65 protein-coding genes, 1 rRNA gene, 1 pseudogene and 1 other annotated feature (1 of these 68 running past the window's edge) are annotated in these 57,671 nt (G+C 46.3%); of the genes and pseudogenes, 1 reads left to right on the top strand and 66 read right to left on the bottom strand.

Translation table 11 applies throughout. From position 1 onward, the window contains the following. From KJS52_RS26060 to KJS52_RS25775, 58 genes and pseudogenes are all read right to left on the bottom strand, one after another. Positions 1-537, bottom strand: partial view of an adenylate kinase gene (locus tag KJS52_RS26060; protein WP_213520403.1) — the 5' portion only. Its footprint begins 114 nt before the window's first position; the window shows 537 of its 651 coding nt (coding positions 1-537); the start codon lies at positions 535-537; the stop codon falls past the left edge of the window. An 89-nt stretch (positions 538-626) separates the two neighbouring features. Beyond that, positions 627-1,928 (bottom strand): preprotein translocase subunit SecY, encoded by a 1,302-nt coding sequence (gene secY / locus KJS52_RS26055; protein ID WP_213520401.1) that lies wholly within the window; start codon positions 1,926-1,928, stop codon positions 627-629. Further along, positions 1,929-2,369: a 50S ribosomal protein L15 gene (rplO, locus tag KJS52_RS26050; protein ID WP_213520399.1), complete on the bottom strand. Its 441-nt coding sequence runs from the start codon at positions 2,367-2,369 to the stop codon at positions 1,929-1,931. It abuts the gene before it with no gap. A 52-nt stretch (positions 2,370-2,421) separates the two neighbouring features. Further along, positions 2,422-2,601 carry a 50S ribosomal protein L30 gene (gene rpmD, locus KJS52_RS26045; protein WP_213520397.1) on the bottom strand — a complete coding sequence of 60 codons (180 nt, stop codon included), beginning with the start codon at positions 2,599-2,601 and terminating at the stop codon, positions 2,422-2,424. A gap of 13 nt (positions 2,602-2,614) precedes the next feature. Beyond that, positions 2,615-3,112: a 30S ribosomal protein S5 gene (rpsE, locus tag KJS52_RS26040; protein WP_213520395.1), complete on the bottom strand. Its 498-nt coding sequence runs from the start codon at positions 3,110-3,112 to the stop codon at positions 2,615-2,617. Between the two features lie 24 nt (positions 3,113-3,136). Beyond that, complete coding sequence (rplR, locus tag KJS52_RS26035; RefSeq protein ID WP_213520393.1) at positions 3,137-3,505, bottom strand: 50S ribosomal protein L18; 369 nt, start codon at positions 3,503-3,505, stop codon at positions 3,137-3,139. A gap of 61 nt (positions 3,506-3,566) precedes the next feature. Beyond that, complete coding sequence (rplF, locus tag KJS52_RS26030; RefSeq protein ID WP_213520391.1) at positions 3,567-4,109, bottom strand: 50S ribosomal protein L6; 543 nt, start codon at positions 4,107-4,109, stop codon at positions 3,567-3,569. Between the two features lie 31 nt (positions 4,110-4,140). After that, positions 4,141-4,539 (bottom strand): 30S ribosomal protein S8, encoded by a 399-nt coding sequence (gene rpsH / locus KJS52_RS26025; RefSeq protein WP_213520389.1) that lies wholly within the window; start codon positions 4,537-4,539, stop codon positions 4,141-4,143. A 31-nt stretch (positions 4,540-4,570) separates the two neighbouring features. Then, positions 4,571-4,756: a type Z 30S ribosomal protein S14 gene (locus KJS52_RS26020; protein WP_062490520.1), complete on the bottom strand. Its 186-nt coding sequence runs from the start codon at positions 4,754-4,756 to the stop codon at positions 4,571-4,573. Between the two features lie 26 nt (positions 4,757-4,782). Continuing rightward, positions 4,783-5,325 carry a 50S ribosomal protein L5 gene (rplE, locus tag KJS52_RS26015; protein ID WP_213520387.1) on the bottom strand — a complete coding sequence of 181 codons (543 nt, stop codon included), beginning with the start codon at positions 5,323-5,325 and terminating at the stop codon, positions 4,783-4,785. A 30-nt stretch (positions 5,326-5,355) separates the two neighbouring features. Further along, entirely contained in the window at positions 5,356-5,709 is a 354-nt protein-coding gene (gene rplX / locus KJS52_RS26010; RefSeq protein WP_213520385.1) for a 50S ribosomal protein L24, read from the bottom strand. A gap of 52 nt (positions 5,710-5,761) precedes the next feature. After that, on the bottom strand, positions 5,762-6,130 hold the full coding sequence (rplN, locus tag KJS52_RS26005) for a 50S ribosomal protein L14 (protein WP_213520384.1): 369 nt from the start codon (positions 6,128-6,130) through the stop codon (positions 5,762-5,764). A 45-nt stretch (positions 6,131-6,175) separates the two neighbouring features. Continuing rightward, a complete protein-coding gene (rpsQ, locus tag KJS52_RS26000) occupies positions 6,176-6,439 on the bottom strand; it encodes a 30S ribosomal protein S17 (RefSeq protein ID WP_213520382.1) in 264 nt (87 codons plus the stop codon). Between the two features lie 49 nt (positions 6,440-6,488). After that, the gene (gene rpmC / locus KJS52_RS25995) at positions 6,489-6,689 is read right to left on the bottom strand and encodes a 50S ribosomal protein L29 (protein ID WP_213520380.1); all 201 of its coding nucleotides are present in this window, start codon (positions 6,687-6,689) and stop codon (positions 6,489-6,491) included. Beyond that, positions 6,679-7,113 carry a 50S ribosomal protein L16 gene (gene rplP / locus KJS52_RS25990; RefSeq protein WP_213520378.1) on the bottom strand — a complete coding sequence of 145 codons (435 nt, stop codon included), beginning with the start codon at positions 7,111-7,113 and terminating at the stop codon, positions 6,679-6,681. The genes rpmC and rplP overlap by 11 nt, the downstream gene beginning before the upstream one ends. A 2-nt stretch (positions 7,114-7,115) precedes the next feature. Beyond that, positions 7,116-7,778 carry a 30S ribosomal protein S3 gene (rpsC, locus tag KJS52_RS25985; protein WP_213520376.1) on the bottom strand — a complete coding sequence of 221 codons (663 nt, stop codon included), beginning with the start codon at positions 7,776-7,778 and terminating at the stop codon, positions 7,116-7,118. Between the two features lie 13 nt (positions 7,779-7,791). Beyond that, entirely contained in the window at positions 7,792-8,127 is a 336-nt protein-coding gene (gene rplV / locus KJS52_RS25980) for a 50S ribosomal protein L22 (RefSeq protein ID WP_213520374.1), read from the bottom strand. 43 nt (positions 8,128-8,170) lie between these two features. Next, a complete protein-coding gene (gene rpsS / locus KJS52_RS25975) occupies positions 8,171-8,452 on the bottom strand; it encodes a 30S ribosomal protein S19 (protein ID WP_213520372.1) in 282 nt (93 codons plus the stop codon). Between the two features lie 67 nt (positions 8,453-8,519). Then, positions 8,520-9,350 carry a 50S ribosomal protein L2 gene (gene rplB, locus KJS52_RS25970; protein WP_213520370.1) on the bottom strand — a complete coding sequence of 277 codons (831 nt, stop codon included), beginning with the start codon at positions 9,348-9,350 and terminating at the stop codon, positions 8,520-8,522. 17 nt (positions 9,351-9,367) lie between these two features. Beyond that, positions 9,368-9,661, bottom strand: a complete 294-nt coding sequence (gene rplW / locus KJS52_RS25965; RefSeq protein WP_213520368.1) for a 50S ribosomal protein L23 — start codon at positions 9,659-9,661, stop codon at positions 9,368-9,370. Further along, on the bottom strand, positions 9,661-10,284 hold the full coding sequence (gene rplD, locus KJS52_RS25960; RefSeq protein ID WP_213520366.1) for a 50S ribosomal protein L4: 624 nt from the start codon (positions 10,282-10,284) through the stop codon (positions 9,661-9,663). The genes rplW and rplD overlap by 1 nt, the downstream gene beginning before the upstream one ends. Positions 10,285-10,312: 28 nt before the next feature. Further along, complete coding sequence (gene rplC / locus KJS52_RS25955; RefSeq protein ID WP_213520364.1) at positions 10,313-10,936, bottom strand: 50S ribosomal protein L3; 624 nt, start codon at positions 10,934-10,936, stop codon at positions 10,313-10,315. A 37-nt stretch (positions 10,937-10,973) separates the two neighbouring features. Beyond that, entirely contained in the window at positions 10,974-11,282 is a 309-nt protein-coding gene (gene rpsJ, locus KJS52_RS25950; protein ID WP_005544556.1) for a 30S ribosomal protein S10, read from the bottom strand. 332 nt (positions 11,283-11,614) lie between these two features. Further along, on the bottom strand, positions 11,615-12,373 hold the full coding sequence (locus tag KJS52_RS25945; protein WP_213520362.1) for a hypothetical protein: 759 nt from the start codon (positions 12,371-12,373) through the stop codon (positions 11,615-11,617). Beyond that, positions 12,367-13,068: an ABC transporter ATP-binding protein gene (locus tag KJS52_RS25940; protein WP_213520360.1), complete on the bottom strand. Its 702-nt coding sequence runs from the start codon at positions 13,066-13,068 to the stop codon at positions 12,367-12,369. The genes KJS52_RS25945 and KJS52_RS25940 overlap by 7 nt, the downstream gene beginning before the upstream one ends. Further along, complete coding sequence (locus KJS52_RS25935) at positions 13,065-13,451, bottom strand: GntR family transcriptional regulator (RefSeq protein ID WP_213520358.1); 387 nt, start codon at positions 13,449-13,451, stop codon at positions 13,065-13,067. The genes KJS52_RS25940 and KJS52_RS25935 overlap by 4 nt, the downstream gene beginning before the upstream one ends. A 36-nt stretch (positions 13,452-13,487) precedes the next feature. Further along, complete coding sequence (locus KJS52_RS25930; protein WP_213520356.1) at positions 13,488-14,246, bottom strand: ABC transporter permease; 759 nt, start codon at positions 14,244-14,246, stop codon at positions 13,488-13,490. Further along, positions 14,239-15,189: an ABC transporter ATP-binding protein gene (locus tag KJS52_RS25925; RefSeq protein WP_213520354.1), complete on the bottom strand. Its 951-nt coding sequence runs from the start codon at positions 15,187-15,189 to the stop codon at positions 14,239-14,241. The genes KJS52_RS25930 and KJS52_RS25925 overlap by 8 nt, the downstream gene beginning before the upstream one ends. 293 nt (positions 15,190-15,482) lie before the next feature. Further along, entirely contained in the window at positions 15,483-16,028 is a 546-nt protein-coding gene (locus tag KJS52_RS25920) for a 50S ribosomal protein L25 (protein WP_213520352.1), read from the bottom strand. A gap of 202 nt (positions 16,029-16,230) precedes the next feature. Beyond that, positions 16,231-16,743, bottom strand: a complete 513-nt coding sequence (nrdG, locus tag KJS52_RS25915) for an anaerobic ribonucleoside-triphosphate reductase activating protein (protein ID WP_213520350.1) — start codon at positions 16,741-16,743, stop codon at positions 16,231-16,233. 17 nt (positions 16,744-16,760) lie between these two features. Continuing rightward, positions 16,761-18,794 (bottom strand): annotated as a pseudogene (locus KJS52_RS25910) (anaerobic ribonucleoside triphosphate reductase); the annotation flags it as partial. A gap of 381 nt (positions 18,795-19,175) precedes the next feature. Continuing rightward, positions 19,176-19,970, bottom strand: a complete 795-nt coding sequence (locus KJS52_RS25905) for an ABC transporter ATP-binding protein (protein ID WP_213520346.1) — start codon at positions 19,968-19,970, stop codon at positions 19,176-19,178. Position 19,971: 1 nt separating this feature from the next. Beyond that, complete coding sequence (locus KJS52_RS25900) at positions 19,972-20,880, bottom strand: ABC transporter permease (protein ID WP_213520344.1); 909 nt, start codon at positions 20,878-20,880, stop codon at positions 19,972-19,974. A gap of 116 nt (positions 20,881-20,996) precedes the next feature. Continuing rightward, positions 20,997-22,049 carry an ABC transporter substrate-binding protein gene (locus tag KJS52_RS25895; protein WP_213520342.1) on the bottom strand — a complete coding sequence of 351 codons (1,053 nt, stop codon included), beginning with the start codon at positions 22,047-22,049 and terminating at the stop codon, positions 20,997-20,999. 167 nt (positions 22,050-22,216) lie between these two features. Next, entirely contained in the window at positions 22,217-23,407 is a 1,191-nt protein-coding gene (gene tuf / locus KJS52_RS25890; protein ID WP_213520340.1) for an elongation factor Tu, read from the bottom strand. A 96-nt stretch (positions 23,408-23,503) separates the two neighbouring features. Beyond that, positions 23,504-25,582, bottom strand: coding sequence for an elongation factor G (gene fusA, locus KJS52_RS25885; RefSeq protein WP_213520337.1), 2,079 nt, complete (start codon positions 25,580-25,582; stop codon positions 23,504-23,506). Positions 25,583-25,613: 31 nt separating this feature from the next. Beyond that, entirely contained in the window at positions 25,614-26,084 is a 471-nt protein-coding gene (gene rpsG, locus KJS52_RS25880; RefSeq protein ID WP_213520335.1) for a 30S ribosomal protein S7, read from the bottom strand. A 75-nt stretch (positions 26,085-26,159) separates the two neighbouring features. Beyond that, positions 26,160-26,579 (bottom strand): 30S ribosomal protein S12, encoded by a 420-nt coding sequence (gene rpsL / locus KJS52_RS25875; protein WP_213520333.1) that lies wholly within the window; start codon positions 26,577-26,579, stop codon positions 26,160-26,162. 360 nt (positions 26,580-26,939) lie between these two features. Further along, a complete protein-coding gene (gene rpoC / locus KJS52_RS25870; protein ID WP_213520331.1) occupies positions 26,940-30,566 on the bottom strand; it encodes a DNA-directed RNA polymerase subunit beta' in 3,627 nt (1,208 codons plus the stop codon). 108 nt (positions 30,567-30,674) lie between these two features. Continuing rightward, positions 30,675-34,286 carry a DNA-directed RNA polymerase subunit beta gene (gene rpoB, locus KJS52_RS25865; RefSeq protein WP_246563948.1) on the bottom strand — a complete coding sequence of 1,204 codons (3,612 nt, stop codon included), beginning with the start codon at positions 34,284-34,286 and terminating at the stop codon, positions 30,675-30,677. A gap of 393 nt (positions 34,287-34,679) precedes the next feature. After that, the gene (locus KJS52_RS25860) at positions 34,680-35,297 is read right to left on the bottom strand and encodes a class I SAM-dependent methyltransferase (protein ID WP_213520329.1); all 618 of its coding nucleotides are present in this window, start codon (positions 35,295-35,297) and stop codon (positions 34,680-34,682) included. A gap of 90 nt (positions 35,298-35,387) precedes the next feature. Next, entirely contained in the window at positions 35,388-35,753 is a 366-nt protein-coding gene (gene rplL / locus KJS52_RS25855; RefSeq protein WP_213520327.1) for a 50S ribosomal protein L7/L12, read from the bottom strand. An 82-nt stretch (positions 35,754-35,835) separates the two neighbouring features. Further along, entirely contained in the window at positions 35,836-36,339 is a 504-nt protein-coding gene (gene rplJ / locus KJS52_RS25850) for a 50S ribosomal protein L10 (RefSeq protein WP_246563952.1), read from the bottom strand. Between the two features lie 51 nt (positions 36,340-36,390). Beyond that, positions 36,391-36,546: a sequence feature (ribosomal protein L10 leader region), on the bottom strand. A 21-nt stretch (positions 36,547-36,567) separates the two neighbouring features. After that, positions 36,568-37,260 carry a 50S ribosomal protein L1 gene (gene rplA / locus KJS52_RS25845; RefSeq protein ID WP_213520324.1) on the bottom strand — a complete coding sequence of 231 codons (693 nt, stop codon included), beginning with the start codon at positions 37,258-37,260 and terminating at the stop codon, positions 36,568-36,570. A gap of 115 nt (positions 37,261-37,375) precedes the next feature. Beyond that, complete coding sequence (gene rplK, locus KJS52_RS25840) at positions 37,376-37,801, bottom strand: 50S ribosomal protein L11 (protein WP_213520322.1); 426 nt, start codon at positions 37,799-37,801, stop codon at positions 37,376-37,378. Positions 37,802-37,869: 68 nt separating this feature from the next. Then, on the bottom strand, positions 37,870-38,403 hold the full coding sequence (nusG, locus tag KJS52_RS25835; protein WP_213520320.1) for a transcription termination/antitermination protein NusG: 534 nt from the start codon (positions 38,401-38,403) through the stop codon (positions 37,870-37,872). Between the two features lie 24 nt (positions 38,404-38,427). Continuing rightward, the gene (gene secE / locus KJS52_RS25830) at positions 38,428-38,637 is read right to left on the bottom strand and encodes a preprotein translocase subunit SecE (RefSeq protein WP_213520318.1); all 210 of its coding nucleotides are present in this window, start codon (positions 38,635-38,637) and stop codon (positions 38,428-38,430) included. A gap of 18 nt (positions 38,638-38,655) precedes the next feature. Next, positions 38,656-38,805 (bottom strand): 50S ribosomal protein L33, encoded by a 150-nt coding sequence (gene rpmG / locus KJS52_RS25825; RefSeq protein ID WP_082967189.1) that lies wholly within the window; start codon positions 38,803-38,805, stop codon positions 38,656-38,658. Positions 38,806-39,134: 329 nt separating this feature from the next. Next, positions 39,135-39,791 (bottom strand): RNA polymerase sporulation sigma factor SigH, encoded by a 657-nt coding sequence (sigH, locus tag KJS52_RS25820; RefSeq protein WP_213520316.1) that lies wholly within the window; start codon positions 39,789-39,791, stop codon positions 39,135-39,137. A 161-nt stretch (positions 39,792-39,952) separates the two neighbouring features. After that, a complete protein-coding gene (locus tag KJS52_RS25815) occupies positions 39,953-40,510 on the bottom strand; it encodes an NYN domain-containing protein (RefSeq protein WP_213520314.1) in 558 nt (185 codons plus the stop codon). 3 nt (positions 40,511-40,513) lie between these two features. Continuing rightward, positions 40,514-41,269, bottom strand: coding sequence for a 23S rRNA (guanosine(2251)-2'-O)-methyltransferase RlmB (rlmB, locus tag KJS52_RS25810; protein WP_213520312.1), 756 nt, complete (start codon positions 41,267-41,269; stop codon positions 40,514-40,516). Beyond that, the gene (locus tag KJS52_RS25805) at positions 41,253-41,699 is read right to left on the bottom strand and encodes a Mini-ribonuclease 3 (protein ID WP_213520310.1); all 447 of its coding nucleotides are present in this window, start codon (positions 41,697-41,699) and stop codon (positions 41,253-41,255) included. The genes rlmB and KJS52_RS25805 overlap by 17 nt, the downstream gene beginning before the upstream one ends. Positions 41,700-41,708: 9 nt before the next feature. Then, complete coding sequence (gene cysS / locus KJS52_RS25800; protein WP_213520308.1) at positions 41,709-43,118, bottom strand: cysteine--tRNA ligase; 1,410 nt, start codon at positions 43,116-43,118, stop codon at positions 41,709-41,711. An 18-nt stretch (positions 43,119-43,136) separates the two neighbouring features. After that, on the bottom strand, positions 43,137-43,829 hold the full coding sequence (gene cysE / locus KJS52_RS25795; protein WP_213520306.1) for a serine O-acetyltransferase: 693 nt from the start codon (positions 43,827-43,829) through the stop codon (positions 43,137-43,139). A 499-nt stretch (positions 43,830-44,328) separates the two neighbouring features. Beyond that, positions 44,329-45,792, bottom strand: coding sequence for a glutamate--tRNA ligase (gene gltX / locus KJS52_RS25790; protein WP_213520304.1), 1,464 nt, complete (start codon positions 45,790-45,792; stop codon positions 44,329-44,331). A 385-nt stretch (positions 45,793-46,177) separates the two neighbouring features. After that, complete coding sequence (gene ispF / locus KJS52_RS25785; protein ID WP_213520302.1) at positions 46,178-46,666, bottom strand: 2-C-methyl-D-erythritol 2,4-cyclodiphosphate synthase; 489 nt, start codon at positions 46,664-46,666, stop codon at positions 46,178-46,180. Further along, positions 46,659-47,378 carry a 2-C-methyl-D-erythritol 4-phosphate cytidylyltransferase gene (gene ispD / locus KJS52_RS25780; RefSeq protein ID WP_213520300.1) on the bottom strand — a complete coding sequence of 240 codons (720 nt, stop codon included), beginning with the start codon at positions 47,376-47,378 and terminating at the stop codon, positions 46,659-46,661. Before ispD ends, ispF begins: the two co-directional genes overlap by 8 nt. A gap of 64 nt (positions 47,379-47,442) precedes the next feature. Then, positions 47,443-48,537, bottom strand: coding sequence for a PIN/TRAM domain-containing protein (locus KJS52_RS25775; RefSeq protein ID WP_213520298.1), 1,095 nt, complete (start codon positions 48,535-48,537; stop codon positions 47,443-47,445). A gap of 140 nt (positions 48,538-48,677) precedes the next feature. Between KJS52_RS25775 and KJS52_RS25770 the strand changes: the two genes are divergently transcribed. Next, positions 48,678-49,073 (top strand): DUF1573 domain-containing protein, encoded by a 396-nt coding sequence (locus KJS52_RS25770; RefSeq protein ID WP_213520296.1) that lies wholly within the window; start codon positions 48,678-48,680, stop codon positions 49,071-49,073. Between the two features lie 127 nt (positions 49,074-49,200). Here KJS52_RS25770 and pssA read toward each other — a convergent pair whose 3' ends face one another. The 8 genes from pssA to rrf form a co-directional block, all read right to left on the bottom strand. Further along, positions 49,201-49,923, bottom strand: coding sequence for a CDP-diacylglycerol--serine O-phosphatidyltransferase (gene pssA, locus KJS52_RS25765; RefSeq protein WP_213520294.1), 723 nt, complete (start codon positions 49,921-49,923; stop codon positions 49,201-49,203). A gap of 78 nt (positions 49,924-50,001) precedes the next feature. Beyond that, positions 50,002-51,078: a DNA integrity scanning diadenylate cyclase DisA gene (gene disA / locus KJS52_RS25760; protein WP_213520292.1), complete on the bottom strand. Its 1,077-nt coding sequence runs from the start codon at positions 51,076-51,078 to the stop codon at positions 50,002-50,004. 11 nt (positions 51,079-51,089) lie between these two features. Next, positions 51,090-52,457 (bottom strand): DNA repair protein RadA, encoded by a 1,368-nt coding sequence (gene radA / locus KJS52_RS25755; RefSeq protein ID WP_213520290.1) that lies wholly within the window; start codon positions 52,455-52,457, stop codon positions 51,090-51,092. Between the two features lie 166 nt (positions 52,458-52,623). Next, positions 52,624-55,065, bottom strand: a complete 2,442-nt coding sequence (gene clpC / locus KJS52_RS25750) for an ATP-dependent protease ATP-binding subunit ClpC (RefSeq protein ID WP_213520288.1) — start codon at positions 55,063-55,065, stop codon at positions 52,624-52,626. Continuing rightward, the gene (gene mcsB / locus KJS52_RS25745; RefSeq protein WP_213520287.1) at positions 55,062-56,147 is read right to left on the bottom strand and encodes a protein-arginine kinase McsB; all 1,086 of its coding nucleotides are present in this window, start codon (positions 56,145-56,147) and stop codon (positions 55,062-55,064) included. Before mcsB ends, clpC begins: the two co-directional genes overlap by 4 nt. 26 nt (positions 56,148-56,173) lie before the next feature. Beyond that, the gene (gene mcsA, locus KJS52_RS25740) at positions 56,174-56,701 is read right to left on the bottom strand and encodes a protein-arginine kinase activator protein McsA (RefSeq protein ID WP_213520285.1); all 528 of its coding nucleotides are present in this window, start codon (positions 56,699-56,701) and stop codon (positions 56,174-56,176) included. 19 nt (positions 56,702-56,720) lie between these two features. Further along, positions 56,721-57,182 (bottom strand): CtsR family transcriptional regulator, encoded by a 462-nt coding sequence (locus KJS52_RS25735; RefSeq protein WP_213520283.1) that lies wholly within the window; start codon positions 57,180-57,182, stop codon positions 56,721-56,723. Positions 57,183-57,590: 408 nt separating this feature from the next. Next, positions 57,591-57,671 (bottom strand): 5S ribosomal RNA (gene rrf / locus KJS52_RS27995); the annotation flags it as partial.

The raw sequence follows: 57,671 nt of genomic DNA, 5'->3' as shown, positions 1-57,671 counted from the left end.
CGTTTTCGATGTATATTCATCAAGACGCGTACCAACCTTCTCCTCTGAATCATCAGAGCGCTGGTACAGCTCTCCGCCATCCTTATCGCAGATTCCTTCTGTTTTCGGAGGGTTGAACAATACATGATACGTTGCGCCGCAAGTTTTACAGATGCGACGTCCTGTTAGGCGAGCTAGCAGTAAATCGCGATCTACACTCAGGTTCACAACATGATCGATGCTGCGGCCTAGCTCTTGCAGCATTGCATCAAGCGCTTCGGCTTGCTGAATCGTGCGCGGGAAACCGTCAAGCAAAAAGCCGTTTGCGCAATCGTCCTGCGCCAGTCTTTCCTTTACGATCCCGTTAGTGATCTCATCAGGAACGAGCAGACCTTGATCGATATACTCCTTCGCTTTAAGACCAATTGGCGTGCCCTGCTTCATCGCCAGGCGAAAAGCATCGCCAGTAGAAATGTGAGGAATGCTGAACTCCTCAACGATTCTCTCCGCTTGCGTTCCTTTACCTGCTCCCGGAGGACCCATAAATAGAATATTCATTAGTGTGTTCCTCGCTTTAAGCACAATAGGTCCGTTAGGGCGCGCCGCAATGTTCGTCTAGTCACGGCAGCCCCTGTGCGAACCTGTTGTTATTTATTGATAAACCCTTTGTAATGGCGTTTGATCAATTGGCCTTCAATTTGTTTCATCGTATCAAGTGCAACACCGACAACGATAATCAACGAAGTACCACCTAGCTGAATGGAGCGGTCTAATCCTGCAAGTGATCCGAAGAGCACAGGGAAGATTGAAATAACCGCCAAGAAAATCGCACCTGTCAATGTCAATCTTGTCAATACTTTAGTCAAATAAGAGGAAGTCGGCTTGCCCGGACGAATGCCTGGAATGTAGCCTCCGTTCTTTTTCATTTGATCCGCCATTTGAACAGGATTGATTTGTACAAAGGTATAGAAGAACGTAAAGCCGACAATTAACAGTACATAGAGCACCATGCCAAGCGGCTTGTCATAGCTCAAATTGTCGATCGTCCATCTTGCCCATAGTTTATCTGCAAAGAAGTTCGCAATCGTAACTGGGAACATCAATAGAGAGATCGCGAAGATAACCGGGATTACCCCTGCGCCGTTAACCTTCATCGGAATATGAGTAGATTGACCACCGTACATTTTGCGTCCAACTACGCGCTTCGCATATTGAACAGGGATTTTACGAATACCTTGCTGAATGAAAATTACGCCAACGATCATTGCCAGTACGACAAGAACAATCAGAATGATTTTCGCGATGTTCAAGAACAGATTGATATCATCGCCAGCAAGCTGAGTTTCATACAATGTGCGAATATGACCAGGCATACCTGCTATAATCGCAGCAAAGATTAGAATAGAGATACCATTACCGATGCCTTTTTCTGTGATTTGCTCGCCAAGCCACATCAAGAATGCAGTACCTGCAGTCAAGATGATCGCAATAACAAGATAATCTACGAAGGTAGCATTGTGGATAATCTCTACGCCATAGATACGATTGAAGCCAATCGAAGTAGCGAAACCTTGTACCAGACCTAATATTACAGTACCGTAGCGTGTAATTTGAGCAAGCTTGCGCTTACCCTCCTCACCTTGCTTCGCCCACTCAGCAAAACGCGGAATAACGTCCATTGACAATAGCTGCACGATAATCGATGCAGTAATGTAAGGCGTAATCCCGATCGCTAGAATGGAGAAGTTGAAAAGTGCTCCACCTGAGAACGTATTAAGCAAGCCAAACAGGTCTTCCCCATTTGAACCCGCCTGTTTTAGTAGCTCAGTGTCTACACCTGGTACCGGAATAAAGGCACCAATACGATAAATCAATAACACAAAGAGAGTGAACAGAATTCTAGTGCGAAGTTCTGTTACTTTCCAAATATTGGACACGGTCGTAAACAATTAGATCACCTCGGTTTTACCGCCGGCAGCCTGGATTTTCTCTACCGCAGATTGAGAGAACTTATTCGCTTTTACAGTAAGTCCTACGTTCAATTCACCATTACCCAAGATTTTAATTCCTGCTAGCGCATTTTTTACAATGCCTTGTTCAAGAAGAACTTCTGGAGTGATTTCTGTACCTGCAGCAAAGCTGTTCAAATCTTGAATGTTTACAATCGCATATTCTTTGCGGAACGGGTTGTTGAAACCACGTTTTGGCAAGCGACGATACAACGGGTTTTGTCCACCCTCGAATCCAGGACGAACACCGCCGCCAGAACGAGCGTTTTGACCTTTATGACCTTTGCCTGCTGTTTTACCATTACCTGAACCAATACCACGACCTTTGCGCTTATTCACAAATGTGGATCCAGGAGCTGGAGCTAATTCATGCAATTTCATCGTTCGTGCACCTCCTTATTGTTTTCGTAATAATCTTATCCCGAGCTGTCGATTAAACTTCTTCAACTTTAACCAAGTGCTTAACATGGTGTACCATGCCGCGAATAGCTGGGCTGTCGTTAAGAACGACCGATTGACGAATTTTGCGAAGGCCGAGCGACTGAACAGTTGCACGTTGTTTCTCGTTGCGGCCAATCAAACTGCGAACGAGGGTGATTTGCAATTTTGCCATCGATTTTCCCTCCTTAACCTAGTAGCTCTTCAACAGTTTTTCCACGAAGCTTAGCAACATCTTCAGCGCGTTTTAGGCGAGAAAGTCCTTCAAGCGTCGCGTTTACCATGTTTAGAGAGTTGGAAGAACCAAGTGATTTCGTTAAAATATCGCCAACGCCAGCTAGCTCTAGTACTGCACGTACTGGACCGCCAGCGATAACTCCTGTACCTTCAGATGCTGGCTTCAAAAGAACTTTACCAGCTCCGAAACGACCTTCAATTAGGTGAGGAATAGTAGTTCCTACAAGTGGTACATGGATCAGGTTTTTCTTAGCATCTTCGATACCTTTGCGAATCGCATCAGGTACCTCGCCAGCTTTACCGATCCCTGCGCCAACGTAGCCTTTTCCGTCACCGACAACTACTAGTGCGCTAAAGCTGAAACGGCGTCCGCCTTTAACAACTTTTGCAACGCGGTTAATATGAACTACTTTTTCAGTAAGTTCCAACGTATTAGGATCTACACGCAAGTCGTTTACCTCCTTATTAAATGATTAGAATTTCAAGCCAGCTTCGCGAGCTGCATCCGCTAGTGCTTGAATTCTTCCGTGGTATAGATATCCGCCACGGTCAAATACTACATCTGAAACTCCTTTAGCTACAGCACGTTTTGCAATCAATTCGCCAACTTTAGAAGCAGATTCAACGTTGCCGCCATTGCCGATAGAAGCTGCAAGCTCTTTATCTTTAGTAGAAGCGGACACGATTGTCACACCAGCTACGTCATCGATTAGTTGAGCATAGATGTGCTTGGAAGAACGGAACACAGACAAGCGTGGACGAGCTGCTGTGCCGTTGATTTTTTTACGAACGCGGAAACGTCTTTTCAGACGAGCTTTGTTCTTATCAGCTTTTGTAATCATCCAGGTACACTCCTTTCCTTTGCCTTAAGACGCAACATTAAGCGAGCTTGAGAGCCGCTGCTTATTTCTTCTTACCGGCTTTACCTTCTTTACGGATGATGCGCTCATTCTCGTATTTAATACCTTTACCTTTATACGGCTCAGGAAGACGAACGGAACGGATTTCAGCAGCGATCTGCCCTACGCGTTCTTTATCAATACCGTGAACAGTAATTTTAGTTGTACCAACTACCTCAAATTCAATTCCCTTTTCTGGAGAGAACTCAACCGGGTGGGAGTAACCAACGTTCAATGTAATTTTCTCGCCTGATTTGTTAACGCGGTAACCTACACCTACTAGCTCAAGATTTTTCTTAAAGCCTTCAGTAACACCTGTAACCATGTTAGCAATGATCGAACGAGTCGTTCCATGTAGAGAACGATGCAATTTATTATCAGAAGGACGCTCAACTGAAATTTCATTTTCAGCAACTTTTACGATCATATCGCTATGAAGCGTACGAGTTAGCGTACCTTTAGGTCCTTTAACAGAAATAACCGAGTTTTCCACAGTAACAGCAACACCTGCTGGAACTGGAATCACTTTACGACCGATACGTGACATTGTTACACCTCCTGTCTTCGTTACTTGTATCTTACCATACGTAGCAGACTACTTCGCCGCCAGCTTTAGCTTGACGCGCTTCTTTGTCTGTCATTACACCTTTCGATGTAGAGATAATCGCAATTCCAAGTCCACCAAGGACACGAGGAACTTCGTTAGCTTTTGTATACACGCGTAGGCCTGGCTTAGAAATACGTTTCAATCCAGTAATTACACGCTCTTGGTTAGCTCCGTATTTCAAGAAAATACGAATCATACCTTGCTTGTTATCCTCGATGTATTCAGCATCACGGATAAATCCTTCACGCTTCAAGATTTCAGCGATTTCCTTTTTCACTTTTGAAGCGGGCATTTCTACAGTTTCGTGACGTACAACATTCGCGTTGCGAATGCGTGTCAACATATCTGCAATCGGATCAGACATAACCATTAGTGTGAACCTCCTTCCCGAACTAGGCTGATTACCAGCTTGCTTTTTTAACGCCAGGAATCTGGCCCTTGTATGCTAACTCGCGGAAACAAATCCGACAAATTTTGAACTTTTGCAAAACAGAATGCGGACGACCACAACGCTCACAGCGTGTATACGCACGAACTTTGAATTTCGGTTTGCGTTGTTGCTTCACTTTCATCGAAGTTTTTGCCACTCGGTATTACACCTCCTAGTAGTGGATTACTTCGCAAACGGCATACCCAATTGGGTTAGCAATTCACGAGATTCTTCGTCTGTTTTTGCCGTCGTGACGATGACGATATCCATACCACGTGTTTTGTCAACTTTATCATACTCAATCTCTGGGAAGATAAGTTGCTCTTTCAAACCAAGTGTGTAGTTACCGCGACCATCGAATGCTTTAGTAGACACACCTTGGAAGTCACGTACGCGAGGCAACGAAATATTGAACAATTTGTCCAGGAAATGATACATACGCTCACCGCGTAGTGTAACTTTAACCCCGATCGGCATGTTCTCACGCAGCTTGAAACCAGCGATAGATTTTTTAGCGCGTGTTACAACTGGCTTTTGACCAGCGATAAGTTGAAGCTCTTCAAGTGCAGTATCAAGAACTTTGGAGTTGGAAACTGCTTCACCAATACCCATGTTGATAACAACTTTCTCTACTTTAGGCACTTGCATTACTGAACTATAGTTAAACTTCTGCATTAGAGCAGGAGTAATTTCATTAAGAAAGCGACTTTTCAGTCTTGCTGTCATTGCTTATAGACCTCCTTCCTACTATGGCAATTAGTCAATCTGTGCGCCAGAACGCTTAGCGATCCGAACTTTTTTACCATTGTCTAGCACTTTGTATCCAATGCGTGTTACTTTTCCGCTCTTCGGATCCACGTGCATAACGTTGGATGCGTGAATTGGAGCTTCCTGCTCAATGATGCCACCTTGCGGATTCGCTTGAGATGGACGAGCATGCTTCTTCACAATATTTACACCTTCAACAAGTACACGGTTTTCACGCGGGTAAGCAGCGATTACACGGCCCTTCTTACCTTTGTCTTTACCAGAAATAACGATAACCGTATCGTCTTTCTTAACGTGCAGCTTGTTGTTATGGGATTCCAATAACTTTTTCACTTTTGGCATTTATTACACCTCCTGCTCGCTTGTGCTTTCAGGGTTATCTCCATATTGGAGCTTAGATTACTTCTGGAGCCAAAGATACGATCTTCATGAAGTCTTTTTCACGAAGCTCACGAGCAACTGGTCCAAAAATACGAGTACCACGTGGGCTCTTATCTTCTTTCACTACAACTGCTGCATTTTCATCAAAAGAGATGTAAGAACCATCTTTACGACGTACAGAACGCTTTGTACGTACGATAACAGCTTTAACTACATCACCTTTTTTGACAACGCCCCCTGGTGTTGCTTGTTTAACAGAACAAACGATAAGATCTCCGATCGCTCCAACACGGCGGCCAGTACCACCAAGCACACGGATACACATCAATTCTTTTGCACCAGAGTTGTCAGCAACTTTAAGTCGCGTAAACGGTTGAATCATTTCAACGTCCTCCTTTCAAGAAAGCTTGTAAAGCGCAAACGTTCATTAAAGAATGACAGCTTCTTCAACAACTTCGACCAGTCTGAAGCGCTTGTCTTTAGATAGCGGACGAGTTTCCATGATTTTTACAATATCGCCGATTTTAGCTGTATTGTTCTCATCATGTGCTTTATATTTTTTCGTATATTTAATACGTTTATGGTACAAATCGTGTTTTTTGTAAGTTTCAACAGCAACTACGATTGTTTTGTCCATTTTGTCACTTACCACTTTGCCGATTTCTACTTTACGGGCATTGCGTTCGCTCATGTTTGGCCTCCTTCCTGACCGTGATCAAAGATTCATCAGCTAACTATAATTAGCTGCTGATTCCAAGCTCTCTTTCACGAAGAACTGTTTTTGCGCGAGCAATTTCTTTGCGCACGTCACGAATACGAGTCGGATTGTCCAGTTGACCTGTTGCCAATTGGAAACGAAGGTTGAACAGCTCTTCCTTGAAATCAGCGATTTGCTTTTCGATTTCAGCAGAGGTTAGGTTGCGAAATTCACTAGCCTTCATTTGCTTCACCACCCACTTCTTCTCGTTTCACAAACTTACATTTAACAGGCAACTTGTGAGCAGCAAGACGCATCGCTTCGCGAGCAACTTCCTCAGGAACGCCAGCAAGCTCAAACATAATTTTGCCTGGCTTAACGACAGCAACCCATTTCTCAACGTTACCTTTACCACTACCCATACGTACCTCAAGAGGCTTTTGAGTAATTGGCTTGTCTGGGAAAATTTTGATCCATACTTTACCGCCACGTTTGATGTAACGTGTCATCGCAATACGAGCTGCCTCGATTTGGCGGTTTGTAATCCATGATGGCTCAAGTGCTTGCAGACCGTATTCACCGAATGCTACAGTAGTACCGCCTTTAGCACGACCTTTCATATGACCGCGTTGTTGTTTGCGGTGCTTTACGCGTTTAGGTACCAACATGATTAGTTGCCTCCTTCCTGTGGAGCTTTCTTCTTAGTAGGAAGGACTTCACCACGATAAATCCATACTTTGACACCTAGACGACCATAAGTCGTATGTGCTTCTGCTGTACCATAATCGATGTCAGCACGAAGTGTATGAAGTGGAACAGTACCTTCGCTATATCCTTCAGTACGAGCAATCTCAGCGCCGCCTAGACGACCGGAAACTGCTGTTTTAATTCCTTTTGCACCAGCGCGCATAGAGCGTTGAATCGCTTGTTTAAGTGCACGACGGAATGAAACACGACGCTCAAGTTGTTGAGCAATGCTTTCTGCAACAAGTATAGCATCAAGATCTGCTTGCTTGATTTCTGCAATGTTGATATGAACTTTTTTGTCCTTAGCGATTTTACCTAGTTGAACACGAAGGTTTTCAACTTCAGCTCCACCTTTACCGATAACCATACCTGGCTTAGCAGTATGAATCGTAACGTTAACGCGGTTAGCCGCACGCTCGATTTCGATATGGGAAACTGCTGCATCTTTCAGCTTGTTCTTAAGGTATTCGCGAATTTTTACGTCTTCTAGTAGAAGATCGCCGAAGTCTTTGTCTGCATACCATTTGGATTCCCAATCACGGATAATCCCGACACGCAATCCGACTGGATTTACCTTTTGACCCACTCGTTATCCCTCCTTATTTTTCTGATACGACCAAAGTGATGTGGCTGGTTCTCTTATTAATTCTGCTTGCGCGCCCCATTGCACGTGGGCGGAAACGTTTCATTGTTGGTCCTTGGTTTGCGTATACTTGCGATACGACCAGGTTATTAACGTCGAGCTGATAGTTGTGCTCAGCGTTAGCAATTGCAGAGTTCAACAGCTTCTCCAAAATCGGGGAAGCAGCTTTTGGCGTATGACGCAGAATCGCGATTGCTTCACCAACTTGCTTGCCACGGATAAGGTCAGCCACCAGTTGAGCTTTACGAGGAGCAATACGTACGAAACGTGCGTGTGCTTTAGCTTCTGCCATGTTGGAACCTCCTCTCATTCATTAGAAAGTGATCATAGGCAAATTAACGTCTGCCTGTCTTTTTATCATCAGCAGCATGGCCTTTGTATGTGCGTGTTGGCGCGAATTCGCCTAGTTTGTGACCAACCATATCTTCTGTCACATATACTGGTACATGTTTACGACCATCATACACTGCAAAAGTGTGACCGATGAATTGCGGGAAAATCGTAGAGCGACGAGACCATGTTTTAATTACAGCCTTTTTGTTCGACTCATTCATTTCCTCAACTTTTTTCAAAAGGTAGCCATCGATAAATGGACCCTTCTTCAAACTGCGACCCATGTGAGATCCTCCCTTCACGTAAGAGCTCTTGCACAGCTTATGCTATGCGGCTTGTATCAAGCTGTTATTACTTCGTACGACCACGAACGATATATTGGCTTGATGCTTTTTTCTTCTTGCGTGTTTTGTATCCAAGTGTCGGTTTGCCCCAAGGAGACAATGGAGATTTACGACCGATCGGAGCGCGACCTTCACCACCACCGTGAGGGTGATCGTTAGGGTTCATTACTACCCCGCGAACTTCAGGACGTTTACCCAACCAGCGAGAACGACCAGCTTTACCGATTTTAACAAGCTCATGATCTTCGTTACCTACAGATCCGATTGTTGCACGGCAAGTGCTAAGAATGTGACGAACTTCGCCAGAGTTCAAACGAACGGTTACATAGTTTCCTTCTTTACCAAGCAATTGAGCTTCAGTACCAGCAGCACGAACCAATTGTCCGCCTTTGCCTGGCTTCAACTCAATGTTGTGGATAACTGTACCAACTGGAATGTTTGCAAGCGGCAAAGCATTACCAATTTTAATATCCGCATCTGGACCAGATTGGATTTGATCGCCTACTTTAAGACCTTTTGGTGCAATAATGTAAGCTTTAGCTCCGTCCACATAATGAATCAAAGCGATGTTGGAAGTACGGTTAGGATCGTACTCGATTGTAGCAACTTTACCGATGATACCGTCTTTGTTGCGTTTGAAGTCGATAATACGGTATTTGCGTTTATGTCCACCACCTTGGTGGCGAATTGTAATTTTACCTTGGTTGTTGCGACCAGCTTTTTTAGGAAGAGGTGCAAGCAACGATTTCTCCGGAGTGCTTGTCGTAATCTCTTCAAATGTAGATACGCTCATATTACGACGTGCAGGAGAGGTCGGTTTATACTTTTTAATTGGCACGAATGTTCCCTCCTTTTCTATACTGACGTTTCAAAGAACTCAAGCTCTTTGCTATCTTCGCTCAATTGAACGATTGCTTTTTTCCAGTTAGGTCTGTAGCCGCTGTAACGACCATAACGTTTTAGTTTGCCTTGAACGCGCATTGTGTTCACGCTTGTAACTTTAACGTTAAAGATTTCCTCGATAGCGGACTTGATTTCGGTTTTGTTCGCGCGTAGGTCTACTTCAAAAACATAACGTTTAGCAGCCATAAAATCGCTTGTACGTTCCGTAATAACCGGGCGCTTGATGATATCGCGAGGATTTTTCATTACGCAAGCACCTCCTGTACTTTCTCTACCGCTTCTTTAGTGATAATCAACTTATCATGAACAAGTACATCACGAACATTGATGCCATCAGCAGCGACGAATTTAATTCCCGGGATATTGCGTGCAGACAATGCAACGTTATCCTCATAGTTTGCTGTTACAACCAAAGCTTTGTGATCTACTTTAAGGTTGCTAAGCACCTTTGCGAATTCCTTCGTTTTTGGAGCTGCAAAAGCCAGCTGATCCAATACGATGATGTTTTCTGCAACTACTTTAGAAGAAAGCGCAGATTTGATCGCAAGGCGACGAACTTTCTTAGGAAGCTTGAAACCGTATGAGCGAGGTGTTGGGCCAAATACTGTACCACCACCAACCCATTGTGGAGAGCGGATGCTACCTTGACGAGCGCGACCTGTACCTTTTTGTTTCCAAGGCTTACGTCCACCGCCGCGTACTTCGGAGCGTCCTTTCGTTTTGTGTGTCCCTTGACGCTCAGCAGCGTTTTGCAAAAGGACAGCACTGTGCATAACATGAACGTTAGGCTCGATGCCGAACACGCTATCAGCAAGTTCTAGCTCACCAACCTGCGCACCGCTCACGTTGTATACTGTTACTTTAGGCATTTCTTGTTCCTCCTTTCTTCAAAGACAATTAGCTTTTAACTGATTGTTTAATTTTTACAAATCCGTTTTTCGGACCTGGGATTGAACCTTTAACAAGAATCACGTTGCGCTCAGCGTCTACGCGAATAACTTCAAGCTTTTGAATTGTAACGGTTTCTGTACCCATATGTCCTGGTAGATGTTTACCTTTTGGTACACGGTTCGCCTGGATAGAACCCATGGAACCCGGACCGCGGTGGTAACGAGAACCGTGAGTGTTAGGACCAGTGCTTTGTCCCCAACGCTTGATTACACCTGCGAAACCTTTACCTTTTGAAATACCTGTTACGTCAACAAATTCACCTTGTGCGAACAGATCAGCATTAACTGTTTGGCCAACCTCATACTCGCCAAGATTGATTCCGCGAATTTCGCGAACGTAGCGCTTAGGAGTTGTGTTAGCTTTCTTAGCATGGCCTGCAGCAGGTTGGTTAGATCTGCTTTTTTTCTTATCAGCAAATCCTAGTTGAACCGCTTCATAGCCGTCGTTTTCCAAGTCTTTCTTCTGAAGCACTACGCATGGTCCAGCTTCGATTACGGTTACTGGAATAACATTGCCCTCAGGAGTAAATACTTGAGTCATACCAAGTTTTTTACCTAAGATACCTTTCATGTTGACACCTCGTTTCCTCTCTATACTGACATTCATCTTACAGTTTGATTTCGATATCTACACCGGATGGTAGATCCAGACGCATCAAAGCATCAACTGTCTGCGGCGTTGGATTCACAATATCGATCAAGCGCTTATGTGTGCGCATTTCGAATTGCTCACGAGAATCCTTGTACTTATGCACAGCACGTAGAATAGTGATGATTTGCTTTTCCGTTGGCAACGGAATCGGCCCGGATACTCCTGCACCGGAACGTTTTGCAGTTTCCACAATTTTTTCTGCGGACTGGTCAAGAATTCTATGATCGTATGCTTTCAAGCGGATACGAATCTTTTGCTTTGCCATTTTAAGTCCCTCCTTCTATCGCCCAATTTTTTAATCGGACATACTCCGTAAGAAAACCCGTCACACGCCCCATGGCAAAGGGGCCGGGTGTGTCGGCAACCTCTTACATCAACGCAACGTCAGACCAACAGTCAATATTATACACGAGTGGGCATACGATTGCAACTGAATTTATACATGCATGACCATATTTTTTCGCTGCCTTTTTCTTGCTATTTTTCCCCACAATAAAAGCAGCCAAACCTGGCGTGCAGCAAGCATTAAAGCTCTTTGCACATCGAAGTTGGCTGCGTTAGGGCGTGTCATCGGAGCTCTCAGACACGCCCTATCATTTATGGCTCAACGTGTTTCTTCATTATATATGTGGTTGCTGCGAACAGCAGCGCCAGCTTGGTGAGGCTTACGAGAAGCATCTTTAGCCACTCTCCGTTCCATCGTATCGTAATCCAATCGATTCGGGACATTTCACCCTCAGTGATCTCAATGCCAACAAACGGCGGCGCTCCTTGACGATTGACACCAAACAGCCAATTCGACACATACTCCCAGACGATGGACAATACAATGAAAAGCAAGACGCCAATCCACGCGCGATACTTGCCCTTAAAAGCGTACGTTGCAGACATCGCAAGCATAATAAGCATGAATATGGCGAGTGAATCCAGCAGCATATAACCGACCAGGACAGCCAGTACATCAACCCGCAGCAACTGCTCCAGCAAGGAATCAAACATCGAGTAGTTGAAGGTTACATCAGCCAGATAGAGAAACACTAGCTTAAGCAGCAGTGGAATAAGCGAGTAGATGGCCGCCAGCAAAAGCATCGAAGCAATTTCAACCTCTGTTTTGATTGGCAGCAAGCGCCGATGGTAGCTCTTTAGCTGATGGTTAAACGTAACACAGGCGATAATGAGAAACAACAGTCCTGTGACGACTGCAACCAGCAAGCCGAACATAAATACGATCTCGTCGCTCCAGCCCCATTGATATTTGCAAGCGAGCAGCAGGCCATATACGATAACAGATGCCGCGATTACGATATAGCTGGTTAAGCTGTTCATCCTCCAATTGTACTTCAGCAGCTTCAGCATTCGGCGTACACCTCCTTGAAAAGCTCATCAATGCTTTTCCCACGCTTCATACGGACTTCCTCTACTTCCTCATGCAGCAGCAGGCTGCCTTGCTTCAGCATAATGACTTCATCAAATATTCGCTCAATATCCGTTAGCAAATGTGTTGCCAGCAAAATGCTGCTCTCGGGGTTGTAATACTCCACAATCGCATCGAGAATGTTGCCGCGCGCAACCGGGTCCACACCGCCAATTGGCTCATCAAGCAAGTATAGGCTGGCGTTTCTCGATAGTGCCAGTGTTAACTGCAGCCGCTCCTGCATTCCCTTCGACAGGCTGGTAACGCGATCCTGTGCGTTCAGTCTCATAAACTGCATCATATCTTTCGCTTTGCCATCATCAAAGTCTGGATAAAAGTCGCGATGAAAGGCAAACGCATCTTTTACCCGCATCCACGACTCTGTCAACGGCGCATCCGGCATATAAGACACCACTTGCTTCGTAGCAGGTCCTACTGAAGCACCCGCAATGCTGATCGTCCCGCTATTCGGACGCGCCAAACCAGCAAGCAGCTTCATTAATGTTGTTTTCCCGCTGCCATTGCTGCCCAGCAAGCCGATGATTTTGCCGCGATCAATCGAGAAGCTGACGCCTTGCAGCGCTTTCTTGCGCCAATAGCTTTTATAGACATCCTTTACTTCCAGCAAATGACTCACTCTAGCTCACCTCGCTGCTGTTCCTGCTCCATCGCATCACTAACTATAGAGATAATTTCACTGCTGGCAAAACCGAGCTCGCGCATGCCTTGAATAAAATGATCGATTAACTCTCCCGCCATTTCTTTTTTTATCTCCATAATCTTCGACTCCTCACTTGTTACATATCGGCCGAGCCCACGCTTCGTTTCGACTATTCCTTCCCGCTCCAGCTCGGAAAAGGTTCGCTGCACTGTATTGGGGTTAATTTGCAGCTCTTGCGCCAGCTCGCGCACAGATGGAATTTTGTCGCCAGATCGCAGCTTCCCTGCTACGATCTGCTTTTTCAAATAACTCATAATCTGCACATATATCGGGAGATTATTGTCAAATTCAATCGCCATGCTTTCACTCTCCTTTCTGCAGCAGGCTGATGGGCATTAGGCTACATCCCGTTTTTTGAACACATAGAACGCAATGCCAACAATCGCAATGAGATAGATGGCGATTACCGCAACAGAAAAGCCAAGACTCATGCCTTCCATTGGCGGCGTACCGTTTTCATATACTTGCAAATTCGTATTAAAAAACAGCACATACTTGGCAAAATCATAGCGGGACAGCAGCATCGTCATAACGCCTTCCAAAAAAATAATACAGAACGTTATCCCAATCGTCGCGCCGGTTGATTTCGTTAAGATGCTAAGCATAAATATAATGGAGAGATAAACAATTGTATAGACTAACGTATAAGCCGAAGCTTTCACAACCTCAAACCAACTGCCGTCCAAGTTGCCAAAACCGAAGAAAATAAAGTAAACGAGCAGACCAACCAGCAAGCTGTACAGCAGCAGCACAAGCATAAAGAGCAGCAGCGCGACGAGCTTCGACGCCAAAATCTTGCTGCGCGAATGGGCTCTTATAAGCAGCAGCTTAATGGTGCCGAGCTGATGTTCGCCAGATACAATGCTGGCCGCATAGATCATACATAGAAAAACAAATACAGAGCCGCCGCCGCTAAAATCAATAATCGATTGCAGAAAGCCAATTTGCGTAAGCTCCATGTCTGTCATGAAATTTTTCATAACAAATGCGATGCCCAGCGGCATGAGCAGCATAATAAAAAAGGCTACAAAAAAGCTTCTTTTCTTGGTGAGCTTGAACCATTCATTTACGACTAAATTTGCAAAGCTAGACAATGCGACTACCTCCCGTCCATGCTAAAAATTCATCCTCTAACGAGCGCTTAACCTCAACTATGCGATAAACACCAATTTGCTGCCTGCAAAGCTCCTCTACGCATAGAGCGAGTGCTTCATCATTACAGCTTACTTCCAGCTCAGAAGCAGCTGTGTCCAGCTGTACGAGCTGAACTCCATCCAGCCCTCGTACGACTTGCTCTGCTTTTTCAAGCTCACGCACTCTAATGCGAATATCGTTAGCAGCCGTCTGCTCCTGTCCTTGCTGCTGCGCGCCAATAAGCTGCTGGTGGACAAATTTCCCCTGCTGAATGACCACAACCCGGCTGCACATCATTTCCATTTCCGAAAGCAGATGGCTCGACACCAAAATCGCGATCTCTTCCTTCTGGGCTATTTGCTTCAAATAATCCCGCATTTCACGAATGCCTGAAGGATCAAGGCCATTAGTCGGCTCATCAAGAATCAAAATGCTGGGGGAATGCAGCAACGCCTGGGCAATACCTAGACGCTGACGCATGCCTAGCGAATATGACCTCACCTTTTTCCCCATCGCCTCCGATAGCCCGACTATTTCGACAACCTGCTTGATACGCTCTTCTGTAATGCCTATCGTCATCCGCTGATATTGCTTCAAATTGTCCCAGCCTGTCATATACGGATAAAATTCCGGGTTCTCGACAATAGCTCCTACATGCGAAATTGCTTTCGCAAAGCTTGAGCGAATGCTGTGGCCTTTAATTAAGACATCACCGCCGGTCATGCCGATTAAGCCAACAATCATACGAATCGTAGTGGTCTTTCCTGCTCCATTCGGCCCTAACAGCCCTACGATTTCTCCTTTTCTAACGTCAAAGCTCAATTGATCGACGATGACTTGCTTGCCTGCTTTTTTCGTAACCTGCTGCAAGCGCAAGACAACATCCTCTTCATGCACCTTCATCCGTTTCACTCCTAGCCATTTTATTGTGTACCTGTGTATTAGTTAAATAGTACACTATAACATCGCTTTTGTAAATATGAATGATTGCAGCTTGTTCGGACAGCACGTAATGCTGCTGCCAGTCTCATTTAAAACAGAAAGCGGCCAATGCCTGTATCAGCATTGACCGCCATGCGTTGCACTCTGTGAGCAACAAGCTTGCTATTCAAGTTAATTATAAGTCCGTTATATCTATCGAATAAGAACAGCAAGCCGGTGCCTGCTTTCTTCTATGCTCCGTGTTATATCGCAATCTATTTCGCAAGCACTGAGATTAGAATTTCCTTTTCGGATGATACCAAGCTCACCCCATCAGGCAAGTTCAATTCGCTTGCTTGCAGCGACTCTCCAACATCTAGCCCGCTAATATCAACGGTGAGTGAATCTGGAATATAAGCTGGCAGTGCCTGTACTTCAATCATCGTACTGTTCGTTTGAACGATTGCCCCTTGCTTCGTTCCGATTGGTGTGCCCGCATAAACAATGGGCAGCTTGGTGCGCACTTGCTTCTTGTCATCCACCTGCAGGAAATCAATATGAATAATGTCTTGCGTCAAAGGATCACGCTGCATATCCTCCAATAGAACTGCAAGCTCCTCCTCATTATTCAGCTGCAAATAAACAACGCTGCCGCCTCCTGTTTTCATCCACTGCATAAATTCCTTCTTCGGTACATCAATAGAAACATTATGCTTATCTGCTCCGAATACGACTGCAGGAATTCGCCCTGAACGGCGCAACTGCTTCAATTCTCCTCGCTTCTGCTTGTCCCTTACATGAACACCAATTCGATTACTCATCGCAACATTCTCCTTTACAATAAATTACCCTGTGCTTTTCAAAATCAATTGCCGTTGTGACTATGGATTCTGCCCCCATAAGCGAGAGACACTAGAGCATTGCAGCATCACCCCTGTTCCTGTGTATGGAAATAGGCACCTCACTCTTGCGAATGAAATGCCTTTGTCTAATACCATAGCATATCGCTACTTGAAAGTCTAATTACGCGCCTTGCAGCAGAACCGCCTCGCCTGCTTGCAGCGACTGCTGAACATCGATCAGGCGCTGATTGGCAGAACCGCGAAACAAAAGCTTAACTGAAGCTTTATGCTGCATATAGCGTCCATCTACCAGCACATCAATAAGACGCAGCAGCTTTAACCGCTCATAATAGTCCACTGCCGCCGAGTTATGCAGCTGCTCCCAGGTAAAGCCGGTATACGCCCATACATCAAGGCCTAGCTTCCTCGCAGCCTCTGCGATCGTAATTAACGCTGCTGCCTGCAAAAAAGGCTCGCCTCCAGAAATCGTAAGTCCTCTTTGCAGCTTGGCTTGCTGCAGCTGTTCGATAACTTCCTGCTGTTCCACCTCAATGCCGCCGTCTAAAGGATGGGTTTGCGGATTATGGCAGCCTTTGCAGTGATGCAAGCAGCCTTGCGTCCAAAGCACCGTGCGCAAGCCTGGCCCATCCACAATGCTGTCAAATGTCATAGGTGCAGCCAACCTGATTTTCATTGCGCCCACTCTCCCATCTAAGTATGCTTGATACGATCGTTCACCTCGGCTCGCTTCGCATTATTGAACCGCTCCAGCGTCCCGACCAAATAGCCTGTGATGCGTCTAATCCGTTCAAACTTCACTGAACCCGTCTGCTCACTGCGGCCACAGCCAGGACAAATATGGCCTTCGATTACGCCTGAATAACCACAGACCGGATCGCGGTCAATCGGATGATTGATACTGCCATAGCCAATGCCCGCCTGCTGCATCGCTCGTACAATCGCCTCGAACGCTTCCAGATTGCGGGAAGGATCTCCATCGAGCTCAACATATGAAATATGACCGCCATTGCATAGCTCATGATAGGGAGCTTCCTTCTGCAATTTTTCATAGGCCGACAGCTTATAGTAAACCGGTATATGAAAGGAGTTCGTATAATACTCGCGATCGGTCACCCCTTCAATTACGCCATAAGCTTCACGATCCATCGCTGTAAAGCGGCCGGACAAGCCTTCCGCTGGAGTCGCGATCAAAGAAAAGTTCAAATGATAGTAGCTGGCTGCCAAATCCATTCGCTTGCGCATATGTGTCACAATTTCGAGGCCGAGCTGCTGTGCGGCATCGCTTTCGCCATGATGCTCGCCGGTCAGTGCTTTCAAGCATTCCGCAAGTCCAATAAAGCCTAGCGTCAGCGTGCCTTGCGCGATAACCTCTGCAATGCTGTCTTCCGCGTCCAGCCGTTCCGAGCCTCGCCATATATGCTGTCCCATTAAAAACGGGAAGTTTTTCACCTTCTTGCTCGCCTGCAGCTTCATCCGCTCAAGCAATTGGGCAATGACCAGGTCGATGCTCTGATCCAGCTCTCTATAGAACGGACGCAGGTCACCGCCATGCTCGGAGAGAAGACCATGCTTAATACCAAGGCGCGGCAAATTAATCGTCGTAAACGACAGGTTGCCGCGACCGATGACAACTGGATCGCCAGCAATATTGTCCAGCACCCGTGTGCGGCAGCCCATGTACGCTGCTTCTGTTTCCGGGCGCCCCTGTACATAGTGCTTTTTGTTGAAGGGCGCGTCCAAAAAGCTGAAATTAGGAAACAAGCGCTTGGCCGACACCTTGCAGCTTAATTGAAACAAATCATAGTTAGCGTCCTGCGGCTGAAAGTTTACGCCATCCTTCACCTTAAAGATAACAATCGGAAAAATCGCTGTTTCGCCATTGCCTAGTCCACGCTCCAATGCCAGCAGCAAATTTCTGCTGACCATTCTGCCTTCCACCGATGTGTCGGTACCAAAATTTATGCTGGAGAAAGGCACCTGAGCACCTGCACGCGAATGCATCGTGTTCAAATTATGAATAAATGCCTCCATCGCTTGAAACGCTTTGCCATCCGTTTCCTGATACGCTTCTTTATAAGCAAACTGCTGAGCCTTCCTTGCAGCTGCTTCTTCCAGCCCTAGCTGATCTCGCAACGCAGCACGCTCATACTGCGTATATGGTTCGCTTAGCTCAAGCTGCAGCTTGTGTCCGCTCTCTGCTTCCATCACAGCCAGCCAGCCTGACAGCTGTTCAGCAAGCTGCTGATCGTCAGCATCACTCAGTATGCTGAGCGCCCGCCGCAAATGCGTCATATAGCTTTTTCTAAAGGTTTTGCGAATCCCGTCAGCAAGCGCATAATCGAAATAAGGAATGCTTTGGCCACCATGCTGATCATTTTGATTGCTTTGAATCGCGATTGCCGCCAGCGCAGCATAGCTCAATATGTCATTAGGCTCGCGCAAAAAGCCATGTCCCGTAGAAAAGCCACCGTCAAACAGCTTGGGCAAATCAATTTGACAGCAGGTCAGCGTTCCCATGTTCATAAAATCCAAATCATGAATATGAATATCCCCATTATGATGCGCCTGAGAAAACGGCTCGCTTAACAAATGCGTCTGGCAAAAGTATTTCGAAACAGCACTGCCGTACTGCAGCATCATGCCCATCGCCGTATTGCTGTTTATATTGGCATTCTCACGCTTCAAGTTATTCGTCTCGGCATCTGCAAACGTAATATCAGCAATCGTCCGCAGCAATTTAGATTGAACTACGCTCATCAACATCTCTCCAATCTCGATATACAATATGTAGTATCACAATCCACAATTAAACACTACATGTATTATACATCGTAAAAATCGCTGTGCGCCTACGTCATAGAAATTTCAAAACGACCGCCAAAAAATGCTGAAATCGGACGAATTTGTGAACATGTGAAGCAAAGCCGCTTCGAGCTCATTCAAAATAAAGAAGGAGATGCCGGGAAAGTCAGTCAATACTGACTTTCTCGGCATCTCCTCTTGTTGGTTCATCTACACTACGCTTCGGACCAAAGATTCCCTCTAGTTGCTTTCATTTTCCGGGATGGCTTTGATCCTGTGCTGTTATTGCTCAAGTTACTAAGGCTAGCCAAGCACTACGCGGTCATCAGCCATTTTCTTACCGCTAATTTGTTCGAATTCGCCCAGCAAGCGCTCTACCGTCAGCTCGCTTTTGCGATCCTCGTTCACCTGCAAAATAATGCGACCTTTATCCATCATAATGAGTCGGTTGCCAAGACGAATCGCTTGCTCCATATTATGAGTAACCATGAGCGTAGTCAAGTTCAGTTCCTTGACAATTTTTTCTGTCAAATCCGTGACAAGCTCAGCACGAGCCGGGTCGAGTGCAGCAGTGTGCTCATCAAGCAGCAAAATTTGCGGGCGAGTAAATGTCGCCATCAGCAAGCTTAACGCTTGACGCTCGCCGCCTGACAGCAGGCCAACCTTTGCCCCCATACGATTTTCAAGACCGATGCCAAGCCGCGACAGCTCCTCACGGAAAATCGCTTTTGTTTTTTTCGTTACGCCAAAGTTAAAGCCTCTTGCTTGTCCACGCTTATAGGCGACGGCAAGATTTTCTTCAATCGTCATTCGCGGCGCAGTTCCAGCCATCGGGTCCTGGAACACTCGCCCGATCCATTTGCTGCGCTTATGCTCAGGCAGCGAGCTTACATCATGTCCAGCAATTTCAACTACACCAACATCAGGCTTCAGCACACCAGAAATGATATTCATTAGCGTCGACTTACCCGCGCCATTACTGCCGATAATCGTAACAAAATCACCCTGCTTCAAATGCAGCTCCGCTTTCAGCAAAGCGAGCTTCTCATCAATCGTACCGGGGTTGAACAGTTTAGATACACCTTTAATATGAAGCATACTAGCTGACCCCTCCCTTCGACTCCAACTGACTGATGACCTCAGCGGCTCGCTTGCGCGATACTTGCTTTTCGTGAATCGCTCTGCGAATCGTTGGAATAACGAGCGCACCTACAATAATGATAGCTGTAATCAGTTTCATATCTTGCGCGTCCATTCCAGGAACACGAAGCGCAAGCGCATAAATTAAGCGATAAATAATAGCGCCCAAAACAACGGCTAAAGTCGTACGGAAAATAGATTTTTTGCCAAAAATCGCTTCACCAATAATGACAGATGCCAGACCAATTACGATCATTCCGACGCCCATATTATTATTAGTCTGATTCGTTGAGAATGCGATTAAACCGCCAGACGTTGCCACAAGAGCATTTGATAATGAAACTCCAATAATCGTCGTTACGTCCGTATTAGCACCAAAGCTTTTAATCATACGCTGATTGTCGCCCGTTGCACGCAAGCTTAAGCCGACGTTTGTCTTGAAAAACAGATCAAGCAGCAGCTTTACGCCGATTGCGATAATTAAACCAATAAGCAATACACTTGCACCATCAAATAAGTTCGCTTCTCCGCGCAGCGACAGATTTGGCTTGCCCATAATACGCAAGTTAATCGAGTATAACGCAATCATCATAATAATACCGGAAAGCAATCCATTGATTTTGCCTTTTGTGTGCAGCAACCCTGTCATTAAGCCTGCCAGCGCTCCGCCTATAAATGCACAAATTAAAGATAGAATTGGCGCAGTCCCGTTAATCGTCATCACTGTCGCAATTGCGGCGCCAGTTGTAAAGCTGCCGTCTACTGTTAAATCAGGAAAATCAAGCACACGATACGTAATGTATACGCCAAGTGCCATTAATGCATAAAGCAAGCCACTTTCGAGCGCGCCAGTTAAAGCAATTAGCACAAACAATCTCCTCCACAAAAAAATTTAGTTAAGAGCTGCCGCTTTCGCCACAACAATAAAAAATAGGGATCAGCATCCTGACCCCTATGAACTACCTGCAAACATTTGTTAAGACACTATTCAATAATATTTGTTTCAGGATCTTTCACATAGGCCTTCATTTCATCTGTAACGGTGATTCCCATTTCCTCAGCAGCACCAATATTCAAGATGAAATCAAGGTTTTCTGGCTTACGAATATTCATGTCACCAGGATTTTTGCCGTCTTTTAAGATTTCAAGAAGCATTTCGCCAACTTCATAGCCGTGGTCATAATATTTAAACCCAACTGTTGCAAATGCGCCCGCCTCTACTGTATCTCGATCAGAAGAAAAGAACGGTAAATCATGCTCATGAGCAATATCAAGCAGAATGTCGATTGCTTCAACTACTGTATTATCAAGTGTAACATACAATGCATCAACCTGTCCTACCAAAGATTGAGCAGCGATTGGAATATCCGAGCTAGTTGCAATCGGAGCTTCTACAAGCTCAATACCATGCTCAGCCAGACGAGCTTTCGCAGTATCAGCCATCACGACAGCATTGGGCTCACCCTTGTTAATGACGATTCCAACTTTTTTGACATCCTTGAACTCAGAAGCAATAAAATCCATCAATTGATTGATTGCATCCGGGTTAGAGTCAGACGCGCCTGTAACATTGCCGCCTGGCGCTTCCAGCGTCGAAACGAGCTTCGCATCAATCGGATCGGTTACAGCTGCAAACACGACCGGTGAATCAGTAATTTCATCAACAAGCGCAGCCGCACTTGGCGTGGCAATGCCAACAGCTACATCAGGCTTGCCATCTTTAATCTTTTGAGAAATTGGCTGCAGATTGTTGAAGTCCGCTTGTGCATTTTGATAGTCAATTTCAAGATTATCGCCTTCCACCAAGCCTCCATCTGCCAGTGCTGCAATAATTCCATCTTTAACAGCATTCAAGGATGGATGCTCAACAAATTGAGAAATGGCAACCTTATACTTCTTGCCGTCATTGCCGCTGCCGCCAGTATTGCTATTCGTATTGGTATTGCTTGTGCCGTTTGTTGTCTCGCCTTCACCACATGCCGCCATTACAATCATCAGCATCACTAATAGTGTTGCAAACAATCCTTTTCTTTTCATCAAATGACCCCTCTCAGCTTCATACATAATATACGCTTTTAAAACATATTAATATTAACGCACATCTGCGTCAACACATTAAAACGATAAGGTAAAATTTTATACATGAAACACAAAAAAGCTCCCAATAACTGGGAGCTTTTTAAGCAGCTTATGCTGCAGAACGATTAAGCTTCGATTGTAGCAACCGCACCAGCACCAACTGTACGACCACCTTCACGGATAGAGAAGCGAGTTCCTTCTTCAACCGCGATTGGAGCGATCAATTCAACAGATACAGTGATGTTGTCGCCAGGCATAACCATTTCAGTACCTTCTGGAAGGTTGATGATACCAGTTACGTCAGTTGTACGGAAGTAGAACTGAGGACGGTAACCAGTGAAGAATGGCTTATGACGGCCACCCTCTTCTTTAGTTAGAACGTAAACTTGAGCTGTGAATTTAGTATGCGGCTTAACAGAACCTGGTTTAGCCAATACTTGACCACGCTCGATGTCTTTACGGTCAACACCACGAAGAAGAGCACCGATGTTGTCACCAGCTTGAGCAAAGTCAAGCAATTTGCGGAACATCTCAACGCCTGTTACGACAGACTTGCGAGTTTCTTCTTGAAGACCGATGATTTCGATCTCGTCACCAACTTTGATTTCGCCACGCTCAACACGGCCAGTAGCAACTGTACCACGACCAGTGATTGTGAACACGTCCTCAACAGGCATTAGGAAAGGCTTGTCAGTGTCGCGCTCTGGAGTTGGGATGTAAGTGTCGATTTGCTCGAACAATTCAACAACTTTGTTAGCCCACTCGCCATCTGGGTTTTGTAGTGCTTCACGAGCAGAACCACGGATGATTGGAGTGTCATCGCCAGGGAACTCATACTCAGAAAGAAGGTCGCGAACTTCCATTTCAACAAGCTCAAGAAGCTCTTCGTCTTCAACCATATCGCATTTGTTCAAGAATACTACGATGTAAGGGACGCCTACTTGGCGAGAAAGAAGGATGTGCTCACGAGTTTGTGGCATTGGACCGTCAGTTGCAGATACAACTAGGATCGCGCCGTCCATTTGAGCAGCACCAGTGATCATGTTTTTAACGTAGTCGGCGTGACCTGGGCAGTCAACGTGTGCGTAGTGACGGTTTGGAGTCTCATACTCAACGTGAGAAGTAGAGATTGTAATACCGCGCTCGCGCTCTTCTGGAGCTTTGTCGATTTGGTCGAAAGCGATAGCAGCACCGCCGTACTTGTGAGAAAGTACAGTAGTGATCGCAGCAGTTAGAGTAGTTTTACCATGGTCAACGTGACCGATTGTACCGATATTAACGTGCGGTTTAGAACGTTCAAATTTAGCTTTTGCCATTGAACTTAATCCTCCTCAATAGTTCTAATTTTAATTTATGTGTAGGCCGATTTTAGACTATTTTATATCTAAATCCGGCCAAAATCAAATGTTGGCTTATTCGCCTTTGTTTTTCGCAATAATGCTTTCTGCGATAGACTTAGGAACCTCTTCATAGTGAGATAGCTCCATAGAGAATACACCGCGTCCTTGTGTACCGGAACGAAGCGTTGTAGAATATCCAAACATCTCGGATAGAGGCACCTTAGCACGGATAACTTGCGCACCAGCACGAGCATCCATACCTTCGATACGTCCACGACGAGAGTTAAGCATACCCATAACGTCACCCATGTACTCTTCAGGAACTGTAACCTCAACCTTCATGATTGGCTCAAGAAGAACTGGATTACATTTGTCCTTCGCAGCTTTAAGCGCAAGAGAACCTGCAATTTTAAACGCCATCTCGGAGGAGTCGACATCATGGTAAGAACCGTCAACGACAGTTGCTTTAATGTCAACTAGCGGATAGCCTGCAAGTACACCATTTTGCATAGACTCTTCAATACCAGCCTGGATCGGAGCGATGTATTCACGCGGAATCGCACCACCGACGATTTTGCTCTCGAATTGGAAGCCTGTGCCTGGCTCAAGTGGTTCAAACTCAACCCAACAATGACCGAATTGACCTTTACCACCAGACTGACGAACGAACTTACCTTCAACCTTAGCAGGTGAACGGAATGTTTCACGGTAAGCAACCTGAGGCGCACCAACATTGGTTTCCACTTTAAACTCACGAAGCATACGGTCTACAAGAATCTCAAGGTGAAGCTCACCCATACCAGCGATAATCGTTTGACCAGTTTCTTCATCAGTATAAGCGCGGAAAGTTGGATCTTCCTCAGCAAGCTTGGAAATCGCAACGCCAAGTTTGTCTTGGTCAGCTTTTGTTTTAGGCTCGATTGCGATTTGGATAACCGGCTCAGGGAAGTTCATGGATTCAAGAACGATTGGGTTCTTTTCATCGCAAAGCGTATCCCCTGTAGTTGTATCTTTCAAACCTACAGCAGCTGCGATATCACCAGAGAATACTTCTTGAATCTCTTGACGGTGGTTCGCATGCATTTGCAGAATACGACCGATACGCTCACGTTTGCCTTTAGTAGAGTTCAATACGTATGATCCGGAGTTAAGAACACCAGAATATACGCGGAAGAACGTCAAGCGGCCAACGTAAGGGTCTGTCATAATTTTGAATGCTAGTGCAGAGAATGGCTCGCTGTCAGAAGACGGACGAGTTGTTTCAGTACCATCCTCAAGCGTACCTTTGATCGCAGGGATATCGACTGGAGCAGGCAGATAATCTACAACTGCATCTAGTACCAATTGAACCCCTTTGTTGCGATAAGAGGAACCAGCAACAACCGGGAAGATTTTAGTTTCACACACACCTTTGCGAAGGCCAGCTTTCAGCTCGGCTACAGTGATTTCTTCCCCTTCAAGATATTTCATCATCAAGTCTTCGTCAAGCTCAGCTACTTTTTCAACCAGCTCGCTGCGCAGCTCCTCAACTTGATCAGCGTACTCGGCAGGCACTTCACCAGCAATTGGATCTTTACCCAGATCATCTTTGTACGTGTAAGCTACACGCTCAATGATGTCGATTACGCCTACGAAATCAGATTCAGCTCCCATTGGAACTTGAATCGCTACTGCATTAGCTTGTAGACGCTCACGCATGTCCTTGATTACGTTCAAGTAATCAGCACCGATGATGTCCATTTTGTTTACGTAAGCAATACGAGGAACACCGTATTTGTCAGCTTGACGCCAAACAGTTTCGGATTGCGGCTCTACGCCTTCTTTCGCACTAAATACGCCTACAGCCCCGTCCAATACGCGTAGGGAACGCTCAACTTCAACCGTGAAGTCTACGTGACCTGGAGTATCAATGATATTGATGCGGTGACCTTTCCATTGAGCTGTTGTTGCAGCAGAAGTGATCGTGATACCACGCTCTTGCTCTTGCTCCATCCAGTCCATCGTCGCTGCACCTTCGTGTACCTCACCAATTTTGTGAGTACGTCCAGTGAAGAAAAGGATACGCTCAGTCGTTGTCGTTTTACCCGCATCGATATGCGCCATGATACCGATGTTACGTGTATTTTCCAAGGAGAATTCTCTTTTAGCCACAGTGGTTTTCTCCTTTCAATTATCTTAGATTCTACCAGCGGTAATGAGCAAACGCACGGTTTGCTTCCGCCATTTTGTGAGTATCCTCACGTTTTTTAACAGAAGCGCCAGTGTTGTTGGATGCATCGATAATTTCAGCAGCCAAACGCTCTTCCATTGTTTTCTCACCGCGATTGCGGGAGTAGTTTACAAGCCAACGAAGTGCTAGAGCAGTACGGCGCTCTGGCTTAACCTCGATTGGTACTTGATAGTTTGCACCACCGACACGGCGAGCTTTAACCTCAAGTACAGGCATGATGTTTTTCATAGCTGCTTCAAAAACTTCCATTGGATCGTTGCCAGTACGCTCTTGAATCAGTTTGAATGCATCATACAAAATTGTTTGTGCAACGCCTCTTTTACCGTCGATCATAATACGGTTGATTAGACGTGTTACCAGCTTGGAGTTATACAACGGGTCTGGTAGCACATCGCGTTTTGTTACAGGACCTTTGCGTGGCATTTACAAGTCCCCCTTTCTTGAATAGTTGTCAATTTGTTGGTTGTTGGTCTAACGCTGCTCTGTTAGAGCATGCGATTATTTTTTAGCTTTAGGACGTTTTGTACCGTATTTGGAACGAGCTTGCATACGGTTGTTTACACCTGCAGTATCAAGCGCACCACGAACGATGTGGTAACGTACCCCCGGTAAGTCTTTAACACGACCACCGCGGATAAGCACTACGCTGTGCTCTTGAAGGTTATGTCCGATACCTGGAATGTACGCAGTAACCTCTACACGGTTTGTTAGACGTACACGGGCATATTTACGAAGCGCGGAGTTCGGCTTCTTCGGAGTCATCGTACCTACACGAGTACATACACCACGTTTTTGCGGAGAGCTAATATCAGTAGCTTCACGTTTCAACGCGTTGTAACCTCTTTGCAAAGCTGGAGATTTTGATTTAACAACTTTAGCTTGACGTCCTTTACGAACTAACTGGTTAATTGTTGGCAATTGTGCCACCCCCTTCCCATAATTATGTCATTTATATTGGTAGACATTTCACCCTGATTTCAAGCCCACAGATCCAGGCGAGTCATAAATTTTCGTAGAAAAATCTATGCCTGATTCCTAGGCGCACTCCGATATATTATCATTTTCTAGTAGGGGATGTCAAGTGATCTTTCTATTGTGAGTGGCACATTTTTTTGATTTTGCCAACTTTCATCGACTTAATATAGTAGGTTCTAATTTCAACGGCTTACGCAAAGCTCAAAAAGCGACAAATCTCGTAACCTTTAGTCAGGCTTGAAATTTGTCGCTTTTTGTTTATGCTACAGCACAGCTGCTAGCTGTTCGTAATGCATTATGCGATTATTCAACAGCTACAGCCTCTTGCTGTTCATCCGTGTTATGATCGGCATTGCCCGTTTCATCCATGCCCTGGAAGCGAATGTTGCGGTAGCGCTGCATGCCCGTACCTGCCGGAATCAGCTTACCGATAATAACATTCTCCTTCAGACCTAGAAGCTGGTCAACCTTGCCTTTAATTGCCGCATCGGTTAGAACGCGCGTTGTTTCCTGGAACGACGCTGCGGACAAGAAGGAATCTGTCTCAAGCGATGCTTTCGTAATACCTAGCAGCACCGGCTTGGCAATTGCTGGCTCTTTACCGGCAAGAATTGCTTCCAGGTTAGCTGCTTCATATTCATGCATATCTACGAAAGAGCCTGGCAATAGATTCGTGTCGCCAGAAAGCACGATACGAATTTTGCGAAGCATTTGCTTGATCATGACCTCAACGTGCTTATCGTTGATTTCTACCCCTTGGTTACGGTATACGCGTTGAACCTCTTGCAAAATGTAGTTCTGTACGCCTCGAACCCCTTTAATGCGAAGCATATCTTTAGGGTCGATCGAACCGTCTGTAAGCTCATCTCCGGCTTCAATATGCTGACCTTCTGTTACGCGAATGCGCGAACCGTATGTTACAGCGTATTCCTTGGATTCAGCCTCACCCTGAATCTCGATGACGCGGCGATCCTTCGCCTCATGAATTTTCTTCACGACGCCATCAAGCTCGGAAATAAGTGCTTGACCTTTCGGATTACGAGCTTCAAACAGCTCCTGAATACGCGGAAGACCTTGGGTAATATCGTCTCCTGCAACGCCCCCTGTATGGAACGTACGCATTGTAAGCTGTGTTCCCGGCTCACCGATCGATTGTGCAGCGATAATTCCGACCGCTTCACCGATTTCAACATGCTTGCCTGTCGCAAGATTGCGTCCGTAGCATACTTTACATACGCCATGACGAGCGCGGCAGCTAAGCACAGAGCGAATTTGCAGCTTTTCAACACCTGCAGCGACGATCGCTTCCGCTTTATCAGCATCGATCAGCTCGTTGCGGTTAACGAGAATTTCGCCTGTCGCTGGATGACGAACCGTTTCAAAGGAGTAGCGTCCTTCAATACGGTCAAACAGATCCTCGATAACCTCTTTACCATCTTGAATTTTGCTAACAGTGAAGCCTTTATCCGTTCCACAGTCATCCTCACGCACAATAACATCCTGCGCAACGTCAACCAGACGACGAGTCAAATAACCTGAGTCGGCTGTACGAAGCGCCGTATCCGCAAGACCTTTACGCGCACCGTGCGTAGAAATAAAGTACTCCAGGACGGTCAGACCTTCGCGGAAGTTTGATTTGATTGGCAACTCGATGATACGACCAGACGGGTTGGCCATCAAACCACGCATACCGCCAAGCTGTGTAATCTGCGATTTGTTACCGCGCGCTTTGGAGTCTACCATCAACATGATGTTGTTGTAGCGATCCATCGATTTCATCAAAATATCTGTAACATCGTCCTTACACTTGCTCCAGATACTAATAATGCGATCGTAGCGCTCTTCGTTCGTAATCAAACCACGACGGTATTGATTCATGACGACTTGGACTTTTTCCTCAGAAGCACGCATGATTTCTTTCTTCTCTTCTGGAACGATAACGTCGGCAACGCCGATTGTAATACCAGCTTTTGTCGAGTAAGTGAAACCAAGCTGCTTGATCAGGTCAAGAATAACCGAAGTTTTCGTTGTATGGTATTTACGGAAGCACTCGGCAATAATTGAGCCCAGATAGTCCTTGCCGACAGCAGGAGCAATTGGAAGCTCATTAAGCACTTTAAGCAGGTCTGCACCTTTTTCAAAGATGAAATATTTATCCTGAATTCCATTGATCAAGTTCGCTTTGGAAGCTTCGTTGATATAAGGGAATTCTGAAGGGAAAATTTCATTGAAAATTACTTTACCTACTGTTGTGCAAAGCAGCGCCTTGCTTTGTTTTTCCGTAAAGCTTGTTTTATTCAATGCCTTCGCAGGAATAATAATGCGCGCATGAAGCGACACTATTCCGCGTTGGTAAGCTGAAACCGCCTCGTTGACCGTTCCAAAAATTGAACCAGAGCCTTTGGCTTCCTTGTTGTCCATCGTCAAGTAATAAGAGCCTAGCACCATATCCTGAGATGGTGTAACAACCGGTTTGCCGTCTTTCGGGTTCAAGATGTTGCCAGACGCAAGCATAAGCATGCGCGCTTCAGCTTGAGCTTCAGCAGACAATGGAACGTGAACCGCCATCTGGTCACCGTCAAAGTCCGCGTTATAAGCTGTACATACAAGCGGGTGAAGCTTGATCGCACGGCCTTCAACAAGAATTGGTTCAAATGCTTGAATACCAAGTCTGTGCAGCGTAGGGGCACGGTTAAGCAGTACTGGATGCTCTTTAATAACTTCCTCCAGTACATCCCATACCTCAGGGCTTACGCGCTCAACCTTACGCTTCGCGCTTTTAATATTGTGCGCCAAGCCCTTGTTGACAAGCTCCTTCATGACGAACGGCTTGAACAGCTCAAGCGCCATTTCTTTCGGCAAGCCGCATTGGTACATTTTCAGGTTAGGACCTACGACGATAACGGAACGACCGGAATAGTCAACACGTTTACCCAGCAGGTTTTGACGGAAACGACCTTGCTTACCTTTCAGCATATGAGACAACGATTTCAATGGACGATTGCCTGGTCCAGTAACCGGACGACCACGACGGCCATTATCAATCAGCGCATCAACAGCTTCCTGCAGCATACGCTTCTCATTTTGTACGATAATATCAGGCGCACCCAAATCCAACAGGCGCTTCAAGCGGTTATTGCGGTTAATAACACGGCGATACAAATCATTCAAGTCAGACGTCGCAAAACGACCGCCATCCAACTGAACCATAGGACGAAGCTCAGGCGGGATTACAGGCAAAACGTCCATAATCATCCACTCCGGGCTGTTGCCGGAATTACGGAATGCTTCAATGACCTCAAGACGCTTGATCGCACGGTTGCGACGTTGGCCTTGCGCTGTGCGAAGCTCTTCCTTCAAGATGTCCAGCTCACGATCCAAATCGATGTCCTGCAGCAGCTTTTTAACTGCTTCAGCACCCATTCCTGCCTGGAAGCCGTAGCCGTATTTTTCACGGTAGCTGCGGTATTCCTTCTCGGACAATAGCTGTTTTTTCTCCAGAGGAGTTTCACCTGGATCAGTTACAACATAAGATGCAAAGTAAATAATCTCTTCAAGAGAACGAGGAGACATATCAAGCGCAAGCCCCATACGGCTTGGAATTCCTTTGAAGTACCAAATATGGGATACAGGCGCAGCAAGCTCGATGTGGCCCATGCGCTCACGGCGCACTTTTGCACGAGTTACTTCAACGCCACAACGGTCACAGACTACACCTTTATAGCGTACACGCTTGTATTTACCACAATGACACTCCCAGTCCTTAGTTGGTCCGAAGATCTTTTCACAGAAAAGACCTTCCTTTTCCGGTTTTAACGTTCTGTAGTTAATAGTTTCCGGTTTCTTAACCTCTCCGCGGGACCATGAGCGAATTTTGTCTGGCGATGCCAAACCAATTTTCATATACTCAAAGTTGTTCACGTCCAACAAGGAGCAACCCTCCTTCGTCATGTATGACTATGTCAAAATGAAGCACTGAACTTCAATCAGCCTAGACATTGCCGGCTGATTGAAGCTCAAACTGTGCTTGTTTTTACGTTATGCTAAATCATCGACATCTTCGTCTTCGTCAAATGCTGCTCCATCATCAGGAGCACCGACGCCAACAGGAGCTCGTTCGAAGTTATCGACATCATCAAGGTTCAGCTTTTCGCTCGTACCATCATCATCATCGTCGATTTCCTTCATTTCGATTTCTTCCTCGTCCTCGGTCAAAATTTTGACGTCCATACCTAAGCTTTGCAGCTCCTTAATCAATACTTTGAATGATTCAGGAACACCTGGCTCTGGTACGTTTTCGCCTTTGACGATCGATTCATAGGTTTTCACACGACCGACAACGTCATCGGATTTTACTGTCAAAATTTCTTGCAGCGTATAGGCAGCACCATAAGCCTCAAGCGCCCATACCTCCATCTCACCGAAGCGCTGACCGCCGAACTGCGCTTTACCGCCAAGCGGCTGCTGCGTAACGAGTGAGTAAGGACCTGTAGAACGAGCATGGATTTTATCTTCGACCATGTGCGCCAGCTTGATCATATACATGACGCCAACCGTCACTTCACGCTCAAATTCTTCACCAGTACGACCATCGAACAGCTTTGTTTTACCGTTGCGCTGCATACCAGCTTCTTCCATTGTATCAAATACGTCGTCCTCACGCGCGCCATCGAATACTGGCGTTGCAGCGTGAATGCCAAGGTATTTGCAGGCCATGCCCAAGTGAACCTCTAGTGCCTGACCGATGTTCATACGTGATGGTACCCCAAGCGGGTTAAGAACAACCTCTACAGGCGTGCCATCCGGTAGGAACGGCATATCTTCTTCAGGCATAATACGTGCGATGACACCTTTGTTACCGTGGCGTCCCGCCATTTTATCGCCTTCTGAAATTTTACGCTTTTGCGCAATATAGACACGCACAAGATGATTTACGCCTGGTGGCAGCTCATCGCCATTTTCGCGTGTAAATACTTTCACATCAACTACGATACCAGTCGTACCATGCGGCACGCGCAGCGATGTATCGCGCACCTCGCGCGCCTTCTCACCAAAGATCGCATGCAGCAGGCGCTCCTCGGCTGTAAGCTCGGTTACACCCTTCGGCGTTACTTTACCTACTAGAATGTCGCCAGAGTTGATTTCCGCACCTACGCGGATAATGCCGCGCTCGTCAAGATTGCGAAGCGCTTCTTCACCAACGTTAGGAATATCGCGTGTAATTTCCTCCGGACCAAGCTTCGTATCGCGAGCTTCGGATTCGTATTCTTCAATATGAATAGACGTATACACATCTTCTTTAACCAGCTTTTCACTAAGCAGGATCGCATCCTCATAGTTGTAGCCTTCCCAAGTCATGAACGCGACAACAACGTTGCGTCCAAGAGCCAATTCGCCGTTTTCTGTAGACGGACCGTCGGCAAGAATATCGCCTTTTTTAATGACGTCGCCTTTGCGAACAAGCGGACGCTGGTTAATGCATGTGCCTTGGTTAGAACGCATAAACTTATGAAGCTTATGTCTAATCAAGTCTCCCTGCACTTCCTTGCCATCGACAAGCTCTACGCGACGCAGCAAAATTTCATTCGCTGTTACGCGCTCGATTACACCGTCGTATTTGGAAACGATACATACGCCAGAATCTTTAGCAGCCTTATGCTCCATACCAGTACCAACAAATGGTGCTTTCGGCACGAGCAATGGTACAGCCTGACGCTGCATGTTCGAACCCATCAGCGCACGGTTGGAGTCGTCGTTCTCAAGAAACGGAATCAACGCAGTCGCTACGGAAACGACCTGCTTAGGCGAAACGTCCATGTAGTCTACACGGTTACTTGGCATCGTCAAAATATTGTCAGCCTGCTTGTTGAAGCGCACAATCGTTTCTTTTTCAGCAAACTTGTTATCCTCTGTAAGCGGAGCGTTTGCCTGAGCAACGATGTAGTTGTACTCTTCATCAGCAGTCATATAGGTTACTTTTTCCGTTACAACGCCTGTTTCCGGGTCAACCCAACGGTACGGCGCTTCAATAAAGCCATACTCATTGATGCGTGCATACGTAGACAAGGAATTGATCAACCCGATGTTCGGTCCCTCCGGCGTCTCGATTGGACACATGCGGCCATAGTGAGAGTTGTGAACGTCGCGTACTTCAAAGCCTGCGCGCTCACGCGTCAAACCGCCTGGTCCCAGCGCCGAAAGACGACGCTTATGCGTCAATTCCGCAAGCGGGTTTGTTTGGTCCATAAATTGCGACAACTGAGAGGATCCGAAGAACTCTTTAATCGACGCAATGACTGGACGAATATTAATTAATGCCTGAGGCGTAATTGCATTGGCATCCTGAATTGACATTCTTTCGCGTACAACGCGCTCCATGCGCGATAGACCAATACGGAATTGGTTTTGCAGAAGCTCGCCGACAGAACGCAAGCGACGATTGCCCAGATGGTCAATATCATCCACATCTCCGACGCCATGAAGTAGATTCAAGAAGTAGTTGATGGACGCGATAATATCTGCAGGCGTAATATGCTTCACAGATTTATCGATAATGCCATTGGCAATAATTTTAATGATCTTGCTCTCATCAAGCGGTGAATATACGCTGATTGTTTGCAACGGGATGTCATGCGCTTCAAGCACGCCATTCGCTACGGAGTATGTTTTAAATCCGATATCCGACTCTAGTCGATCCAAAATTTGATCGAGCAAGCGACGGTCGATCACTTGACCTTTTTCAGCTACAATTTCACCTGTCGATGCATCAATCAAGTCCTCAGCAAGGCGTTGATTGAACAGACGGTTTTTGATATGAAGCTTTTTGTTAATTTTATAGCGTCCAACATTCGCCAAGTCATAGCGTTTTGGATCGAAGAAGCGTGCAACGAGCAAGCTTTTCGCATTGTCCAATGTTGGCGGCTCGCCTGGACGAAGGCGCTCATAGATTTCAATCAGCGCTTTCTCTGTTGAATCTGTGCTGTCCTTGTCAAGCGTGTTTGCAATGTACTCATCATGTCCAAGCAAATCAAGGATTTCTGCGTCTGTGCCGAAACCAAGTGCTCGCAGCAATACAGTAACTGGAATTTTGCGCGTCCGGTCAATACGAACATATACAATATCCTTCGCATCTGTCTCAAGCTCGAGCCAAGCACCACGGTTAGGAATTACAGTAGCCGTGTATGCTTTCTTACCGTTTTTATCAACCTTAGTGCTGAAATACACACTCGGGGATCGAACCAATTGGCTGACAATTACGCGTTCCGCCCCGTTAATAATAAACGTGCCGGTTTCGGTCATTAGTGGGAAATCTCCCATAAAGACTTCTTGTTCCTTAACTTCGCCTGTCTCCTTATTAAATAAGCGCACTTTTACGCGCAAAGGAGCTGCATACGTAACATCCCGCTCTTTTGATTCATCGACTGAATACTTTGGCTCACCCAAGCTGTAATCAATAAACTCCAGCGATAAATTCCCTGTAAAGTCCGTAATCGGAGAAATGTCCTGGAACAGCTCTATTAAATCTGTCTCCAAAAACTTCTCGTACGATTTTTGTTGGATTTCAATCAGGTTCGGGACTTCCAGCACCTCTTTGATCCGAGCGTAGCTTCTACGCGTACGTCGACCATACTGAACAAGTTGTCCTGCCAACTTAACCTCACCCCTCATGTCTGTCTAACAGCATCGAAATTTAAATTGCTGTTGCGATCTCCACAATCTTAGATTATAGTGATCATAAAATAAAGAAAAGCCCTTATCGAATAATTCGAAAAAAGAGCATGTTTCAGGTTGTTGACCATCCTCTTAATTGACAAAATGGTCCATATCAAGTAATTTTGCCCAAATTATTACGGTTATACTCCATGATAGATAAATTTTTCTGATCGTGCAGCAAATTCACTCTTGACACGGAGACAACTAAACACAACTCAAGCAATTTTATGCTGACATTTTATAATATTAACATATTAAAAATGTCAAGTCAAATATTTTTCCTCGCGTTTTCACTACAATTTTCATAGTAAAGCTTGTCTGCCGCCTCGATCACTTCGTTGCCTTGAAAATGCGGTAGCCTTTATCCTTCGTGACCTCCACTACTTCGACAAAAAGCGATTCGAGCTTTTCTTTCGCAGAAGGCGCTCCTTGCTTTTTTTGAATGACAATCCACATGCTGCCACCACTTCTTAGCAATTGATAGCCTTGCTCAAAAATTTGATGAACGACCGATTTCCCTGCGCGAATAGGCGGATTGCTAATTATACAATCAAAGGTTTCATCCTTTACAGCTTCATACAGATCGCTTTGCAGAACCGTTACGTTATGAACACCGTTTTGCGCCGCATTCCATTTGCTTAGCTCTACCGCTCGCTCATTGACGTCAATCATCGTAACATGACCTTGTGGAGCAAGCTTGGCTGCAGTAATTCCAATTGGGCCATAGCCGCAACCTACATCCAATACGGTAGCATCTTCTGCAAACTCCATAGCTTTGATCAATACTTGACTGCCGTAATCAACCCCAGCTTTGGAAAAGACACCTGCATCCGTTGTAAAGGTCAGCTTGAAGCCGCGCAGCTCCCATTCATGCCGCTGCTTGTTGCTCGCAACATCTGGCTGCTTGCTGTAATAGTGATTGCTCAAGTAAGTCACCGCCTCATTCATTTTCAGTCTTTAGCCTCGGCAAACATGGAAAGAAACCCCTTGAAGCCAAGGCTTCAAGGGGCTTTGCAAGATGTCGCAAGTAAAAATTAATTACTTAACTTCTACAGTAGCGCCAGCTTCTTCAAGTTTAGCTTTAACAGCATCTGCTTCTTCTTGGCTAACTTTTTCTTTGATTGCTTTAGGAGCGCCGTCAACAAGCTCTTTTGCTTCTTTCAAGCCAAGGCCAGTGATTTCGCGAACCACTTTGATAACGTTGATTTTAGAAGCACCAGCGTTAGCTAGGATTACGTCGAATTCAGTTTGAGCAGCAGCTGCGCCAGCGTCTGCGCCACCAGCTACAACAGCTACAGGAGCTGCAGCAGTTACGCCGAATTCTTCTTCAATTGCTTTAACAAGATCGTTCAGTTCAAGAACAGTCATACCTTTAATTGCTTCTAAGATTTGCTCTTTAGACATGGTATTACCTCCGAAAATTTTTATTTTTTTGGTTTATAATGCGTATCGCATTTGTTTCAAATCAAGAAAACGTAAAACAAGATTAAGCTTGAGCTTCTTGCTTTTCACCAACAGCTTTAACTGCAAGCGCGAAGTTGCGAACTGGCGCTTGAAGCACGCTGAGTAGCATAGAAAGAAGACCTTCGCGAGAAGGAAGCTGAGCAAGAGCTTTAACTTGAGCCTCGTCAATTACTTTCCCTTCAACTAGACCACCTTTAATTTGCAACGCATCGTTTTCCTTTGCGAAGTTATAAAGGATTTTAGCTGGAGCAACAGCGTCTTCGCCACTAAACGCAACAGCTGTAGGACCAGTAAGAATATCATTAAGAGCTGTATATTCAGTACCTTCAGTCGCACGACGCACGATTGAGTTTTTAAGAACTTGGAACTCAATGCCTGCTTCACGAAGCTGTTTACGAAGCTCAGTAACTTGAGCAACGTTCAATCCGCGATAATCCGCAACGATCGTACTTGGGCTGGAAGAAAGCTTGCCAGCTACAACTTTAACTGCTTCTTGTTTCTGCTCGATAATCTTAGCGTTAGCCAAACTGTACACCTCCCGTAAATGTTTACATCCCGTGAATGAGAGATTCCGTCCTCGATGCATGAGAAAGGCCCTCGCAAACATAGCGAGGGCCATGATTTCGTTCGCTTTTCAATAAACATTGAAGCTTTAACGCTCTATCATAACACCTCGGTAGGAAATTAAGCCTGTTTGGGCACCTACTGTCTACGGTATGCATTTTCAATTTTAAGTCGCATTTCCTGCCTACAATTAGCGATAGCTAGCAGTGTTTACGCGAGCGCCAGGGCCCATTGTAGAAGAAACCGCGATGTTTTTCAGGTAAACACCTTTTGCAGCAGCCGGTTTAGCGCGCAGCAATGCATCGATTAGCGCTTTAAGGTTTTCATTCAGCTTTTCAGCGTCGAATGAAACTTTACCGATTGGAGCATGGATTTGACCTGCTTTATCAAGACGGTATTCAATTTTACCCGCTTTGATTTCTTGAACAGCTTTAGCAACATCAAATGTTACTGTGCCTGCTTTAGGGTTCGGCATAAGGCCTTTACCACCAAGGATACGACCTAGTTTACCAACTTCCGCCATCATATCAGGCGTAGCTACGCAAACGTCGAAATCAAACCAACCTTGTTGGATTTTGTTGATCATGTCTGTGTCGCCAACATAGTCAGCGCCAGCAGCTTCTGCTTCTTTCAGCTTTTCGCCTTTAGCGAAAACCAAAACTTTTTTCGTTTTACCAGTACCGTGCGGCAATACAACAACGCCACGAACAGCCTGGTCTTGTTTACGAGGGTCTACACCCAAGCGTACAGCAACTTCAACAGACTCGTCGAATTTTGCTGTAGAAGCCTTCTTAACAAGCTCGATTGCTTGAAGTGGCTCATAGCTAGCGTCACGATCGATCAGCTTAGCTGCTTCAACATATTTCTTACCATGTTTAGCCATTGTAAGTTCCTCCTAATGTGGTTTTAACGGAGCGACGCCTAACGTCCTCCTCCCACCCGTGAAGCAATTGCTTCACAAAGCGAGTCGATCTCGCATATGGATTACCGTGCTGCGATTAGTCAACAATCGTAATACCCATAGAACGAGCAGTACCTTCAACCATAAGCATAGCTGCTTCAACAGAAGCTGCATTAAGGTCAGGCATTTTAGTTTCAGCGATTTCACGAACTTTATCGCGTTTAACCGTTGCAACTTTTTTCTTGTTTGGTTCGCCAGATCCTTTTTCGATACCAGCCGCTACGCGAAGCAATACTGCTGCAGGTGGCGTTTTTGTTTCGAAAGTAAAGGAACGGTCCTCGAATACAGTGATAACAACTGGAATAATCAAACCAGCTTGATCTGCTGTACGAGCATTAAACTCCTTACAGAATGCCATAATGTTGACACCTGCTTGACCTAGTGCTGGACCAACTGGTGGCGCCGGGTTAGCTTTACCTGCAGGAATTTGCAGCTTAACCAATTTAATAACTTTCTTTGCCATGATTCACACCTCCTTGACGTGATATACAAGCAGCCTGTTGTCAAGCGCTTGTGCGAGTCCCCAGGCGATTAAACCTTTTCTACTTGAGTATAGTCAAGCTCAAGCGGGGTTTCTCTACCAAACATGTTGACGTGAACCTTTAGCTTCGCCTTGTCGAGCAGAATTTCTTCTACGGTTCCGACAAAGTCTGCAAAAGGACCTACTTTGACGCGAACAGTTTCTTTCAGCTCAAACTCAATCTTAGGCTTAGGCTCTTCCATTCCCATATGCTTCAGAATTTGATCTACTTCCTCTGGCAAAAGAGGGGTTGGTTTGGAACCTGAACCAGTCGACCCTACGAAACCCGTAACCCCTGGCGTATTGCGAACAACGTACCAAGAATCATCCGTCTGGATCATCTCCACGAGCACGTAGCCAGGATAAACCTTGCGTTGAACGGTTTTGCGCTTTCCGTCCTTCTCTACGATCTCGTCTTCCATCGGAACGAGCACACGAAAGATTTTATCCTCCATGTTCATCGATTCGACGCGACGCTCCAAATTTGCCTTGACCTTGTTTTCATAGCCAGAATACGTATGCACGACGTACCATCTTTTTTCCATCACAAATCCACCTTTGGGCTTTCGTTAGACAATTAGATCTACGAGAGCTGAAATCCCGATGTCTAGGAGCCAGAAGTAAATCGTCACAGCAATAACCGTCACGAGAACAACGAGGGTATAGCTCGTCAATTCCTTACGACTAGGCCAACGGACTTTTTTAAGCTCTGCCCAACTGTCAGCAAAAAAACTAAACGTCGTACTAAAGCCTTGTTTCACTTTCGCTAAAAATGTCACGTTCACACCTCCAATTGACTATCTCGTCTCGCGATGAGGAGTCTGCTCGTTACAGAACTTGCAAAACTTCTTCAACTCGATGCGGTCGGGGTGATTGCGTTTGTTTTTAGTTGTCGCATAGTTTCTCTGTTTGCAGTTTGTGCATGCCAGCGTGATGATAACCCGCATTGAATAACACCTCCCGAACTGCTAAAAAATACGAATCCTACTTTATCGCCAAGTCAAAAGTTTTAACCATAACGAAAAAACCTTTTTCAAGGCCTACCTAAACACTTTAGCACAAGGCATTCGCCATGTCAACGTAAAACAACGGTCTCGGGTGTACAATTTCGTTGCCGAATTTTAGCAAAAGCATACTGGCCCAGCTTTTCTAGCATCAACTCTCTGTAACCAGTATCGGCCAAATATAGTGAAACTTAAACCAATGGACTGTCTTCAATGCCCGAAAAGTTCAGACAGCAAAGACAGTCCATCGCTTGATGATATAAATATCATGATTACATATGCTCTGTCGTATCGCGAACCTCTAAATATTTTTCAAGCTTGCGCTTGACGCGCTGCAAGGCATTGTCGATTGATTTGACATGACGATTGAGATCAACAGCAATCTCCTGATAGGAACGTCCATCCAAATACAGCATCAGCACCTTGCGCTCGAGGTCGCTTAAAATTTCCGCCATTTTGTCTTCAAGTCCCGAGAACTCTTCCTGATTAATAATCAGCTCTTCTGGATCCGACACTCTAGTACCACATATCACATCTAATAGTGTACGGTCGGAATCTTCATCATATATCGGCTTGTCCAAAGAAACATAGGAATTTAGAGGAATATGCTTTTGGCGAGTAGCGGTTTTAATCGCGGTAATGATTTGACGTGTTATGCAAAGCTCAGCGAAGGCTTTAAAGCTTGACAGCTTGTCTCCCTTATAATCGCGAATTGCTTTATATAAGCCTATCATTCCTTCTTGAACAATATCTTCACGATCAGCACCAATGAGAAAGTATGATCTGGCCTTCGCGCGAACGAAGTTTTTATATTTATTGATCAAGAATTCCAGCGCTATACTATCGCCTTCACGGACGGCTTCAACAATTTCCTCGTCCGTATTATTGTCATATTCAAGCGTACTCCATTCTTTGAGGTCGATACTCATACCCCATCCCTCCGGCCTGCAAGGCGTACACCGCTAGATTTGTATGCTCAAAACATAGAGACAGTATACATGATAGTAGCCTTTTCAGTCAACCAAACGACGCCTTTTTGCAGCATAGTTATTATCAAAAATAACACATTCTGTAAATATCGTGATAGGTTTTACGTTTTCTTGCTATCCTTCTGCTTCTTGTCCTGTTCTCCTCGGCGCAGCTTTTCGAGCTTTTGCCATACCTCATCGTTGATGCGCGCATCAATGGAATGCCGCTTCTTGACGGATGGAGTTGCAATCGTATGCTTAATCGCTTTATGGTTTTCTTTAATTTCAATCAAAAGCTCGCGCGCTGACATCCGCAATGCGCCTTTGCCGAATATGACATGCTGCTCCGTCATATCACTTGTAGCAACATACACATTGCGGCGGCGGCTGATCCATTCCGAGCAAATGCGCTCAATGCATTCGTCCGCAGTTTCCTTCTCGCGCGTGTACACAACAGTCAGCTTATGCTGGCGATAAGTGGCGCCTGCGCCAGGCATTTGATGCGCATCAAATACAACAAACACCTTCATCCCCGAAAAACCTTGAAAATCAGCCAGCATATCCAGCAATTGATCACGCGCATCCTCCAGGGAATGATCCTTCAAACGGTTCAGCTCCGGCCAAGCGCCGATCATGTTGTAACCATCCACTAAAAGCACATCGTTGCGTCTATTAAACATATGCTAAAGTCCTCTGCGTTGTCTTAGCACCTCATACATCAGCACGCCCGCAGCGACGGATGCATTCAAGGAATTCAATCGTCCAGCCATCGGCAGCTTGACAAGAAAATCGCATTTATCCTTGATCAGGCGGCCAATTCCTTTAGCTTCATTGCCAATAACGAGCGCCAGCGGCATATCAAATGATTGCGCATATACATCAGCATTCGCAGCAACATCGGCACCTGCAATCCAAATGCCCTGCTCCTTCATATAGTCGATCGTTTGCGCCAGATTGGTTACGCGCGCCACAGGCACATGCTCTGCTGCGCCAGCAGATGTCTTCAGCACCGTTGCAGTCAGGCCAACTGAGCGGCGCTTCGGTATGATGACCCCATGCACGCCAGTGCACTCCGCCGTTCGCAAGATCGAGCCCAAATTATGCGGATCCTCAATCTCGTCAAGAATAAGAAAAAACGGCGTTTCCGCCTTAGCACCCGGGATGGCCAGCAGTTCATCCAGTTCTACGTAATGGGCTGCTGCAGCCTGGGCGACGATGCCCTGGTGATTCAAGCCAGGTGCAAGCTGATCCAGCTTGCGCTTGTCAACCATTTGCACAATGACACCGTGCTTTTTCGCTTCTCCGATAATCGAGCTGGTCGCATTTTTCTGCGCGCCCTCTGCAATCCATATTTTATTTAGCTCGCGGCCAGAACGCAGTGCCTCCAGCACAGGATGCTTGCCTGCAATTAAGCCTTCGATGTTATGATCTTCCGCCATCAATTTCATCCTTTCCGTTCATTGCTGAAGGTTCTCCAAGTCCGATACGAAACAGCTCCGTAATACGCTCAATTCGATCTTCAAAGTATAAATAGCCGATTAAGCATTCGAATGCAGTTGCATGCCGATAATCGATCATATCGGCATTTTTCGGGGGCGCGCCGGATTTGGCGTTGCGCCCCCGCTTTACTACATGCTCTTCCTCCTCGGTCAAATAAGGCAGCAGACGCTCCAGCGTTGCCCGCTGCGCCTTGGCAGAAACGAGCCCTGTCGCTGCCTTATGCATAACATGCGATTTGTTGTTAGGCTGAGACAGAACATACTGCCTTACAAGCAGCTCATAAACTGCATCGCCCATATAGGCTAAAGCAACCGGGTTCATGAGCGATGCCTGCTTGCTTGGCTTGTGTATTGCAAATCTATTATCCATTATTCACACTCACTTGCGGCGCCAGCGAATACCTTGTGGCGTATCTTCCAGCACAATATTCATCGCTTGCAGCAAATCACGAATTTCATCCGCTCTTGCCCAATTTTTATTCGCTCTGGCCTCGGTGCGCTCGGCGATTAGCGCCTCCACCTGAGCATCGAGACTTAGCTCCTCTGCTTGCTCCGGCAGCAAGCCAAGCACCGCATCCAGACGCTCAAAGCTTGCTTTCAACGCCTGCAGCGAAGCGGCGTTCAAATCCGCTGCCTGCATTTGTGTATTGGCCAGCGAAACAAGCTCGAACAAGGCAGTTATCGCGTCTGGCGTATTGAAATCATCATTCATCTTGTCGCTGAACAATTGTTCGATTTTAACCAGCTCGGCGGTCAGCTCAGCCGAAACAACTCCCGCTTCAGCTTGCTCAGTCTGATTTAGACGATGCTGAAGATTGGTGTAGCAATTGCTGATGCGCTCGACACTGTTAATGGCCTGCGCCACCGTGTCATCGCTGAAATTAAGCGGGCTGCGATAGTGAGCGGCAAGCATAAAATAACGAATCGCCTGCGGCTTCACCTTTTTCACGATTTCACGCACCGTAATGCCGTTGCCGAGCGATTTGGACATTTTTTCATTGTTAATATGGATGTAGCCGTTGTGCATCCAGTAATTGGCAAGCGGTTCGCCGGTAAGGCTCTCCGACTGCGCCACCTCGCATTCGTGGTGCGGGAATTGCAGATCGAGCCCTCCTCCGTGAATGTCAAGCGTATTGCCCAAATATTTGCGCGCCATTGCTGAGCATTCAATATGCCAGCCCGGACGACCCTTGCCCCACGGACTTTCCCAATTTACTTCACCCGGCTTGGCAGCTTTCCACAGTACAAAATCTTGCGCATCCTGCTTGCGTTCATCAACCTCAACACGAATGCCAAGCTGCAGCTCTTCCAGATTTTGATGAGACAGCTTGCCGTAATCGGAGAAGGATGCCGTTTTGAAATAAACGTCGCCGCTGCTTTCATAGGCATGCCCTTTGTCAACCAGCTCAGCGATAAATGCAACTACGTCCTCAATATGGTCTTTTACGCGCGGATTCATACTGGCGCGACGAATGCCGAGCGCCTCAATATCCTCATAATAGGCATCAATAAAGCGGTCGGCCACCTCCTGCACGCTAACGCCAAGCTCATTTGCTTTTTTGATCAGCTTATCGTCAACATCCGTAAAGTTGGAAATGTAATTAACCTGATAGCCTGCATACTCCAAATAACGTCTCACGACATCAAAAAAGATTGCCGGACGAGCGTTGCCGATATGAATATAATCGTATACAGTAGGTCCGCATACATACATCCGTACTTTACCCGCTTCGATCGACTTGAATGCTTCCTTTTGCCGTGTAAGTGAATTGTAAATGACTACTGACATGATGTTACCTCCGACTCATTAGTCTTCTTGATTATGATCGAGCTGTCCATTTTCCTTGGCAGCATAATCGTTCAATCGCTTCTGCTGCTGCTCGACAGCGAGCTTTAGACGGTCAACTTCATTTTGCATCTCACGCAGCATTTCGATAATCGGGTCTGGAAGCTGCGTATGATCAAGGCGATCGCGTACCTTCTCTCCGTTGCGCTTCACGATTCTTCCAGGGTTGCCGACAACTGTACAGTTGTCCGGAACCTCGCGCAGCACAACTGCATTGGAGCCAATATTCGAATTGTTGCCAACTCTAAAGGATCCGAGTACCTTGGAGCCAGATCCGATTACAACATTATTGCCGATTGTCGGATGGCGCTTGCCTTTCTCCTTGCCTGTACCTCCCAAGGTTACCCCTTGATAAATGACGACATCATCACCAATCACGCAGGTTTCGCCAATTACTACGCCCATGCCATGGTCAATAAATAAACGCTCGCCAATTTTGGCGCCAGGGTGGATTTCAATGCCTGTAAAAAAACGACTCACCTGTGAAATAATGCGCGCAAGCGTAAACCACTTTCTGTTATAGCATGCATGAGCGATACGATGCGCCCAGATGGCATGAAGCCCGGAGTACGTAAAAATAACCTCGAATTTGCTTCTTGCCGCCGGGTCGTTGTCAAATACAGCCTGCACGTCTGATTTCAAATGCCGAAACATGCTTCTTTCCCCCTAATTGCTCGTGACCACCTCATAGAACTAACATATAAAAAAGCCTCTGCAGCAATTCGCTGCAGAGGCGTCATAAGTCGCGGTTCCACTCTGCTTAATAGTATGGTGCTTTAACAGCAGCAGCATCCTATTATCTCCACATCCTTAACGCAGATGATACGTTGCCGCCTACCCTGTTGCATAGCGCAACAGCTCGGGACAAAGCTCCCAGGTGCAATTCAGTTACGACGAAGAGGCAATTTCCAGCCGCTATAGCGTTTTGCATATTTGGCCATGCCAAGCGCTATACGATTGCCTTCTCTGAGCATCGCTGCATAACATACTAGTCCTGTTCAAAGCTTATCCAATGCTATGTTGTTCAATCATGATAAGTATAACGAAACGAATCGACAGTGACAAGACCCTCTTGTCGCCAGCGTCAACCATTATCGTTATAAGCGGTTAGCCAATGTGAGCAAGCACGTGTAAAGGCAGCAAAGGCTTGCCTTTACTTGCCAAGGCGAGCCTGCAATCGAGCAATCACTTTCTCCTTGCCGAGCAGGACAAGCGACTGATTCAAGTCAGGACCGTGTGTTTGGCCTGTAATCGCCGCGCGAATCGGCATAAACAGCGACTTGCCCTTGCAGCCTGTTGCTTTTTGCACAGCCTTGATCATCGTTTTTATGCCATCCACCGTAAATTCAGCTGCGTCAGCTTGCAGCTCCGCCAAAAAGGCAGCAAGCACAGCAGGAGCTGTCTCTTCCGCAAGCACCTTGGTCGCTTCAGCCTCATCATGAACCTGCTGCGCGAAAAACAGCTTCGTATGCTCGATAATTTCGGAGGCGCTGCGCAGCTTATCCTGATGCAGAGCTACTAGCGCAGTTACCCATTCCAGCTTGGCTGCATCCGGCTCAGCTTCGATCAAGCCGGCTTTTTGCAAATACGGCAGGCATAACGTTACGATGCGGTCCACATCAGCAGCCTTAATATATTCATTATTCATCCATGCCAGTTTTTGTGTATCAAAAACAGCCGGGCTTTTGCTCAAACGCGCCGCATCGAATACTTCAATCAGTTGCTCACGAGTAAATATTTCCTGTTCGCCCTCTGGCGACCAGCCGAGCAGCGCGATAAAGTTGAACAGCGTTTCCGGCAAATAGCCAAGCTGATCATACTGCTCAATAAATTGAATAATCGACTCATCGCGCTTGCTCAGCTTCTTCTTCTGCTCGTTCACGATCAGCGTCATATGAGCAAACTGTGGCGGCTCCCAGCCTAGCGCTTCATAAATCATAAGCTGTCTTGGCGTATTCGAGATATGATCCTCGCCGCGCAAAACATGACTGATTTTCATCAAATAATCGTCGATTACAACCGCAAAGTTATAGGTCGGGATGCCATCCTTTTTCACAATTACAAAATCGCCCATTTCAGCGGTATCGAACGAAATCGTTCCTTTTACCATGTCATGGAACGTATAGGTGCGATTTTCAGGCACTTTAAAGCGAATGCTCGGCACTCTTCCTTCAGCCTCATAAGCTGCAATTTGCTCCGCTGTCAAATTGCGGTGCTTGCCGGAATAACGCGGCGTCTCGTTGCGAGACAGCTGCTCCTCGCGCTCTTTTTCAAGCTCCTCTTCCGTACAGTAGCAGCGATAGGCCAAGCCGCGATCAAGCAGCTCCTGCCAATATGTTTTATAAATATCAAGCCGTTCGGTTTGACGATAAGGGCCATACGGTCCGCCAATATCTACACTCTCATCCCAGGTTACGCCCAGCCATTTCAAATATTTAAGCTGGCTTTCCTCTCCCCCGGCAACATTGCGCTTTACATCGGTATCCTCGATACGAATAACGAGCTTGCCACCTAAATGGCGAGCAAATAAATAATTGAATAAGGCCGTTCTTGCATTACCGATATGTAAATGCCCAGTTGGCGATGGCGCATATCTGACTCTAACCTCTGTTGACATTAATGGTTCCTCCTAAAAACTTTTTGGATTTCCTCTTCCAAATAAAGGTTCAAAAGCTTGGCTTTCAGTACCAAGAAGATGGAATGATACTAGAAAACGAGGAGCACAGCGTACGGTCTTGGTACGTGAGCACCGCAGTTTTCGGTAGCATTTCATATTCGATGCCGAATAAGCTGCAACGCCCTACTTCGTAATCAAAGTCATGCTTTTGAATTTCCTCTTCCAAATAAAGGTTCAAAAGCTTGGCATTCAGTACCAAGAAGATGGAATGATACTAGAAAACGAGGAGCACAGCGTACGGTCTTGGTACGTGAGCACCGCAGTTTTCGGTAGCGTTTCATATTCGATGCCGAATAAGCTGCAACGCCCTACCTCGTAATCAAAGTCACGCTTTTGAATTTCCTTTAATAAGGCATACTACCGCTTGCGAAGCAATCCCTTCTCCTCTGCCCGTAAATCCGAGCTGCTCAGTCGTCGTCGCCTTGACGTTGACCTGCGATGGCTCAGCACGCAATACATTGGCGATAACTTCAATCATCGCTGGAATGTAAGGCAGCATCTTCGGCTTCTGCGCAATAATTGTAGCATCTACATTGCCCAGTTGGTAGCCTCTTTCCTCAACCATCTCCCATACCTTGCGCAGCAGCTCTACGCTGTCAGCATCCTTATAGGCGTCATCAGTATCCGGGAAATGCTTCCCGATATCTCCCAAGGCAAGTGCGCCTAGTATCGCATCGGTAATCGTATGCAGCAACACATCCGCATCAGAGTGCCCCAGCAAGCCTTTCTCATACGGAATCTGTACACCGCCGATAATTAACGGCCTGCCTTCCACCAGTTGATGCACATCAAAGCCTTGTCCTACTCTAATCATTGTCTTTTCCCCTTTCTGCGCTTGCAGACTGCCGCTGCTGAAGCAGCAGCTCCGCCCACGGCAAATCCTCAGGTGTCGTAATTTTTATATTGGTATACTCGCCTTCTACTACTACGACACTCGTTCCTCTCCATTCAGCAACACTGGCATCATCCGTGCCCAGCATGCCTTCGCGCTCCGCTGCTTCATGAGCCTCCAGCAAAACATCAAGACGAAAAGCTTGTGGGGTTTGAATTGCCCACAAGCTCTTGCGATCAGGAGTTGCTGTAATGATACCTTCACTATTCACTTGCTTGATTGTGTCCTTGACAGGGACAGCCAGCACCGCGGCATGGTGCTGCTCTGCAGCCCGACAGCAGCGTGCTACTGCCTGCTCCGTCACGAACGGACGAACGCCGTCATGAACCATAACCCATTCCGCTTCCATCATTTTTAATCCGGCATGAACGGAATGCTGCCGCTCGGCACCGCCTGTAATAACCGCCTTCACCTTCGTTAAGCTGTACTGCTCGCACCATAAACGGCAGCGGGCTATGTCGTCTGCGCCGACAACCAACACAATTTCATCAATAAAGGTCATGGCTTGAAAGCTTTGTAGCGTATGTACAACAATAGGCTTGCCGCCTAACTGTAAATATTGCTTGCTTTCCTCTGTTCCCATTCTTTTGCCGCGACCAGCGGCAACGATGACAACTCCCCACCGTTTCATCATTGTGATACCTGCCTTAAGCTATTCTTTGCAATCTAGGTTGCATCAATAGTATAATCATACCTTGTTACAGCGCTTTTTCCAACAGCTTTGGCTTGGCAAATATCATTCTTCCTGCAGAAGTTTGCAGGACGCTGGTGACCAGCACCTCCATCGTATGCCCGATATAGTCTCTGCCGCCCTCTACCACGATCATTGTGCCGTCGTCGAGATAGGCTACACCCTGTCCGTGCTCCTTGCCATCCTTGATCACTTGAACGACAATTTCCTCGCCTGGCAGCACGACCGGCTTTACCGCATTGGCCAGATCATTAATATTCAGCACAGATACGCCCTGCAACTCGCACACCTTGTTCAGGTTGAAATCATTGGTAACCACTTTGCCTGACAATAGCTTAGCCAGCTTGACGAGCTTGCTGTCTACCTCATTATGCTCCTCGAAGTCACCCTCATAAATCAAAACATGAACGTCAAGCTCCTTTTGGATTTTGTTCAAAATATCAAGCCCGCGTCGGCCGCGATTGCGCTTCAGCAGATCGGACGAGTCAGCAATATGCTGCAGCTCCTCCAGCACAAACTCCGGAATGACAAGCGTCCCCTCGATAAAGCCCGTTTTGCAAATATCGGCAATTCGCCCATCGATAATGACGCTCGTATCCAAAATTTTATGCTCCTCATAGCCCTTTACCTCACCTGCAGCAGCTACCACTTTAGGCTTTTCCAGCAGATGCTTGACCGCTTCGGCAAGCTCATCCTGCTTGCCTACCGCTATCTTCATGCCAATATATCCGCAGACACAGGCTATGACGATCGGCACCAGCTTCCACAGTCCGCCAAGCATCGCGATCGCAGGATATATTAAAGCAGCAAAGCATAGACCGATTACTAGTCCGCCTACCGCAGACAGAAGCTGACGGAGCGGCATTCCTTCCGTCTGCTTCACGCCACTGTTCATAAGCTGCAAGATCGGCTTGGCAAAAATTGTGGACAGCATCCATCCTAGAAATGCTCCAATTGCTACATTCATGTAATAAGTGCCCGATTGCTGTAGGAAAGGATTCGATGAGCCGCTCCAAGCAGGCGTAGCGTGGAACCAGCTGGAAAATTCCGCCCCTATCATTGCACCACTACAAATCCCTATTATCGAAATTAATTTTTTCATAGGTTTCACCTCCATTACAATTATTAGCAACTTTTCCAAGAGCTAATCCTTGTAACAGAAAGAAAGTTACACAAAGTGGAAATTTTCATTTCGTTTGTTTATAATAAACTCAATCCAATCTCAATAGGCAGGTGAACGTTGTGTCTACTCATGCTTTAGAGCAGTTTCAGGAACAAGTTTCACAATTGTTATTGCGCCATCGCAGCGTGCTTGATATTATGTCCAAGCTTGATCAAACGAGCGCCTCCATCAATCGTACGGTGACGAAGTCAATCACAGACTGCGGGTGTATTGAGCTTCATGCCTCCAAGCAGCCGTTTCACGAGGTGGATTCATTAGATGTTGCACAGCAGCGCATTACCAATCATGTAACTGGTGAATTATGCGAGCATTGCAAGGAGCTTGTACAGCAAGCGATTGGAAGCAATTTATTTTATTTGACTGCACTTTGCACCCAGCTTGATATTAAGCTGCCCGAAGTTTTGGAGCAGGAAGCACAAAAGTGCAATACGCTTGGTTTGTTCAATCTAACATAAACTACTCCTATCGCGACGCAGCGAAAGTAGCGACTCGCGCATAGAGAAAATGTGATTGTCGAAAAAACAAAGCAGCCGCAGCGATTTGCTACGGCTGCTTCGCTATTATGCGTCTGGTAGAATCTGATTACGCATGCTTTTCAGACTTTTCGTCTTCCTGTGCCTTGCGTTTTTTACGCTTAATCCGGCGATCAATTGTTTTTTTCAAGCCATACAGTGCATACAGCATTAAAGGAATAAAAAAGACTTGAGATAAGTACTCTTCAAACAATATACCTACAACAAGCGCAATTACAATAATGATTGGAACAATCCATAGTGTATTTTTCGGAATGCCGATGCTTTTAAAGCTTGGATAGCGAATATTGCTTACCATCAGCAAGGCAAGCACGACGGACGTGCATATAAATACAATCGGCGCAACATCCTCCTTAAATAAGGCAACCGTTGCCAGTATGCAGCCTGCTGCGGGAATAGGAAGCCCTGTAAAGCTTCCGGGACTGCAATCCTTTACATTGAAGCGGGCTAAACGCAGCGCCCCGCAAATTGGGAACAGCGCAGTTACAACCCACGATATAGCAGGAGATACATCCTGCAATGCAACCACATACATAATAAATGCCGGTGCAACGCCAAACGATATAATATCAGCTAATGAATCCAACTCTTTGCCGAATGCGCTCTGCGCATTCAAGGCGCGCGCCACTCGACCATCAATGCCATCTATCAGCATGCCGATAATGACCATAATCGCCGCCAGGCCAGAGTAGCCATTAAACACCAACAAAATTGAAATTACGCCGAGACACAGGTTGCCAAGCGTAAGGAGACTCGGTATTGACTTAATCATTTTCTCCACCTCATCTTTTCCATACCACCCACGACATACGTGATGATAATGCCACACATCCCACTAATTGTAGGGGTTTTAGATTTGTCTGTCAATGAACACCTGCTCCTGTATTCGTTTTAAACCGTCACGAATCGATCTGGCCCTTACCTCGCCTATGCCTTCCACAGCATCCAATTCGTCGGCAGATGCCAATAATATAACCGAAAGCTTGCCAAACCTTTCTACCATATTATTCATAATCGTTTGCGGCAAGCGCGGAATTTTAGCGAGTATTCGATAGCCTCTTGATGATACCGCTTCATCTCCCTGCAGCACAGTAGAGGAATAACCGAGCAGCTTTACAATATTTAAGGCATCAAGCAGCTCCTCATTGCTTAAACGCTTCAAATTTGCCTGCAGCTCAGACAGCTTGCTAGGTGTATACTCGCGAATATAATCGGCCATCAAGCGGTGCCCTTCTTCCTCAAGGCCAACAATAAGCTCCTCCATTTGCATACGAATCAATCGGCCTTCGGTTCCCAATTCGTTGACATAGCGCAATATCTCTTTCTTAATGCGCTGCAAAAGCTCCCAGCGCTGCAGCACATAAGCGACCTCCTGCAGCGTAACGAGCTCTTCAAACTCCAAAGCAGACAAATTGGTCAGCGCTTGGCTCAGAACGCTCTGATAGCGCTCTAAAGTACGGATCGCCTGATTCGCCTTCGTTAAAATAAAGCCCATATCCTTGAGTGAATAGCGAAGATTGCCCTGGTAAAGCGTAATTACATTCCGCCGCTGCGAGATCGACACGACCAGCTTTCCTGTTTGCTTCGCTACACGCTCTGCTGTACGATGGCGAATACCGGTTTCAGTGGATGGAATCGAGCTGTTCGGGATCAATTGCGTATTGGCATATAAAATGCGCTTTAGATCCTCGCTCAAAATAATAGCGCCATCCATTTTGGCAAGCTCATATAAATAGTTGGGCGAAAAGTCACAATTAATCGAAAATCCGCCGTCGACTACGTCCATCACTTCTTCACTGTAGCCGACTACGATAAGCGCTCCAGTTTTAGCACGCAGCACATTTTCAAGCCCATCTCGAAAAGGGGTTCCTGGTGCTACGAGTTGTAATAAATTGTTCATCGTTTCCTGCTGATTGCTTTCCTTCATGCTGGTCCCCCTTATTCTAAGGCTGCTCGCAATGCTTCTGACACAGTGCTAACTCCAATAACTTTAATATCGGCTGGAGGCGTCCAGCCTTTTAAGCTTTTTTCAGGCATAATGACGCGTTTAAAGCCCAGCTTGGCAGCTTCCTTCACGCGCTGCTCCGCACGAGCAACCCCTCGCACCTCGCCTGTCAGCCCGACCTCGCCGAAAATAACATCATCCGGCTTCGTAGGCGCATCCTTAAAGCTTGAAGCGATACATACAGCCGCAGCCAAGTCAACTGCCGGCTCATCGAGCTTAACACCGCCCGCCACATTTAGATAAGCATCCTGCGTTTGTAAAAACATGCCGATCCGCTTTTCAAGCACTGCAATAATTAACGACATGCGATGATGATCAATGCCTGTGGACATACGACGCGGCGATGGAAAATGTGTAGGTGATACTAGTGCCTGCAGCTCAACAAGCACGGGGCGCGTTCCTTCCATGCTCGCGACTACCGTCGAGCCGGAAACACCGAGCGAGCGCTCTGAAAGAAACAGCTCCGAAGGATTGCTAACCTCGCGCAGTCCTTCCTCTCCCATTTCAAATATGCCAATTTCATTCGTTGATCCGAAACGATTTTTTACCGCACGCAGCAGGCGGTAGGAATGATGGCGCTCTCCTTCAAAATAAAGCACGCAATCGACCATATGCTCAAGCAGGCGCGGTCCGGCGATTGCGCCTTCCTTGGTGACATGCCCGACAAGCACGGTTGCAATTCCCTTTTGCTTGGCGACGCGCATAAAATTAGCTGTGCATTCCCGTACCTGGGCAACACTGCCTGGCGCAGACTCTACGCCCGGATCATAAACCGTCTGAATCGAGTCGATAACGAGAAAATCAGGGTTCATGTTATCGATCGCATCATTAATATGCTCCATATTCGTTTCGCATAGTACGAATAAATGCTCTGACAAAGCGCCAAGTCGATCCGCTCTCAGCTTTGTCTGGCGGATAGATTCCTCACCCGATATATATAGCACCTTCAAGTCTTTAATTGCTAAAGCATGTGAGGTTTGCAGCAAAAGCGTTGATTTACCTATCCCTGGATCGCCACCTACAAGAATAAGCGAGCCTGGAACAACACCTCCGCCCAGTACGCGATTCAATTCCTGCATTGCGGTTTCAATCCGTGGTTCCTTCCCACTTTCTATATGTATGATGGATGTCGGTGTTTCTTTCGTATGAATTCCCGCCAAGCCAACGCCTTTTGTTTTGGAAACTGTTTCTTTGAATTCGACCATGGTGTTCCATGCCTGACAGCCAGGACATTTCCCCATCCAGCGCGGCGATTCGGTGCCGCATTCTGTGCAGGCGAATTTCACTTTAGTTTTAGCCATGCCAAGCTCCTTCTTACACCTGAATTTTCCATAGTTTCATCTTCCTCATTCATCTTATCATTATCGAGCCAGTTGCAAAAGGGATAATCACCATAACTTTTTTAACAAAAAAAGCAAGCACCCCAACTGCTCCCGGGATGCTTGCCTATTATTTTATATAAAGCTGTTATTCGACTGAAGCTTTAATGTTTTTATTTACAACCAGCTCGCCGTCTTTTTCATCGATTACAAAGCTGTCGCCTTTTTGAATCAAGCCCATAAGCAGATCCTCGGATAGACGATCCTCAATATGCTTTTGAATCGCTCTGCGCAGTGGACGAGCTCCGTACTGCGGATCGAAGCCTTCCTTGGCAAGGAATTTCTTCGCACCATCGGTAAGCGTAAATTCAATCTCCTGCTCCTTCAAGCGTTTCGCAAGATCATCAGCCATTAGTGTTACGATTTCAGCGATATGCTCCTCTTCAAGTGAATGGAACACAATCGTTTCATCGATACGGTTAATAAATTCAGGACGGAAGCTCTTTTTCAGCTCAGCAAGCACTTTATCCTTCATCGCTGTAAACTCGCGTCCAGAATCCTGCACCGCTGTAAAGCCGAGTGTTGAGTTGCGTTTGATCTGATCCGCACCGACATTGGATGTCATAATAATTAATGTGTTGCGGAAGTCGACCACGCGGCCTTTGGAATCAGTCAAGCGGCCATCCTCCAGCACCTGCAGCAAAATGTTAAACACTTCAGGATGCGCCTTCTCGATTTCATCCAGCAATACAACAGAGTATGGCTTGCGGCGAACTTTCTCGGTTAGCTGACCGCCTTCCTCATAGCCTACATATCCCGGAGGCGCTCCAACGAGGCGAGAAGTTGCATGCTTTTCCATATACTCTGACATATCAATGCGGATTACGGCATTTTCATCACCGAACATTGCTTCTGCCAGTGCGCGCGCCAGCTCGGTTTTACCTACGCCAGTCGGTCCAAGGAATATAAAGGAGCCAATTGGACGCTTCGGATCCTTCAATCCGGCACGAGCGCGGCGAATTGCGCGAGAAACTGATTTCACCGCTTCTTCCTGACCGATTACGCGATCATGAAGAATGCTTTCCATTTTCAACAGACGCTCAGTTTCTTCCTCTGCCAGCTTGACAACCGGAATTCCCGTCCAGTTTGCTACAACCTGTGCAATATCGTCAGGCGTTACCTCGGAATCAGTACGACCTTGTTTTTCCTTCCACTGGTTTTTCGTAGTGTCGAGCTCTTCACGAATTTTTTGCTCAGTATCGCGAAGCGCCGCTGCTTTTTCGAACTCCTGGCTTTGTACAGCCGCGTCCTTTTCCTTGCGGATATTTTCAAGGCGAGTTTCCATCTCTTTAAGATTTGGCGGAACAGTATAGGTGTTCAGCCTTACGCGCGAGCTGGCTTCATCAATAAGATCAATCGCTTTGTCTGGCAGGAAGCGGTCCGTAATATAACGGTCAGACAGCTTAACTGCTTGCACGATAGACTCATCTGTAATTTTTACGCGGTGATGCGCTTCGTAACGATCGCGCAAGCCATGCAAAATTTGAATCGCTTCTTCAACAGATGGCTGATCCACTGTAATTGGCTGGAAGCGACGCTCCAAGGCCGCGTCCTTTTCGATATATTTGCGATATTCATCAAGCGTTGTAGCACCGATGCACTGCAGCTCACCACGCGCCAGAGCCGGCTTCAAAATGTTCGAAGCGTCAATTGCCCCTTCCGCGCCGCCAGCGCCAATTAGCGTGTGCAACTCGTCAATGAACAGGATGATATTGCCCGCTTGACGAATTTCGTCCATAATTTTTTTCAAACGATCTTCAAACTCGCCGCGATATTTCGTTCCGGCAACAACTGAACCCATATCTAGCGTCATAACGCGCTTGTCGCGCAATGTTTCCGGAATTTCATTGGCGATAATTTTTTGCGCCAAGCCTTCAGCAATCGCGGTTTTACCGACCCCAGGCTCCCCGATCAGAACCGGGTTGTTTTTCGTTCTGCGGCTCAATACTTGAATGACACGCTCAATTTCTTTCGAGCGGCCGATTACAGGATCAAGATTGCTTTCCTTCGCCGCAGCGGTAAGATCTCTAGCCAAGCCATCCAAGGTTGGTGTGCTTACATTTGATGGCGTATGCTGATGGCTGGAAACCGCCTCGCTGCTGCCTAAAAGCTGCAGCACTTGCTGGCGTGCCTTGTTCAGGCTAATCCCCAAATTATTCAGCACGCGCGCTGCTACGCCTTCACCTTCACGAATCAAGCCAAGCAAAATATGCTCTGTTCCAACATAAGTATGGCCCAGCTTGCGCGCCTCATCCATAGAAAGCTCAATCACTTTTTTCGCGCGAGGCGTATAGGCAATATTGTTAGGCTGTTCTTGACCGCGGCCGATTAATGCTTCTACCTCATCCTGGATTTTCTCCAAGCCAAGTCCCAAGCCCTGCAATGCTTTAGCTGCAATGCCTTCACCTTCACGAATTAGTCCAAGTAAAATATGCTCTGTTCCAATATTGTTATGACCAAGACGAACTGCTTCTTCTTGTGCTAATGCAAGCACTTTTTGTGCACGTTCTGTAAATCTTCCAAACATCATGATGTTGCACCCCCATTATCTACTTGTTTATTTAACTGTTCACGAATTAATTCGGCTCTTTTGTAGTCACGATCATCCGGCGAGAGCTTTTCATCATAGCGATGCTGCAAAAAGCCCGGCTGCGTCATAATGAGCAGTTCATTATAAATTTGCGGGGAAACCTGCGGCAAAATATCTAAATCTGCTCCCAGGCGAACATCGGACAAGCGCTGAGCCGCTTCCTTCGAATCTATAATTGATGCATAACGCAAAATACCATAAGAGCGTTTAATACGGTCCTCTAGCCGGCGATACGATTCATTCAATAGCTTGCGTCGCGCAGCTTTTTCATGCTCTATAATTTGTTTGGCAACGCCGTAGAGGTTATCGATTATCTCCTCTTCAGATTGCCCTAGCGTAATTTGATTGGATATTTGAAATAAGTTGCCCAGTGCTTCGCTTCCTTCGCCATACAGTCCGCGCACCGTTAAGCCCACTTGACTGACAGCGGATAAAATCCGATTAATTTGCTGAGTAAGCACAAGTGCCGGCAAATGCATCATGACGGAAGCTCTAAGCCCGGTTCCGACATTCGTTGGACAGGTAGTCAAATATCCTTTATGTTCATCAAAAGCAAATTCAAGTGCCGACTCATAGCTGTCATCAATTTCGTTAGCCAGCTTCCATGCCTCACGAATTTGGAAGCCCGGATGCAGACATTGAATTCGCAAATGATCCTCTTCGTTAATCATAATGCTAATTGCTTCATTGTCGCTTAGCACAACAGCACCCGCACGTGATTCATTAGCCAAATTCGGACTGATCAAATGCTTTTCGACCAATACTCGACGATCAAGCTCGCTTAGTTCCTTAAGGCGAATCGTCGTAAATGGCCCAAAACGATCTAAAACACCAGATTCACTTACTGAAGCAAGCTGCTCCAGCACTTCATTGGCTTGGGCGGTTGTCGCCAATAGCGGAAAAGGTTGATGTCTAAGATTGCGTGCCAGACGTACGCGGCTGCTAATAACTACATCCGAGTCTGGACCAGCATTTTTCATCCAATCGCTTAATGCATCAGATGAAAATCGATATGTTGACACAATGATCACCCCAATCTAGTCTAGATTTAAGAAGATTGCTGCATTTTACGCTCAAGCTCGCGAATTTGATCTCGAACGGTAGCCGCTTTTTCAAATTCCTCCGCTTCAATATAGCGATGCAGTTCAGCTCTTAGCTGCTCAATTTGCCGCTTGCATTGAACTCGAAGTCCAGAACGCTTCGGAATTTTCCCACTGTGTTCAGTATTGCCGTGAATACGTTTAATGAGCGGATTCAAGCGTTCGCCAAATGCGTTATAGCAATCACTGCAGCCAAATCTGCCGATTTTGCCAAATTGAGCGTAGCTCATGCCGCATGATTCACAGCGCAGTGATTCCTGTGGCTTTAAGCTGTTAAGCCCTTTGCTTGCCACCGTATCAAAATCAAGTATGCCCGATAGTAAGCTATGAATAGAGAAGCTGTTCGGTGCGCCTGGTATTCCTTCGCCCTTCTCTCGCGCGCATACCTCACATATATGAAATTCTGTTTTTTCACCATTTATAATTTTGGTGAAATGCAACGTTGATGGTCGTTTGCCACATTCCTGACAGATCATCGCACTCAACTCCCTTGCCTTATTTCAAAAGCAGTGTAACAAGCATTGCTTTCAGCAATCTTGCGCGAAGCTCATCACGATAAGGTAGCTTTAACGCTAGCGTATCTCGATGGATAGCAATGCGCAGCAAGTTTGCTTCTCGTTTGCTCAGGTGCCCAGCTTCTTCAAGCTGATAAATCAATCCTTCGGCACAGTTTTGATCAATTTGTTGACCTATTGCTTGATCAATATGCAATTGAATGCCTTTTAATGTTGGAAGTTCGACACGCTGAATACGTACATAGCCACCACCACCACGCTTACTTTCGACTACATATCCCTTCTCAAGTGTGAAACGCGTGCTAATGACATAATTAATTTGAGAGGGGACACAAGAAAACTTTTCGGCTAGATCATTGCGCTGAATCTCTACTGCACCATCACCGCTGCTATCGAGCATTTGCTTCAAATACTGTTCAATGAGATCCGATATGTTACGCACTGACCAACCTCCTCCCAGTTCAATTTGTTCATACTTTCAATGTGCCAGGTTCTACTGCCAAGTCTACATTGTACCATCTTGCGTACAATCCTTTTGACTTTGACTTTCTTTGACCTTAATATCATTATACTTAAATATTGAAATTGGTCAATATGTTTTATGCTTATTTATCTGACAATTCAATTTATTCATGCTCTATATATAGGATGATTCTTTATGATTTGAATTATACCTGCTTGCTGTGGAAAATAATTTTATAATCGCTTCTTCTGAGCCTTATCGTTCACTAGATAGATTTTGTCGAACAAAAGCTGGATCATATTCGTCAAAATCCGCAACTGCGATGCATATTTATTGCAAAAAAGCACAAAAAAAGAGCCTACTGCAAAAGCAGCAGACTCTTCTTGCGCTTGGCGATGTCCTACTCTCCCAGGACCCTGCGGTCCAAGTACCATCGGCGCTGAAAGGCTTAACGGTCGTGTTCGAGAT

This window comes from Paenibacillus montaniterrae (genome assembly GCF_018403185.1).
Taxonomy (GTDB): Bacteria; Bacillota; Bacilli; order Paenibacillales; family Paenibacillaceae; genus Pristimantibacillus; species Pristimantibacillus montaniterrae.
The sequence above is the reverse complement of the archived record's forward strand: the minus strand, read 5'-3'. Positions and strand labels throughout refer to the sequence as shown.

Bases quoted from the DNA above. Each gene is read 5' to 3' on its own strand.
- rplO (WP_213520399.1), bottom strand. From the start codon at position 2,369: ATGAAATTGCATGAATTAGCTCCAGCTCCTGGATCCACATTTGTGAAT.
- rpmD (WP_213520397.1), bottom strand. From the start codon at position 2,601: ATGGCAAAATTGCAAATCACCCTCGTTCGCAGTTTGATTGGCCGCAAC.
- rplR (WP_213520393.1), bottom strand. From the start codon at position 3,505: ATGATTACAAAAGCTGATAAGAACAAAGCTCGTCTGAAAAGACGTTTC.
- rplF (WP_213520391.1), bottom strand. From the start codon at position 4,109: ATGTCACGTATCGGTCGTAAAGTGATTCCAGTTCCAGCAGGTGTTGCT.
- rpsH (WP_213520389.1), bottom strand. From the start codon at position 4,539: ATGGTTATGTCTGATCCGATTGCAGATATGTTGACACGCATTCGCAAC.
- rplE (WP_213520387.1), bottom strand. From the start codon at position 5,325: ATGACAGCAAGACTGAAAAGTCGCTTTCTTAATGAAATTACTCCTGCT.
- rplX (WP_213520385.1), bottom strand. From the start codon at position 5,709: ATGCCAAAAGTGAAAAAGTTATTGGAATCCCATAACAACAAGCTGCAC.
- rplN (WP_213520384.1), bottom strand. From the start codon at position 6,130: ATGATTCAACCGTTTACGCGACTTAAAGTTGCTGACAACTCTGGTGCA.
- rpsQ (WP_213520382.1), bottom strand. From the start codon at position 6,439: ATGAGCGAACGCAATGCCCGTAAAGTAGAAATCGGCAAAGTGGTAAGT.
- rpmC (WP_213520380.1), bottom strand. From the start codon at position 6,689: ATGAAGGCTAGTGAATTTCGCAACCTAACCTCTGCTGAAATCGAAAAG.
- rplP (WP_213520378.1), bottom strand. From the start codon at position 7,113: ATGTTGGTACCTAAACGCGTAAAGCACCGCAAACAACAACGCGGTCAT.
- rplV (WP_213520374.1), bottom strand. From the start codon at position 8,127: ATGGCAGAAGCTAAAGCACACGCACGTTTCGTACGTATTGCTCCTCGT.
- rpsS (WP_213520372.1), bottom strand. From the start codon at position 8,452: ATGGGTCGCAGTTTGAAGAAGGGTCCATTTATCGATGGCTACCTTTTG.
- rplW (WP_213520368.1), bottom strand. From the start codon at position 9,661: ATGAAAAATCCTCGCGATATCATCAAGCGCCCGGTTATTACGGAACGT.
- rplD (WP_213520366.1), bottom strand. From the start codon at position 10,284: ATGCCTAAAGTAACAGTATACAACGTGAGCGGTGCGCAGGTTGGTGAG.
- rplC (WP_213520364.1), bottom strand. From the start codon at position 10,936: ATGAAAGGTATCTTAGGTAAAAAACTTGGTATGACTCAAGTATTTACT.
- rpsJ (WP_005544556.1), bottom strand. From the start codon at position 11,282: ATGGCAAAGCAAAAGATTCGTATCCGCTTGAAAGCATACGATCATAGA.
- KJS52_RS25945 (WP_213520362.1), bottom strand. From the start codon at position 12,373: ATGCTGAAGCTGCTGAAGTACAATTGGAGGATGAACAGCTTAACCAGC.
- KJS52_RS25935 (WP_213520358.1), bottom strand. From the start codon at position 13,451: ATGGCGATTGAATTTGACAATAATCTCCCGATATATGTGCAGATTATG.
- KJS52_RS25925 (WP_213520354.1), bottom strand. From the start codon at position 15,189: ATGAAGGTGCATGAAGAGGATGTTGTCTTGCGCTTGCAGCAGGTTACG.
- KJS52_RS25920 (WP_213520352.1), bottom strand. From the start codon at position 16,028: ATGAGTAATCGAATTGGTGTTCATGTAAGGGACAAGCAGAAGCGAGGA.
- nrdG (WP_213520350.1), bottom strand. From the start codon at position 16,743: ATGAAAATCAGGTTGGCTGCACCTATGACATTTGACAGCATTGTGGAT.
- KJS52_RS25905 (WP_213520346.1), bottom strand. From the start codon at position 19,970: ATGCTTCATATTAAAGGTGTATCTAAACTGTTCAACCCCGGTACGATT.
- KJS52_RS25895 (WP_213520342.1), bottom strand. From the start codon at position 22,049: ATGAAAAGAAAAGGATTGTTTGCAACACTATTAGTGATGCTGATGATT.
- tuf (WP_213520340.1), bottom strand. From the start codon at position 23,407: ATGGCAAAAGCTAAATTTGAACGTTCTAAACCGCACGTTAATATCGGT.
- rpsG (WP_213520335.1), bottom strand. From the start codon at position 26,084: ATGCCACGCAAAGGTCCTGTAACAAAACGCGATGTGCTACCAGACCCG.
- KJS52_RS25860 (WP_213520329.1), bottom strand. From the start codon at position 35,297: ATGAATGAGGCGGTGACTTACTTGAGCAATCACTATTACAGCAAGCAG.
- rplL (WP_213520327.1), bottom strand. From the start codon at position 35,753: ATGTCTAAAGAGCAAATCTTAGAAGCAATTAAAGGTATGACTGTTCTT.
- rplA (WP_213520324.1), bottom strand. From the start codon at position 37,260: ATGGCTAAACATGGTAAGAAATATGTTGAAGCAGCTAAGCTGATCGAT.
- rplK (WP_213520322.1), bottom strand. From the start codon at position 37,801: ATGGCAAAGAAAGTTATTAAATTGGTTAAGCTGCAAATTCCTGCAGGT.
- nusG (WP_213520320.1), bottom strand. From the start codon at position 38,403: ATGGAAAAAAGATGGTACGTCGTGCATACGTATTCTGGCTATGAAAAC.
- rpmG (WP_082967189.1), bottom strand. From the start codon at position 38,805: ATGCGGGTTATCATCACGCTGGCATGCACAAACTGCAAACAGAGAAAC.
- sigH (WP_213520316.1), bottom strand. From the start codon at position 39,791: ATGAGTATCGACCTCAAAGAATGGAGTACGCTTGAATATGACAATAAT.
- KJS52_RS25815 (WP_213520314.1), bottom strand. From the start codon at position 40,510: ATGTTTAATAGACGCAACGATGTGCTTTTAGTGGATGGTTACAACATG.
- rlmB (WP_213520312.1), bottom strand. From the start codon at position 41,269: ATGGCGGAAGATCATAACATCGAAGGCTTAATTGCAGGCAAGCATCCT.
- KJS52_RS25805 (WP_213520310.1), bottom strand. From the start codon at position 41,699: ATGGATAATAGATTTGCAATACACAAGCCAAGCAAGCAGGCATCGCTC.
- cysS (WP_213520308.1), bottom strand. From the start codon at position 43,118: ATGTCAGTAGTCATTTACAATTCACTTACACGGCAAAAGGAAGCATTC.
- cysE (WP_213520306.1), bottom strand. From the start codon at position 43,829: ATGTTTCGGCATTTGAAATCAGACGTGCAGGCTGTATTTGACAACGAC.
- gltX (WP_213520304.1), bottom strand. From the start codon at position 45,792: ATGTCAACAGAGGTTAGAGTCAGATATGCGCCATCGCCAACTGGGCAT.
- ispF (WP_213520302.1), bottom strand. From the start codon at position 46,666: ATGATTAGAGTAGGACAAGGCTTTGATGTGCATCAACTGGTGGAAGGC.
- ispD (WP_213520300.1), bottom strand. From the start codon at position 47,378: ATGATGAAACGGTGGGGAGTTGTCATCGTTGCCGCTGGTCGCGGCAAA.
- KJS52_RS25775 (WP_213520298.1), bottom strand. From the start codon at position 48,537: ATGAAAAAATTAATTTCGATAATAGGGATTTGTAGTGGTGCAATGATA.
- pssA (WP_213520294.1), bottom strand. From the start codon at position 49,923: ATGATTAAGTCAATACCGAGTCTCCTTACGCTTGGCAACCTGTGTCTC.
- disA (WP_213520292.1), bottom strand. From the start codon at position 51,078: ATGAAGGAAAGCAATCAGCAGGAAACGATGAACAATTTATTACAACTC.
- radA (WP_213520290.1), bottom strand. From the start codon at position 52,457: ATGGCTAAAACTAAAGTGAAATTCGCCTGCACAGAATGCGGCACCGAA.
- clpC (WP_213520288.1), bottom strand. From the start codon at position 55,065: ATGATGTTTGGAAGATTTACAGAACGTGCACAAAAAGTGCTTGCATTA.
- mcsA (WP_213520285.1), bottom strand. From the start codon at position 56,701: ATGATCTGTCAGGAATGTGGCAAACGACCATCAACGTTGCATTTCACC.